Source organism: Rhodoferax sp., from assembly GCF_034519335.1.
In the GTDB taxonomy this organism is placed as follows: domain Bacteria; phylum Pseudomonadota; class Gammaproteobacteria; order Burkholderiales; family Burkholderiaceae_C; genus Allorhodoferax.
This window is the reverse complement of the sequence record NZ_JAXHOL010000026.1, coordinates 57,152-113,898: the sequence shown is the minus strand read 5'-3', so window position 1 is coordinate 113,898 and position 56,747 is coordinate 57,152. Positions and strand designations below refer to the sequence as shown.

Here is a 56,747-nt window from a genome sequence, read left to right as displayed (position 1 = left end):
TCCGGCGCAAATTCTGCGTTCAGACGTCATGCCATCCTTGAACACGATGCGCGGTCCTTGAAAGGCGCCCACGATCTTTTCAGACAACTTGGCAACATGGGTGATCTTGGCTGGAAAACTCACCAGTACTCCCTCATCCAGCAAGGGACCATGCAACGCAAATTTGTTGGCATCCAAATAGGGTGCGCCAGAAATCGATTTGACCGGCACAGGTTCTTCCACCGAGCTGTCCTTGAGATGGAAGCCCTTGGTCATCTGCCATCCGTCTTCATCAAGCAAATCGCCAATCTGGCCCAGCATTTCGAGGCCGGCGATGGTTGCCTGGTCCTGAGGCGTACCCCAGTACAGGGTGGTGAGAACTGAATTGTCATGGGCAAGCACCGAGGTCTGCACCGTGTGCCGGTCAGTTCCATGCAGTGTCAGCCGACCGAAGGCCAAACTCACGTCGGCCTTGGGTGTCCAGTATTCAAACGTTTCTGGCGATGGAATCTCCGCCCTGGGTCGACGGGGGCGCCCCGAAATGACCAATGTCGGTTGCTTGGCGTTCTCAAACAGGAGTTTGCGCAAGTCCCCGAAATTGACGGCCGTATCCAGCTCGCATTGCCCAAGCCATTGCTGGACGAAGGGCTGGCTGGTTTGTGCGCCGAAGCTGCTGACAGGCAAGATGAAGCAGAACCGACCATGCACCGGATCCACCGCATCCAGAGCGCGCAGCATATAGGCGAGGCAGACTTGTCGGCGGGGAATCTTGTGCCCATGGGCGGCGGCCCAGGTATCGGAAGACAGGAGCTCCTTGCCCTTGGGCTCCAGCCAGGGGGGATTGGAAATCAACAGGGTGGCATCGCCGCGTTTGACCAGCGGATTGGCATCAGAAAAGAAGTCACCCTTGGCCCCACGGATGATGTTCTTTCCATCCAGGGTTGGCAGCTTTGACTTTCCCTGCGCCGTCAACTTCAGCAAGTCGGCCGGCTGCAGGTTTTCCAACACGCACAGGTAGAGGCTGAAGGCGGTAACGCGGCAGGCAGACTCATTGATGTCTGCGCCAAAGATGTGATCCTCCAGCAACTGGATGCGCTGTGCGAACGTCCATTGCTTGCCAGCTTTGGCCTCGCCGTAGGCCAGCATGCGTCGGTAGGCCGTGGTCAATAGAATTCCAGACCCACAGGCACCATCCAGCACGCGCTCACTGAGGATGTCTTTCGAGCCGGCAAAGGCATGGTCCACCGTCAGGGTTGCAAGATGGCGCGGCGTGTAATAAGCCCCCACGTCACGCTTGTCTTCCGAGAGGAAGGATTCATAGATCCCCGAAATCAGTTCCACCGGAATAAATCGGAAGTCATAGCGCCAGAAACTATGCTGACCATCGGCCATGTCGACATGGTCTAGGAAGTCTTTGAGGTGTCCGAAGGCCGCGTCACTGAATCTGCGCCAAACCTGCTTGCCTCCATCGGGCTCCAGCAAGTCACCATTGAAGTCCTTCTTGACGCTTGTCATCAAGGCAATCAGGCCCTCGCGTTCGGCCACGGCAACCAGCTCAAACAAGCTGCCCACCTCGCGCTGCCTCCGATATTCATCACCCACAATTCCGCGGTGCTCCAGGTAGGCAACAAACATCACTTGCGCCATCAGCAGTTGAGCAGCGCCTTTGCTCAACCCTTCTCCAACCAAGTCACCCACGATGATTTCCAGGTTCGACAGCAACTTGCGGTCGACCCTGTTCTCCGGTGCAAACCAGTCGGCGTGCCGGGCGAACACCTCGCCCGATTGAACGTCTGCGCGGGAGAAGGCGCCAAAAGGTTGAGCCTGTTTGAACTCAATTTGCTCAAAAGACGCATCCGGCAGTGACGTCGGAGCCGCCAGCGCGTGCGTGCCATCCACCACCAGCACGATAGATACCAAATTCTGGTTCCACGCGCGCTCACGCACATTGCGCATCAGACCTTGATCATCCAAGGCGCTTCCGTCACCCTCCAAAAAACAGATGGTGGGGACGCCCTCAACATCGAATACCGCCTTGGCACGAATCTGCCCCTTGGGATCCAGCAAACTGCGGATTTCCGTGCCGTAGGCGTGCTGATTGGGGACAAGTTCCGAGCGGACGTGCAGCGCCCCCGGGGCATCTGAATAGCCCCAAGCTTTTAGCCACTTGCCGAGTGAACCTTCCACGAAACCAGCCTTTCTGAACGATAGGCGTTAGTGTAGCCTAATGATTGTATAAATCAATAGTAGTGCTACACTCGTCAGCAATGACCTACTCGTCTTGATTGGTATGGATGACGCTTGGCTTGAAGAATTGAGCTTTGCCCAGAGACAGCGCCTTCAGTTCATTGAAGCGCGGCTGATTTGGGATGGTTCGGTGCGCCGCGGTCAGGTTTGTGAAGTCTTTGACGTCACACCCAACCACCTGTCACGTGACTTCAGGCGCTATCGCCACCACCACGCCCATAGCCTGGAATATGACGTGGAGAAGAAAGCCTACACGCGCGGGCGCAATTTCAAACCATTACTCGCATCGGGCTCCGCAGAGGAGTACTTGTCACTGCTACAGGCGTACAGCATCAGCAAATCGACTGCGGTGGTTCCTGCCATGGGGCAAGTCGCTACGGCCGAATCCATCACACAACCAACGGGAAGCATTGATCCGGACGTCCTGCGTTTGATGATGCTGGCTCTGCGGGAGGGGCGCGGACTTTCTCTCGCATACCAGTCGCTCAACGAATCTGATCCGGTGCCTCGAATTCTGTGGCCCCATACGCTTGTATTCAATGGTGACCGTTGGCATGCACGCGCGTTTGATGATCGGCATCAGGCGTTCAGGGACTTCGTGCTGGCCCGTTGTATCAGGGCCGAGATACATTCATCGACAGCACCCTTGGCTGCCACCGAAGATACGAGATGGCATGAGACTGAGACAGTCGATGTAGTCCCGGCCAGACGCCTGTCGGACAGCCAAAAAACAGTCGTCGCAAAGGAGTTTGGGATGAAGGTAGACGACGGCGCGTTTGTGTGGTCTGCTGCTATCCGAAAATGCCTGGTTGGGTACTTCTTGTATCGCCACAGACTTGAGCTCGGCGGCTCTGCGAGCCAGCAGATCCCGGGACAGCACCCATACCTGGCCTTGAAAAATCCGGAACTGGCTGCCGCGTACCGATTCGGTAGCGACTAAACGAATTCCAGAATCTCGTGGTGCGCTATTGGTTTGTCGGCCAGACCCAGTCGCATGGCTGGGGTTTTGCCGTCTTTTCCAACCAGGCAATAGTTGTAGATGACGCGAAACACCCCCATGATCCTTTGGACGACCTCCGGGTTGTAGGCACTGTATCCGTGCCAGGTGCGGTGACCTGAACTGGCTGAGGCGATCGGGCGCTCCAACAGACTGACACGTCTGCGTAGCTGCATAAAGAAGCGGTCGATTGGATGAAGACTCGCCGAGAGCATGCCGCTGGCAATGCGGTTTGCATCCGCGCCACCCCAGTCGGTGAGGCAACTGACCTCCTTGAGTGGCTCGCCCATATGGGGTAACACGCTGGCCACCCACCGATTGGCTGCATTGGGCTCCTTTTCGCGAATCTCCAGATAACGCTGCCGCATGACTTCCCGTGCGACCTGGTACCGAGTCAATGTCGGGTACTGCTTCTGCAAGCGCTCCAGATGGGTTTCGCTCTGTGCGACGACCAACTTGCGTTCATCTATGGTCAGTGTTTTGCCAATGCGCACAAAATAGGCGTCCGCCTTTCGCTGGGCCACAAGGTCCAGGCATGCCGCGAGAAACGCGCCGCGGATACTTGGTTCTTGATCAAGGTAGAACTCGAACGATTCAACGTTGGGAAGCAACCAGCGCAGGAACTGAAAGTGACCCATTAAGACGTATTCGGGATGGATACGCAGGCCGGTTGACGGTAGCTTGGTTCCCTCTTCAGCGATCGGCACACCGTCTGGCACGGATTGACTCCCTTCCTCATCCCCAGGCAGGAAAAACCTTGCATAGCGCCGAAATGGGCCCGATAGCTGGTAGTCGCCGATCTCCCTCGCATGCAAATCGACCTCAAAGGGATTCATCGAGGGATCGAAGTCAAGCTCGATTCCAAACACATAGCCACTTTCGCAATCTGCACTGCCAGCAGCAGAGAGTTTGGTATTTCTCCGGTCCCCACTTGATGCCCAATTGAATACGTGGTCCTGCCTGTCAACTGCTAGGCGAAGCTTCGAAAAGCAAAGGCGATCCCTCAATACTGACTCGCGGTCTATGACAAATCGAATGGCCTGCTTGTGGAAAAATTGAATGCGTGAATACAGGACGGCTGGCTGAATATTTGCCACTTCGCAGATTCTGCGCATCGGCACTTTGTTGACTAGGAGGTTCAACACCAGAGCATTGATCTCCGGGTGTCGTTGGCGCAGCGTTGATCGCATTGCAACCGTGAAGGTACGCCGACAGGCCTTGCAGCGGTATCTGGCTGATCCACCCTGGCTCTTGCCAAATGATTGGTATAGGTCCGGACTGGCCACGGCGTGGTTGTCACATTCCGGGTTCTTGCAAGCCGGTCCATGGCCTTGCATGAAGGCAGCGCGCTGGCGCTCAAACTCTTCGATGGTGGCGCGGTTGCTTTTGAGGGAAAAGTTCTGACTGCAGCGGGAGCAATGCATGGTCGACCCGCCAATAGAGCGATATCCATCAACAGCAGCCTTGCCCGATCCGCTCACGGAAAGTGGAGGTATTCCAAAGTTTTCGCACTCCACATTACGGCAAAAGTTGAGCTGCAACCCCTCAAAGTCGACCGGGATCCGCCCTTGACCCCCAACTTGCTTGCGTTTGTAGCTTCGCGCCAAAAAGAAACCCCCGGTGGAATACCGGGGTTTTACCAGACTCTGAGTGCCGTCAACACTTTAATTGAACGGCTCGCTTCAGGTGCCGGGTTTTTTTTCGTCTGTCCGCTCCCCTGCCCCAGTTCCAGTCAGGATGTACATCACATCAAACCCCATGGCTGCTGCTGCGTTCAGGTAGGCCAATGTTGGGAAAGTATCACCACGCTCGTACTTTGACTGTGTGAGCCGAGTTACACCAAGTGCAGCGCCAGCACTCGCTTGGCTATAGCGATGCAGCTCACGAACCGCCTTCAGACGCCCACCAAGCCCCGCAAGATCAAAGGGTGCGCAGATATTTTTCATAATGCATGTATTTCTATACAATAAAAGTATATAATTACATCCATTATGCCAAACCCCAAGGCGCCACGAAAGGAAACTGCAATGAAAACGGAAGAAATTGAAGTCGGCAAGGTCTACACCAACGTCACCTCAGAAAACCGTCGCGTTCTCAGTATCACTGAAGATGAAGGTGGAAACAAAGTTGTTCGCTTCCAAGCAATGCCTTGGAAGATGGATCCAGAAAACTACCTGAAGAACTACCAGCAACTTGCCCCCCTGCCACGTGAAACTGAGTTGCGATCGGTAAAACGAATCGCGCCAGGCTTACTCTACGCCGAGACTAGCATCGCATCATTTGCGCGGTGGGCAAAGCAAGAAAGAGTGCCGAATCCCAAGCTCAATGCCCCAGGCCGTACCATGGCCTCCCAAGTCATCGAAATCGTCATGCGCAAGGGGTACACCAGTCTCTCGGCGGAACGTACTTTCTTCAGCGTTTGCGCTACCCGCGAGCTCTACATCACGTTGGGGCCCTGCTCTGCTCCATGGGTCTACACCATGCCAGATGGATCACGTATCGCATTCATGGCGCCCGTAATCATGGCTGAGGTGGACGACCTGGGCAAGCCCGTGTTGTCGTCCCACCACCAACTGGATCTCAATCAATCGTTTGCCTTCGGTGACATTGAAAAAATCACCAAAGCGGAGTACCGCCACTGGGTCGAAGTCAATCGCCCTTTCGCCTGAAGAATGTAAAGAGTATCTAGGCAGCCTGGGCGCGAAGAGTTGTTCTTGTGGCCAACAGAGGCGACACAAAAAAGAATGGGGTAATTAAGTGAAAAAAATTCTTGTTGACGCTTTCAAAAGCGACGAGCTTGCTCACCATCTGGAAGATGTGATTGCAGTCGATGGAAAATGCGCTATTGAGAATATCTCGGATGCCACTATCGTCCACGAGGCGAAGTTTGTACTGTCAAAGTTCGTGGAAGGATCGCAAGGTTTCGAGCAGCATGAAGAATGGTGTGGCAGACACGGCCCAGTGCAGAAGAAGTGGGCGCAGAGAAACGTGTCGGCCATAAAAAACTTTCTGAAAAAACATGGCCAGCTTGCAGCCGCTGCCTAACAAGGAAACCCGCATGTTGCAATTGAGACCTGCGAAAGCAGTCTTAAAGGCCCACGAATGTCGCCGTGAGGACGGCAGAAAGCTTCTGCCTCAACTCACAGCCAGTGAACTAGCGGGAATCGTCAACGAAGCCCTTGTGGCCATGGCTTTCCAGCGCACGGTCATCACGTGGCCCAAGGGGCGTGTTGCCGGGCGTATTGGCGATATGGCCACATTGGGTCAGTTCCACAGCCCTTGCTGGTCTAGCTAACCAAGGAAAAAAACATGGTGACTTTTTTGGACTTCACAGACTCTGATTTCGGTCTCCTGGTTAAGCGCTCTAAGCATTACAGGGAGCAAAGTTGCATCCCCGCTGATCGCCCTGATGAACTAGGCATCGTTGTCGGCAAAGCCTTCCATGAAGAAGCTGGCCGGGTGATTTGCTACCCAGAGGTACATTGGGAAGGAAAGGTGATGCCAAGCACGAGCCACCCAATGAATGTGACTCCATACAGAGCGCACTCCCTGAAGGAGATCTCGTTCATTATGTCTATTGAAACTCAAGATGAATCAAAAAATCTAATCGGCCTCAGTAGTGTCCCAACGTTTTTCAGAGGAGAACGAGCTGTTGAGGCTCGGAACTCAGATCTGAATCCGCTGAGGGTGGTGTAAGTAGTTGATTTATTGGGGTTTGTTCAAACATGGTCAGGCTCAGGATTTGTAGGATTTCGTAAAGGCTGTGATGCTCAAGATGCAGACGTTTCTTTGTTATGGCGATCAGCACGTAGGTGCACACCGCGATCCAAATTTGCGTCTTCACGGCGTTCTCGCTGGTACCCAGAAAAGCCTTGATGCGCAAGTGCTGCTTGATCCATTTGAAGAACAACTCGACCTTCCAACGCTGGCGATACAGGTCGGCAATGAGTTCGGGTTTCAAGGCGAAGTTGTTGGTCAGAAACGTGATGCGCTTGCCGGTTTCGTCTTTGACGACAACCCTGCGCAAAGCGGCTGGGTAATCCTTGCTGGAGTAGAAAACCGTGAGCACGCCGATCTGGTCGCAGATGACGTTGCTGGTGTTGCGGTCCACGGGGTTGGAGTAGCGCCGCTTGAACTGGGTATTGCTCTTGGCACGCGTCACGAAGAAGGCCTGGGCCTGATGAATGACATACAGCCTTTTGAAGTCCAGATACCCGCGATCCAGCAGGTAGAAGGCCCCGGCTTCGAGCACCAAGTCGTCCATCACATTGACCTCGTGGGTCTTGCCATCGGTGATGTGAATGAAGCTGGGGATGGAGCCATGCAGATCCAGCAAGGTGTGCAGCTTGATAGCGGCCTTGGTGGAGCGAAACGGTGCCCACGGATGCAACGACAGACACAAGTCGATGGTGCTGGCGTCGAACGCATAAACGGCCGCATCCAGGTCGATTCCCAGTGGCTCCTTGGCATACAGCGGTCTGGCCATGCCAATCAGGTGTTGGGCAAAGTCGGCGTAAATCTGCCATGGACGAGTGGCATTCGCATTGGCCAGTGTGTTGCGCGAAATCGTAGAGCAGCGAAAGCCCATGTGGTAAAGCCGATTGGCTTGCGCCCGCAGGTTGACTTCGATATCGCGAAGGGACTCCCGGTAGGTCAGTTGCGCAAAGGCCATGGCGAAGAACTGGTCCAGGCACGAGAAATCTTTGACCTTGTGGTCGCCCCGATGCTTGGCCACACACCTGCGAAAGGTGCTCATGGGCAGATAGGCCATGAGCTGAGAAAACACGAGCTTGCCTTGGTGCATACCGGCCCTTCGCGCTCTCGCGCAAAAGGCCACAAGTCTGACGCTCGACGTTCAAATCGAGACCAGACCGGAATGTCGAATTCTGCAAGCAAATCATTAACTTACGAAGTCCTGATGTGAGAACGTTGGGACACTACTGAATCGGCCTGAATACGAAGCGCTGGATGGCAACGGCCTACCCTATGTGCGACTTGCTGCTGCCGTGGGGGAGTTGCCCACGCCTGAAGCGCGCGCAGAAGCGCTGGACTCCGCAACCATGGCTGTTGCTAACGAATTGCAACTGTCGGCGCAGCGACGCATTGGTTTCGGAGTTCCAGTGTATGTCGCCTTCGGCCTCACCCGGCCGCAGGCCAAGAATCACAGAGCGGCCAAGTTGCTCATGACCATGGGCGATGATCTTTCGCTGGACTACTGCGCTGTGTACAACTGAGGAAAGAAATGTTGATACTAACCGGTGAAGAATTTATGGTGGGTTTTGGTGGCGGGACCGTCGGTATGGCCGTGAACCCTCCGGGGATCATGGATGGCAAGTCTCCGATCCCATACATCGATTTGACGCCCGGTGAGGCAGAACAGTTGGCAGAGTTGCTGGTTCATAACGCAAAATTGTGTCGTGCTTCGACGCCACAGTAAGCACGTAGAAAAGACATGAATCGGGATCGCCGCACTCGACTGGCCAAGATAAGCGCCAAGCTGGAGGAGTTGCAGCAAGAGTTGGAGTCCGTGAAAGATGAAAAACAAGGTGCTTTTGACAACATGCCCGAATCGCTGCAAGGGTCCGAAAAAGGCGAAGCAATGGAGCACGCAGTGAGTGAGTTGGATTGCTTTAGCGACGACCTCACTGGTTTGATTGACAAGATTGCCGAACTAATCTGCTGAACTAAGGAAAACACACCATGGGTATGAAAATGGCGAAGGCCTCTACAGCAGATTTGGATATGGCTATGGAGTTGTCAAACTTTCTGGACGACCTCGACCGTGGCTACTTGCCAGCGCAAGCACAGAGTGAAGATGCCAAGGCAAGCGATTCAATAGCATGCCTGGATGCCGATGATGGCAGCCAATGCAGTCGCGTTGTTGCAGAGCTGCGTAAGATACTGAACAAGGGATCTATCAGTCGCGTCATCTTTGGGATGGCTGTGGTCTGCGACCCGCGCAATGAATTACTGGACCCGGATGTCGATACGCTGGAAGTCCATCCGAAGTTTGCCAAGTTGCTGGCAGCAAAAGCACCCAACCAGACAACACCTGCATAAAAAGAGACTGGTCATGTACATCATCAATGTGTTGCAGCTCTGGTACACACGACGTATCGATTTTCGTACGGCTGTTTACGCAATGCGGGAGCGCCCTATTGCGGTGGCAGGCCGAGAAGGCTCGTACCACGTTGACCCGATCGACCCTAACGAATGAACGGAAAGACTATGGCCAAAAAATCGTTGGTGACTGTTTACGGCGACTACACAGACAAAGCCTTGAGATCGTTGCGCCATGGAATAGTCAAGGCCTGCGCAAGTGATCGCGCAATGACCACTGCTCAGAGAGAAGCGGCGCAAGACTTTGGTAGCCTGCTGATCTATTTCGGCGTTGATGAATTTCCCGATTGGAAAACGCATGGGCAGGCATTAGAAACTGTTTTATCCAACCGGGGCCTGCCTTTTACACGACTCAAGTTTTGAAGGAAATCAATGCAAGCCCATCCAACCCCATCTGATGTCGGCTTCAAACGAGAGCCATGCCCAAGCTGCAATGAGCGCGAGAAGATTTATTCTGAATGTCATCCAGGTACGGCATTAATTTGCTGCGGCGCATGCGGTCACAGAGGTCCCGAGGTCAGACCTCCGCGTCCAGGACAAAGTGACACGGAGTCTCTGACGAAGGCATGGACTGCCTGGAACGACAAAGCGAAATACAGCAGCAAGCCATAGGAAATCTGAATAAATGTCGCGCCACTCCCACCAAACCCAATACCAGGGCCTCCCCGCCCAGATCGTTCTGGGATACGACCGCCCCCTGAATGGTTTTTTCATGGCCATTTACCAAAACCGACCGATTGAGACGATTTCGGTCTATGCGAGTTCACGCGATCCTGCTTTGCAGGCCAGTTTTGGCATGTCGGAGTCGATTGAGTACTTTGTAGCGAAGATCGACGACCTGGGCCTGTCAGTGCCCAGCTCTTTGGTGGCAGATGTTCTGCAAGATGCTGCCACCAAGTCCGGCAACCTGGTCAAGGACCACACAACGCTGTCCACCATGAGGCCGAGAATCACACGCCCCATAAAAATCGGCGTGGTGGATGACGGTAGCGTATATGCCGCTTGCTACCCCAACGGCCGTTTGGCGGTTTACCTGTCTGGTGGACGCGACGATAGAGTGACGATCAATGTCCCGAGCATTGACCTTCCAGAGGACGAAGTACTCGTGAAAATGGCTCCTGAAAACGGAAAACTCCGCGAGCAGCTCTTGAGAATAGGCGCGCTCAAGGATACAGGCCTACGTCATCAAGTCGGCTTTGACACATTGGAGCAATGGCAGGTGTTAATGGACTTTGGTGGCCAGCAGCAAGTTTCGACGCGCCCGATCTAATCAAGGAGAGACTATGTCCTTTACTAAATTAGAACTTTACGAGGTCAATGATGCGCTTCACGAAGTCGTCAGTCGAATGTGCGAGCAAGGTCAGACGGACATTGAAATACGGGAAAACTCATTGGCCCATCTGTGGTCTGCCTCGAAAAAAGTGACAGTCATGCTTTTGGGAGACGCTGACACTCCAGGGATTAAGAATCATGAACCTACTGTATTGGCGGCAATTGCTGATCCCAAGAGACTTGAACGCTAATTCGTCCAGGAAAGATACATGAAAAAAATTGCAGCCCTACTACTCCTCATTTGCACCGCTATGCCTGCTTCAGCCGTAACGCCGGCGCAGGCCATTGAAATGGCAAATCCATCAGCCGTTGAGATGAAAATCATTGGTAGTTGTCTACTCGTTCCACGGATTTCTCACTATTTGCCCGTAGCGTGGTTAGAGACATCGCCAAAAGGGAATTATTCAGAAATCACGGCTATTTCGCCCTCTGAATCAAGCACAGGCGCATTGCGCCAGTCACTCCATGAGACGAACTACGCAGCGCGTGTTCTCGCGTTCACGAACACAGCATGGCGCACATCGACAATTGCTGAGTCATACGGTCAACAAGTGTGCGATATTTCTGACTCCTATCAGGGCGGCCCTATTGAAGCGCCCTCCTCTAATTTCCCTTGCGAGTCACTTGCCCAGTCAGCTGCGAAGCAGCAAACAAACGAGGTTCGTTACGCAGTGCCGTTACAGGGGTTTATGACCAGTGCTTACGACAGCGCTTTGGATGATGGCTGGCTCACAGGCTGTCGTGACAAAGCCAGAGTCGACCAGGCTGTAGCTGCAAATATGCGTTGTGAATCCGCAAGTCTGCCTTTAAGCTTAAATATCGGTGGATCTGAAGCCAAAGCCCTCGAAGCTCTTTCCTGCGTTGGCCGTTGGGGCTCGCTTATCCCACGCCAAGCCCGCGGTATTGGCGCAACAGACGCTGCTGCAAGTGCAATGGCAGCATATCGGGCTATGAGCACTGCTAAAAGCCACCTGGGGCGCATTCCTTTCGCCCTTGACACCGGTGGTGGCAAGTTTCAACAAACTGCGCCTGGTGTAAGCTCTGCGTTCATTCCTGGAACTCTTCCATTGCCGGGTAATGTTGCGAATTCCAATGATCGAAAATACGCGTGGATATACTGGAGGAAAGTGAGCTGCTGCCCCAAACCGTTTTGAACGGCTTCGATCATATCTACTGCTGCAACTCGTCAACCCCAAAACCGCATCCCTCTGGACTGCGGTTTTTTTTGGTTCGTACAATCCAAAACATCATGTGCTGAATGGATAGTAGTACGTACTATCCATTCAGCACAAAGTTCGAATCCGACATTTTTCGCCCTTACGCACGCTTTCAAGGGGCATAGCGTGTTGGCGCGCGATCAAATTTCCCCAGTATTCATGAGTAGCGCGCGCTAAAAATTACTCAGGGTGATTAACCTGCCTGCTTCTTTTTTAAGCAGGACCGAAGGAGATGATCACCATGAAAGATTTGGGCATTGTTCGACGCTTGTTTTACCGTGACGGGTTGTCGGTATCGGAGATTGAAAGACGCACGGGGCTTACCCGAAAGACGATCAGCAAATGGCTCAATGCGGCTGAACGCACGGAACCGAAGTACCCGCGGCGAGTAGCAGATGACACCAAGATTGCGCCGTTTGCGGCGCAACTGACCAAGGCCCTGGAGGTGGATAGTCGGCGCCCCAAGCGTGACCGGCGCACTGCACTGAGGCTATTCAAGGACATCCAGGCGCAGGGATTTGACGGAGACTACAGCCGCGTCACCGAGTTTGTTCGCAAGTGGCGAGAGGCTGGTGGTCAATCCGTGGTCAAGGCCTTTGTTCCTTTGCGGTTTGAGCTCGGGGAAGCATTCCAGTTTGACTGGAGCGAGGAGCGGCTGCTCGTGGGCGGGGTGTGGCGCAAGATTCTGGCCGCACACCTGAAGTTGTGTGCAAGCCGTGCCTTTGTGCTGCAGGCCTACCCCACCCAGAGCCACGAAATGCTGTTCGATGCGCACACCCGTTCGTTCATGGCGCTGGGCGGGATCCCCAGACGGGGCATTTACGACAACATGCGCACGGCGGTGGACAAGGTCAACAAGGGCAAGAGCCGCGTCGTCAATACACGCTTTGCAGCGATGGCCTCGCACTACCTGTTTGATCCGGACTTCTGCAATGTCGCCAGTGGCTGGGAGAAAGGCGTGGTGGAGAAGAACGTGCAGGACAGTCGGTTGCGGATTTGGCAGGACGCAGCCAAGGAGAGGTTCGGCTCCTTCACCGAGCTCAACTTGTGGCTACTGGCACGGTGCCGGGCTCTGTGGAACGAACTGCGGCATACGGAATTCACAGAGCACACCATCGCGGAGATACTCGAGCATGAGCAAAGCAGCCTCATGCCCATGGTGGCGCCATTTGACGGGTATGTGGAAACGCTGGGCAAGGTCAGCAGCACCAGCTTGGTGATCTATGACAGAAGCCGTTACTCCGTACCCTGTGAACTGGTCGGTCAGATTGTGAGTGTGCGGGTGTACCCGGAACGCATTGACTTCGTCGCGCACGACGCCTTGGTGGCCAGCCATGTGCGCTGCTTTGAGCGCAAGCAAACACGCTACGACTGGCAGCACTACATCCCGATCATCGAACGCAAGCCTGGTGCCCTGCGCAACGGCGCGCCCTTTGCAGACATGCCGCAACCGCTCATGCGGTTGCGGGCTTTGCTGCTCAAACATGAAGGGGGCGATCGGGTCATGGCCAAGGTACTGGCGGCCGTTCCCAGGTCCGGTCTGGAAGCGGTGCTGGTGGCCGTGGAACTGGTCCTGGAGTCGGGCAACCCAAGCGCCGAGCATGTTGAAAACGTGCTGAACCGGCTGAAGTCAGCGACGCCCCCCGAATCCGTAGAGACCCACTTGGAGGTAAATGAAGAGCCCATTGCTGATGCTGGTCGGTATGACACCTTGCGTGCGGAGGTGAATCATGCGTGAAGTCGCCACAGAGCTGAAGGACTTGCGCCTGTACGGTATGTCCAGCGCCTGGGATGACCTGGTCGCACAGGGCAATTCTGCGGGTCTGCAAACCGCACGATGGCTGGTAGAGCACTTGCTGGATATGGAACACACCGACCGTGCCATGCGGTCCATCCGCTACCAATTGCACAGTGCCAAGTTCCCGGTGCACCGTGATCTGGCAGGGTTTGAGTTCGATCATTCCAAGGTGGACCAAGGTCTGATCAAAGAACTCGCAACCTTGTCATTCACAGAAGCTGCACACAACGTGGTCTTCATCGGAGGCACGGGAACCGGCAAGACACACCTGGCAACAGCATTGGGCGTGGCGGGGATTACCCAGCACAGCAAGCGGGTGCGGTTTTACTCCACAGTGGATCTGGTAAACCTGCTGGAGCAAGAGAAGGCTGCGGGCAAGGCAGGCAAGCTGGCCTTTGCACTGATGCGCATGGACTTGGTGATTCTGGATGAGTTGGGCTACCTGCCATTTAGCCAGGCTGGAGGTGCCTTGCTGTTTCACCTACTGTCCAAGCTGTACGAGCACACCAGCGTCATGATCACCACCAACCTGACGTTCGCGGAATGGGCCAGCGTGTTTGGCGACGCGAAAATGACTACGGCACTGTTGGACCGGCTTACGCACCATTGCCACATTGTGGAGACTGGAAACGAGTCATACCGATTCCGCCACAGCAGCGCAACTGCCAAATCCAGGATCAAGGCAAGGGAACAAACCAAGCGGCCCAAAGCCACTGAAAAAGAGGAGCCATTCTGAGACGTTCTCAGCGTGGAAATCCGCTTCGGGCTACGCCCTGCGCGGCTTCCCACGCTGGTTTTGAATGAACAGAAAGTTCATCACAAAACTACCGTTGGGATAAACTTATCCACAGGTCAGTCGTTCAAGACTGGCTGCATTCCCTGAGTATTCGTTCATCGCGCACTGCTGAGGAATATTGGATGCGCGCCGACAGCCCAGGTGTTTGGCAGCACCCAGCAGGTCAGCGGTGGTTACAGCATCCGTACTGGCAATGCCCATCTGGTGAGCCAGGGTGGCGGGGTCGGAGGCGATCTGGTGGAAGCGGGCAACGGCGCAGAGGGAGGACAGGGCCGCGACTCCGGATGAGGGAGTCACTGGTTTGGTTCCAACTTCTGTAGTGGCCGATGCAGAAACGTCGGCTGTGTTGTTTTCTGCCCCGCTTGGGCTGGCTGTCTCGATCACAAAGCTCCCTCAAATCACGACTCCCTTCGCTAATGAGGGCCGGTTGAAATGAAAAGCACTTTACAAATGTTTACAGGCCCCGGCTATCCCCCATTCGGGTGAATTTGAGCCGAATGTCTGCAATCAGCATAAGGAATGATGCAATGGCGCAGTTCGGATCTGCATCTACATCACTCCGACTGATTTCAATATGTGAAAGAGATTGAACTACAGAAGCATTTCCGTGCCGCGGTTTTCATAAGAGTGCCGTTTCGAAATTGGCTTTTAGAAGAATCCGCGCTCCGAACGAATACTTGCGTAAGCTTTTGCTCATTTAACGCACGAAACACAGAATATTCCGCGGTTGAGCTTTGGAAGCATATGCGTGCCGCACGTATCCGGAAGCAATTGCGTGCCGAAGCGGCACGCTTATGGGTGCAGGGACAATAAAAGACGGGAGAAGCCGGCAGCCAAATGGCCTGTCCGGAGGGGATCGAACCCCCGACCCACAGCTTAGAAGGCTGTTGCTCTATCCAACTGAGCTACGGACAGAAAGAACAAAGGCCCCTCAGTCACGACACTACGGGGCCTTTGTTTTGGAATGGTGGTCGGCGTACAAGGATTCGAACCTTGGACCCCCTGCTCCCAAAGCAGGTGCGCTACCAGGCTGCGCTACACGCCGACAGCTGGTATTCTAACCCGTGAAGCGGCGCTCACCGGCGCTCACCCACCAATTTATTACCATTTTCTCTACACCGTGCCCCGTCACCCCCCCCCACTGCCATGGCTGGACCCAGGCATGCCCTTTCCTGACACCCGCGACGCCTGGGGTGTGGACACCGATGCGCCAGGGCTGCTGGCCGCTGGCGCAGACCTGACAACGGCTACCTTGCAGGCCGCGTACAGCCAAGCGGTTTTCCCCTGGTTCAGTAAGGGTCAGCCCATTCTGTGGTGGAGCCCCGACCCGCGCATGGTGCTGCGGGTGCAAGACTTCAAGCTGCATCGATCCTTGCGCAGGACATTGCTGGCATTTACGCGGACGCCGGGCTGCGAAGTGCGTATGGACACTGCATTTGAGCACGTGATCCGGGCCTGTGCCGAGTCCTCGCGTCGAGGGCAAGCTGGCACCTGGATCGTGGATGAAATGGTGGACGCCTACACCCGCTTGCATGCAGGGGGCTTGGCCCATAGCGTGGAAACTTGGTCTGGAGACGAGTTGGTAGGGGGCCTATATTGCGTCAACCTGGGGCAGGCAGTGTTTGGCGAGTCCATGTTCATGCGACAAACCGATGCGTCCAAGATTGCATTGGCAGCCCTGATTGCCTTTTGCAGGCACACAGGCATTGGCATGGTGGACTGCCAACAAAACACTCAGCACCTGGCCTCCTTGGGTGCACGAGAGATGCCTCGTGCTGATTTTGTACAACATGTCCGCCAAGCCCGGCAGGCCCACGCCCCCGAATGGACCTTCAGCCCTCTATACTGGAGCGAACTTTTGTCTGCCTGATGCACAGCCTCCATGACGGACCTGACTGATCTACCGCTACAGGCCTTGCAGTTTTATGCCACTGCGCCCTACGACTGCAGCTACCTGCCACATCGGCAAGCACGCTCGCAAGTGGCCACTCCCAGCCACCTGATTGACAACAACGCCTACTCCGGTCTGGTGGCCAAAGGCTTTCGCCGCAGCGGCATGTTCACTTACCGGCCCTATTGCGACGGCTGCCAGGCTTGCACGCCGTTGCGCGTGAATGCAGAGAGTTTTGCAGCCAACCGCAGCCAGCGCAGGGCCTGGAACCAACATGCGCAGTTGGAGGTCCGGGTACGCAAGCTTGGTTATGTGGCCGAACATTACGCACTGTACTTGCGCTACCAAACGAGCCGCCACGCGGGCGGAGGCATGGACGAGGACAGCGTGGACCAATACGTCCAGTTTTTGCTGCAGAGCCGGGTGAATTCGCGATTGGTAGAGTTCAGGGAACCATCGACCTCCGAAGAGCCCGGTGAGCTCAAAATGGTCTCCATCCTTGATGTCCTTGACGATGGTATTTCCGCGGTCTATACCTTTTTCTCGCCCGAGCCACACGCCAGTTACGGCACTTTCAATGTCCTGTGGCAATTGGACCAGGCCAAACGCTTGGGTTTGCGGTACGTGTACTTGGGGTACTGGATCGAAGAAAGCCCCAAGATGCGCTACAAGTCGCTGTTCCAGCCCTACGAGCTCTTGGAAAACGGGCGGTGGACTCCCGGCCCGGTGACTACCTCAAACGCCAATACGTCTGCCGGACACCACACGCCAATCTCCTTAGGGCCAGCAGGGGGTTAACATCGGATGACTAACCGACTATGACCAAAAAAGACCTCGACCCGCCCAACACCCCTACGGTGCAAGTGATTGAACGCATGTTCACTCTGATTGATGTGCTGGCGTCGCGTGAGGACGCCATCCCCTTGAAGGAAATCAGCGAAAAGGCCGGCCTGCATCCCTCCACGACCCACCGCATCCTGAATGATTTGGTCGCCGGGCGATACGTAGATCGACCGCAATCAGGCAGTTACCGCTTGGGCATGCGATTGTTGGAGCTGGGCAATTTGGTGAAAGCGCGCTTGAACGTAAGGGACGCAGCACTGATCCCCATGCGGGAGCTGCATAAATTGACACAGCAACCGGTCAACCTGAGCATGCGTCAGGGAGACGAAATCATTTATGTAGAACGTGCTTACAGTGAACGATCAGGCATGCAAGTGGTACGCGCCATTGGTGGCCGGGCTCCCCTGCACCTCACCTCCGTGGGCAAGCTGTTTCTTGCGGCCGATGACCCGCAGCGCACACGCGCTTACGCTACGCGTACGGGCCTGCAGGGGCACACCAAGAACAGCATTACAGACTTGGAGACCCTGGAACGCGAACTCTCCAAGGTGCGCCAGTATGGCCAAGCCAGCGACAACGAAGAGTTGGAGCTGGGTGTGCGCTGCATGGCTGCAGGCATTTATGACGATCAAAGCAAGCTGGTTGCTGGCCTGTCGATTTCGGCACCTTCCGGCCGCTTGGAAGATGACTGGCTGCCCAAATTGCAGGACACGGCCCGCTTGATATCAGAGACTCTGGGTTACCGCGGCCACAAAAAGTAATGGTTGGCGCCCCACGGCGCCAACCTTCGTACCACTTAGCCGCGGCGAGCGTGCTCCCGGCTTGCCAAGGGCGCCGGACGCACCACAGGAGTGTGGTTAGCCTCTACCCACTTGCGAACGCGCTCTGCATCACCGATGCGACTGAGTTTGCCTGCCGAATCCAAAAACACCATGATGAGTTTGCGGCCTGCTACCTTGGCTTGCATGACCAAACATTGTCCGGCCTCGGTGATGTAACCGGTTTTTTGCAACCCAATGTCCCACGAAGGATTCTTGACCAAGCGGTTGGTATTGTTGTACTGCAAAGTGCGGTTGCCAACGGCGACTTGGTAGCCAGTGGAAGTGGACAACTCACGCAAAACAGGATCGCTGTGCGCATAGTTAACCAGGGTCGCCAAGTCTTTGGCACTGGACTGGTTTTTGCTGGACAACCCTGTCGGCTCAACATATCGGGTGTCTTGCATACCCATCAGTTTGGCTTTGATGTTCATCTGGTTGACAAACAATTGCAAACCACCGGGAAACGTACGGCCCAATGCGTGTGCGGCACGGTTTTCACTCGCCATTAAAGCCAAATGCAGCAGTTCTCCGCGGCTCAACTCGGTCCCCACACGCAGACGTGATGAGCTTCCCTTCTCGGTATCGACGTCGGCTTGGGTGATGGTGATCAACTCATCCATTGGCAACTGTGCCTCACTGATCAGCACACCAGTCATCAGTTTGGTGATGGATGCAATCGGCAGCACTGCGGATTCATTTTTGCTGAACAAGACTTCATTGGTGTCCTGGTCTACCACCAGGGCGACACTCGATCGAAGATCCAACTCGTCCTGCATGCCATGCAAGCCCGCCAGTTGCCCATAGGAAGGACGGGGCGGCGCTACTGCAACCACTTTCCGCACGGCTTTAGGGCGAGCGGCCTTTTTAACCGCTGCTTTTTTAACCAAGGACTTCTTGGCGACGGATTGGGAGGAGCTCGATTTTTTGCGCTGGGCGGCTGACCCATCTTGAGGCAAAAACATGAGGGCAGCCACCAAACCACCCACACAAAGTTGCACAAGTCCGCGTTTCAACATAAGTCCTTCCAGAGGCAGGGAAACCGAATTCCCCCACATACCCAACAGTTATAGGCGCAGTTTAAACAGAAAACTTATGTTAGATCAACAACTTGCAGGGCAAACCTCAAGAATATTTTGAATCTTGGCCTCATCCTTGGGCAGCAACCCTATCCAATTTGCTTTGCAACTTGTTCAAAGCACTCAAATAGGCTTTGGCGGAGGCCACCACGATGTCGGGGTCTGAACCTACGCCATTGACAACACGGCCACTGTTTTGCAGTCGTACCGTCACCTCCCCTTGGCTCTCTGTGGATCCGCTGATGGCATTTACCGAGTAAAGCACCATCTCTGCGCCGCTCTTCACATGGGCTTCAATGGCTTTCAACGAAGCATCCACCGGGCCGTTGCCATCCGATTCGCTTTTGACCTCTTTGCCCGCGACGGTGAACACCACCGAAGCATGGGGCCGCTCACCCGTTTCACTGTGCTGCGACAGCGAAACAAAGCCGAACTGCTCTTTTTCCAGCGTCACGCTATCGTCACTGACCAAGGCAAGAATATCTTCGTCAAAGATCTCACTCTTTCGGTCAGCCAGCTCTTTGAATCGGGCAAAGGCAGCGTTGATTTCTGCTTCGCTTTCCAACTGCACGCCGAGCTCTTGCAAGCGCTGCTTGAACGCATTGCGGCCACTGAGTTTGCCCAGCACAATTTTGTTGGCGGTCCAGCCCACATCTTCAGCGCGCATGATTTCATAGGTATCACGCGCTTTGAGTACGCCATCTTGGTGAATGCCTGAGGCATGCGCAAATGCATTGGCCCCAACGACCGCCTTGTTGGGCTGCACCACAAAACCGGTGGTCTGGCTCACCATGCGGCTGGCGGCAAGGATATGCGTGGCATCAATGCCCAGCTCAAGGCCGAAATAGTCTTTGCGGGTTTTGACCGCCATGACAATCTCTTCGAGGCTGCAGTTACCTGCACGCTCACCCAGACCGTTGATAGTGCATTCCACTTGACGTGCTCCGCCAATCTTGACGCCCGCAAGCGAATTGGCGACCGCCATGCCCAAGTCGTTGTGACAATGTACAGACCAAATGGCCTTGTCCGAGTTAGGAATACGCTCACGCAGCGTCTTGATGAAATGGCCATACAACTCGGGAATGGCATATCCCACAGTGTCAGGAACGTTAATCGTGGTGGCACCCTCAGCAATCACGGCTTCCAGCACACGGCACAAAAAGTCTACGTCACTGCGATAGCCATCTTCGGGACTGAACTCCACATCCGGAACAAGGTTACGCGCGAAACGCACCGACTGCTTGGCTTGCTCAAACACCTGATCTGGGGTCATGCGCAACTTCTTTTCCATGTGCAGAGGGGAAGTTGCGATGAAGGTGTGAATACGTGCGCTGTTGGCTCCTTTGAGTGCTTCAGCAGCGCGTGAGATGTCTCTGTCATTGGCACGCGACAGGGAGCAGATGGTGGAATCTTTGATGGTGTTGGCAATCAGCTGGACTGCCTCGAAGTCACCGTTGGAGCTTGCGGCAAAACCAGCCTCGATCACATCCACCTTCAATCGTTCGAGTTGGCGAGCAATGCGCAGCTTCTCGTCGCGTGTCATGGAGGCACCGGGCGACTGCTCTCCATCGCGCAAGGTGGTGTCAAAAATAATCAATTTGTCTGTCATACCGCTTCTCCTCATTCTTCCATTCACATGTGCAAGCCGCGCTCTTCGGGCTCGTCGGTGGAGGTGCTGATCACACTGGTGCGAACACCACGCGCACGCCGAACGGCATACACCACGTACCCGCTCAGGCCGTACACCACGAAAACGCCAAACATCACGGTCGGCGGATCAATGTTGATGACCGCAATGCCCAGCGCAATCAGCACGATCACGGCGAAAGGCACGCTCTTCTTCATGCTGACATCCTTGAAACTGTAGAAAGGCACATTGGTCACCATGGTGAGGCCAGAGTACAAGGCCAGCGCAAACATTACCCATGGAACGGACAAGGCGAGAGCACCCAACTCCAGCACACCAGTGCCCTTCAGGCCATTCTCAGTGAGCAACCAGATAAACCCGGCAACCAACGCCGCCGCCGCTGGCGAGGGCAAGCCCTGAAAGTACCGTTTATCCACCACAGTCGTATTCACATTAAAACGCGCCAGGCGCAGTGCAGCGCAGGCGCAGTACACAAAGGCGGCAATCCAACCCCAGCGACCCAGACCTTGCAAAGCCCACACATACGAGATGATGGCTGGCGCTGCACCGAAGGACACCATGTCAGACAGGGAGTCCATTTGCTCGCCAAACGCACTCTGCGTGTTGGTCATGCGCGCCACACGGCCATCCAGACTGTCCAGCACCATTGCACAAAAAATGCCCACGGCTGCTTGGTCAAGACGGCCGTTAATGGCCATCACAATGGCGTAGAAGCCACCAAACAAAGCCGCAAGCGTAAACAAATTGGGCAGCACATAAATGCCCTTGCGCCGCTTGGGAATCACAACACCCTCTGGGCTGTTGTCTTTTAAATCAGAACCATCATGCATAGTTTCTCCTTGATCGACGCCAAGTATTCCAGATCCCATTGATCCAAGAAGACCTCACGCCACCAACACATACCAGTGTAAGCCAGCCCAAGCGTGCAAAAGCACAAGCCCCACAAAAGGAAAAGGCCACCGAAGTGGCCTTTTCACATCTCACGCAAGAATCAGTTGCGGGTCTGATCCACCAGCTTGTTCTTGGCGATCCAAGGCATCATGGCGCGCAGCTGGGCACCCACCACTTCGATGCTGTGCTCGGCGGTGTTGCGACGACGTGCAGTCATGCTGGGATAGTTCAAACGGCCTTCCGAGATGAACATCTTGGCGTATTCACCGTTCTGGATGCGCTTCAGGGCGTTGCGCATGGCGACGCGGGATTCGGCGTTGATCACCTCAGGGCCGGTCACGTACTCGCCGTACTCCGCGTTGTTGGAGATGGAGTAGTTCATGTTGGCAATGCCGCCTTCGTAGATCAAATCGACGATCAGCTTCAGCTCGTGCAGGCACTCGAAGTAGGCCATTTCAGGGGCGTAGCCAGCTTCGACCAGGGTTTCGTAACCCATCTTGATCAGTTCGACAGCGCCGCCGCACAGCACGGCCTGTTCGCCGAACAGGTCGGTCTCGGTTTCTTCCTTGAAATTGGTCTCGATGATGCCGGCCTTGCCGCCACCGTTGGCCATCGCGTAGCTCAGGGCCAAGTCACGGGCCTTGCCGGACTTGTCTTGGTGCACCGCCACGAGGTGGGGCACGCCGCCACCTTGGGTGTAAGTGTTGCGCACGGTGTGGCCTGGAGCCTTGGGAGCCACCATCCACACGTCCAAATCGGCGCGAGGCACGACTTGGTTGTAGTGCACGTTGAAGCCGTGGGCGAAAGCCAAGGACGCGCCCTTCTTCAGGTGAGGTTCGATTTCGCGGTAGACGGCAGCGATGTTTTCGTCAGGCAACAGAATCATCACAACGTCAGCGGAAGCTACAGCATCGTTGACTTCAGCCACGTTCAGGCCGGCCTTGCCAACCTTGTCCCAAGAAGCACCGCCCTTGCGCAGACCGACCACGACCTTCACGCCGCTGTCGTTCAAGTTTTGTGCGTGGGCATGGCCTTGGCTGCCGTAACCGATGATGGCTACAGTCTTGCCTTTGATCAGGCTCAGGTCGCAATCTTTGTCGTAAAAAACTTTCATTACTTCTCTCCTAAAAATGGTTTGGCGAAATGCCCTTCGACAGGCTCAGGGCGAACGGTGTACGTTGATCGCCAGAGCAAGGTCCGTTCGCGTTGAGCCTGTCGAAACGCGCGCTCGGACCTGACAAACTAAACCCGCAGGATTCTCTCACCCCGGCCAATACCGCTGGAGCCGGTGCGTACCGTCTCCAGAATGGCAGCACGCTCAATGGCTTCGAGGAATGCGTCATTCTTGGACTGGTCACCCGTGAGCTCAATGGTGTAGCTCTTCTCGGTCACGTCGATGATGCGGCCGCGGAAGATGTCCGCCATGCGTTTCATCTCTTCACGTTCCTTGCCCACCGCACGCACCTTGACCATCATGAGTTCGCGCTCGATGTAGGCGCCTTCGGTGAGGTCTACCACCTTCACCACCTCGATGAGGCGGTTCAGGTGCTTGGTGATCTGCTCGATCACGTCATCCGAGCCGGTGGTCTGGATGGTCATGCGAGAGAGGCTGGGGTCTTCCGTGGGCGCCACGGTCAACGATTCAATGTTGTAACCACGGGCCGAAAACAGGCCCACCACGCGGGAAAGAGCGCCAGGCTCGTTTTCCAGCAGAACTGCAATGATGTGTTTCATAAGTACCGATTCCTCTTTTCGTTGCCCTCCCCGTGCGGCGGTAACCGCACGGCTTGGCAGACAATAGATTCTTCAAAAATGATAGCAGCCAGCGCATATTTCATGAGAGCTAGACTGCCAAATGGCTTGTAAAGGACTTACAGATCCTCCGCGCCAAGCAGCATCTCGGTGATGCCCTTGCCGGCCTGCACCATGGGGAACACGTTCTCCGTGGGGTCGGTGCGGAAGTCCATGAACACCGTGCGGTCCTTGAGCTTGCGGGCTTCGCGCAATGCCGGTTCGACGTCTTCTGGACGCTCGATCAGCATGCCCACGTGCCCGTAAGCCTCGGCCAACTTCACGAAGTTGGGCAGTGCATCCATGTAGCTGTGGCTGTACCGGCCCTCGTACTCCACCTCTTGCCACTGGCGCACCATGCCCAGGTAGCGGTTGTTCAGCGAGCAGATCTTGATCGGCGTGTTGTACTGCAGGCAGGTGGACAGCTCCTGGATGTTCATCTGCACCGAGCCTTCGCCGGTGATGCAGAACACTTCGCTGTCAGGCTTGGCCAGCTTGATGCCCATGGCATAGGGAATGCCCACACCCATGGTGCCCAGGCCACCGGAGTTGATCCAGCGGCGTGGCTCGTCAAACTTGTAGTACTGCGCGGCCCACATCTGGTGCTGACCCACGTCGGACGTGATGTAGGTGTCCGCGTCCTTGGTCATGTTCCACAGCGTTTCCACCACGTACTGGGGCTTGATGACGTCGCCATTGCCCAAGCTGTACTTCATGCAGTCACGCTTGCGCCAGCCTTCAATCGTGTCCCACCAGGCGCCCAGGGCGTTGGCGTCCGGTTTGACGCTGCCTTCGCGGATCATGGCGATCATCTCGCTGAGCACGTCTTTCACATCACCCACGATCGGGATGTCGACCTTCACGCGCTTGGAAATGCTGGAGGGATCAATATCGATATGGATGATCTTGCGTTCGTTTTGCGCGAAGTGCTTGGGGTTGCCGATCACGCGGTCGTCAAAACGGGCACCCACGGCCAGCAGCACATCGCAGTGTTGCATGGCGTTGTTGGCTTCCACGGTGCCGTGCATGCCCAGCATGCCCAGGAACTTGGAAGAACTGGCGGGGTAAGCGCCCAGGCCCATCAGCGTATTGGTACAAGGGTAGCCCAGCATGTCCACCAGCGTGCGCAGCTCTTGCGAAGCGTTGCTCAGCAACACGCCGCCGCCGGTGTAGATGTAAGGGCGCTTGGCCGCCAACAAAAGCTGCAAGGCCTTGCGGATCTGGCCACCATGGCCCTTGCGCACCGGGTTGTAAGAGCGCATTTCCACGGTCTCGGGGTAGCCGTGGTAAGGCACCTTCTTGAAAGACACGTCCTTGGGGATGTCCACCACCACCGGGCCAGGGCGGCCGCTGCGCGCGATGTGGAAGGCCTTCTTCATGACCTCGGCCATGTCCTTGGCGTCCTTGACCAGGAAGTTGTGCTTCACGATGGGGCGGGTAATGCCCACGGTGTCACATTCCTGGAAGGCATCCAGACCAATGGCATGCGTGGGGACTTGCCCACTGATGATCACCATGGGGATGCTGTCCATGTAGGCTGTAGCAATACCGGTCACCGCATTGGTCAGGCCAGGGCCAGAAGTAACCAATGCCACACCTACATCACCTGTGGCACGGGCATAGCCGTCAGCTGCGTGTACGGCCGCCTGTTCGTGGCGCACCAGCACGTGTTGAATAGTGTCTTGCTTGTAAAACGCGTCGTAAATGTGCAAAACCGCACCACCGGGATAGCCCCAGATGAACTTGACGTTCTCGGCTTGCAGGGATTTGACCAACACCTCAGCGCCACGCAGTTCGGGCACAGCAGAAGTGGCGGCAGAAGATTTGGACGCAGAAGATGCTGAAGCGATTTCAGCTTTAGTGATTTCCATGATGAACCTTTGTGAATTTCTCTAACGAAAAACCTTGGGTGCCCCTTCACAAACTCTTGTGGAGTCGCGTCGGGACTTGAGATCCAAGCCATGGACGCATCGAATATTGCGCCGGACCAGGACCCGTTTGCCTTTTAATTTGCATGCGGATTATCGCATTGGTTTTGAGCCTGCCCCAAAGCCACGTCAAATCAGCACAGTGCGATGCCATAATCCGTCCGCGCTCAGCCCTGTTGGCAGCGGCAAACCCGTACGCAAAGGCCCCACCGCTTGGCTACCGAACAAGAGTTGTCCGATTTTCTGAAGAGTGTTGAAGGGCGAGCCTTCAAACGTTCGGTCTATCACGTGCGTAATGAGCAGGCAGCGCTGGACATCGTGCAAGACAGCATGATGAAACTCGCAGAACACTACGGGCACAAACCCATCAATGAGCTGCCCATGCTTTTCCAGCGCATTCTGTCGAACTGCACTCTGGATTGGTTCCGCCGCCAAAAAACCTACAACGCCTTGTTTTCCACCATGGGCGACTTCGAATCTTCGGGTGAAGATGGTGACTTTGACTTGCTGGAAACCCTGCATTCTGAGAGCGTTCCGGAACAAAACGAGAGTTCTGAGACCCAACTCGAGCGGGCACAAACCTTGCGGGCTATAGAAACCGAAATTCTGGAACTCCCTGCGCGTCAACGTGAAGCCTTTTTGATGCGTTACTGGGAGGACATGGACGTCGCAGAGACGGCCGCCGCCATGGGATGCTCCCAGGGTAGTGTTAAAACACACTGCTCTCGGGCGGTACATGCCTTGGGCGCCGCCCTGAAGGCGAAGGGAATACGACTATGACAGCTACACAACACGCCAAACACCGCATTGCCAACCAGACCGATTTGGGGCACGCCATTGCTTCGCGACTGAATGATGCGTCGCAACAACTCCCGCACGACGTGAGCGAACGCCTCAAAGCGGCCCGCATGCTGGCACTGGAGAAACGCCGCCAAGCACAGGTGAAGCTCGCGTCGGCCGTTGTCGCATCGGGCGGCTCTGCCGCTTTGCAGCTTGGCGATGGTTTGCGCGGCAAATGGCGCTTGTTGGGCGCCTGGCTGCCTTTGTTGGCTCTGGTCGCTGGTTTGGTGGCCATTGATTTTGTGCAAGACGACTTCCGCGCCCAGGAAATCGCCGATGTGGATGTCGAGTTGCTCACCGACGACCTGCCACCAGATGCGTTTACCGACCCTGGTTTCGCCCAGTACTTGCGCCTGAACCGCGCCGAATAGTAGCTAAACCTCTCTGCTTGCAAGACCCACTGCCATCCATGCGCAAGACTGCACCACAACCAAAGACCGCAAAGCCGATGGCCAAGTGGGTAGTCATTTGCCTTATGGCCGTTGCCGTGCCCCTGCCTGCGTTGGCACAAGCCACTCCCGCAGCGCCCCCCAAGCCCTTGAGTACACCACTCATGGCTTTGGGGTGGAAAGACCTCAGTGCCGTGCAGCGGCAGTCGCTCAAACCCCTTGAGGGCACGTGGGACACTCTCAATGACGGCCACAAACGTAAATGGATTGCGTTGGCTCAAAACTACCCCCAACTGGCCCCGGCTGAACAAGCCAAAATGCACGGCCGCATGGCCGAATGGGCAGCACTCAAACCGCGTGCTCGCGAAATGGCCCGCCTGAACTTCGCGGAAACCAAAAAAGTGACCCCCGCGGAGCGGGCGGCGAACTGGGAAGCCTACCAAGCCCTGAGCCCGGAAGAAAAAAAGCGTCTGGCCAAGAAGACGCCCGCCAAACCCGCCGGCGCCGCCGTATCCACCAAGCCCCTGCCACCCAGCAAGCTCACCCCGGTACCTGTGACCCGCCTTTCACCAGAAGCTGACCGCGCCAAGTTCACGGCGCAACAGGCGATCGACCCCAACACCCTGCTACCTTTGGCACCGCCCAAGTAACAGACCGCCAGCCGCAGGGGCCTGTACGCCCCTCTCTACAATCGGGGACATGTCGTCCACCGAATCTCCGCAAGTCGTCGCCCCTTCCCTGCCTCAAAACGCGCCCAGCCTGCGCAGGCGCATGGCCTGCTGGCTTTATGAAGGCATTTTGCTGTTTGGGGTGGTGTTCCTGGCCGGGTACCTGTTCAGTACATTGAGCCAAAGCCGTCACGCACTGGACAATCGAAACGCCTTGCAGGCCTTCGTCTTCATCATCTTTGGCATTTACTTTGTGTGGTTCTGGGCACACGGCCAAACCTTGGCCATGAAAACCTGGAACATCCGCTTGGTTGACCGCCAAGGGCGGGCCGTTTCACAGTTGCGCGCACTTGGCCGTTATGTGCTGAGCTGGGTCTGGTTTTTGCCACCTCTGGCAGCGGTTGCCCCGTTTCAACTCAGTGTGCCGGAAATCATGGTCCTGGTGCTGGGCTGGATTGTCGTTTGGGCTCTGTTAAGCCGCTTTCACCCTGAGCGCCAGTTCTGGCACGACGCGTGGGCCGGTACCCGCCTGATTACCTCGTTACCCCTGAGTCGCTAAGCGGCCGTATTCCATGCCCCCATCTGGCCAACACGCGGGCGCGCCCGCAAACCTGCAAAAAGAACGCACCGGTCTCAACCGGGTATGGCATGCCTTCGGATACTCACTGGCCGGGTTACGGGCCGGCTGGGGGGAGACTGCCTTTCGACAGGAATGCATTGCCGCTTTTGTGCTCGTACCGCTGAGCTTCTGGCTGGGACAAAGCTGGGTGGAGGTTGCGCTACTGGCCGGCAGCGTGCTGCTGTTGATGGTGGTTGAATTGCTGAATACCGCGATCGAGACCGCCATCGACCGTGTGGGGCCGGAATGGCATGACCTGTCCAAGCGCGCCAAGGACATGGGGAGTGCAGCGGTGCTGCTGAGCCTGCTGGTGTGTGCAGGCATCTGGCTGGCCGCGCTGTGCCAGCGTTTTCTGTAAGCGGGGCGTTCAGCGCCGGGTCGCCCCAAGCTGAACACGCCCCCTCGGGGGCAGCGACCCGCGCAGCGGTGGAGCGTGGGGGCTTTTTTTAGACTGCAGACTCGTCCTGCTCACCCGTGCGGATGCGGATCACGCGTTCCACGCTGGTGACAAAAATCTTGCCGTCACCAATCTTGCCGGTGTGCGCAGCTTTGACAATCGCGTCCACGCAACGGTCCACGTCTCCGGTCTTCACGACCACTTCCACCTTCACCTTGGGAAGAAAGTCCACCACGTACTCGGCTCCGCGATAGAGCTCGGTGTGGCCCTTCTGGCGGCCAAAGCCCTTCACCTCGGTCACGGTCAGGCCGGTCACGCCGCACTCGGCCAGGGCTTCACGCACTTCTTCGAGTTTGAACGGTTTAACGACGGCGGTGATTTGTTTCATGGTCTTGTCTCTTGCGGTAAGGGAATCGGCTGTTAAGCCCGGAACTTGCTGGTAATAGGATAACGCCAATCCTTGCCAAAGCTGCGGTGGGTGACGCGAATGCCCACGGGTGCCTGGCGGCGTTTGTACTCGTTGATCTTGATGAGGCGGGTCACCTTTACCACATCGGCTGGGGCAAAACCGGCGGCGATGATGGATTCGATGCTTTCATCGTTCTCCATATAGCGTTCCAGAATCGCGTCCAGCACCTCGTAGGGCGGCAGGCTGTCTTGGTCCTTCTGGTCGGGGCGCAGCTCGGCGCTGGGTGGGCGCGTGATGATGCGCTCCGGGATGGGCGCACTGCCCGTGCCATACGGATCGTGCGCATTGCGCCAGCGGCAGAGCTTGAACACGGTGGTCTTGGCCAGGTCCTTGATGACGGCAAAGCCACCGGCCATATCGCCATACAGCGTGCAGTAGCCTGTAGCCATTTCGCTCTTGTTGCCCGTGGTCAGCACGATGCTGCCGAACTTGTTGGACAAGGCCATCAGCAACGTGCCGCGGATGCGGGCCTGGATGTTTTCTTCCGTCGTATCCTCGGCGCGGCCCACAAAGTGTGGCGCGAGCGATGCCTTGAAGGCCTCGAACTCGGGGACGATGGAAATCTCGTCGTAACGCACGCCCAGTCGGGCCGCCATGTCGCGTGCGTCGATCCAGCTGATGTCGGCCGTGTAGGGCGAGGGCATCATCACTGCGCGTACCCTGTCCTTGCCAATCGCGTCCACCGCCACCGCCAATACCAGCGCGGAGTCAATGCCTCCGGACAGGCCCAGCAACGCACCGGGGAAGCCGTTTTTGCCGATGTAATCACGCACGCCAAGCACCAGCGCGTCCCACAGGTCCGCCTCGGGGCTGCGCTCGGGCTCCACTCTCGCTTCTATTTTGATAGCTGCTTGCGCAAGCTCCACAAGGGCTACAAACAGATTCTCCTTAAAACTGGGGGCGCGACCAGCCACAGAGCCATCGGCGTTCAGTGCGAACGAGTGGCCCTCAAACACCACCTCATCCTGCCCGCCCACCAGGTGTGCGTAGACCAGCGGCAGGCCCGTGGCCTGGCAGCGCTGGGCCATCATGGCCTCGCGCTCGTAGCCCTTGCCCACATGGAAGGGCGAGGCGTTGATGACGGCCAGCAGCTCGGCGCCGGCTTCTTTTGCCAGGCGTGCGGGCTCCTCGAACCAAGCGTCTTCGCAAATCAACAGGCCGACCTTGACCGCATCCGCGCCCTCACCTGCCGTGAACACGCACACGCCGTTGCCGGGCGTGAAATAGCGGCGCTCGTCGAACACCTGGTAGTTGGGCAGTTCGCGCTTGGCATAGGTAGCCACCACCTGGCCTTCGCGCAGCACGCTGGCAGCGTTGTGGCGCTGCTGCACTGCCACGGAGCGCGTGCGGCTGTCGCCCCCCATGGGATGGCCGACTACGACGCTCAGGCCTTTTAACCCGGCGAGCTGCTGGGCGACGGCTTTCACGGCATCATCGCAGGCATGGATGAAAGCGGGCCGTAAAAACAAGTCTTCGGCCGCATAGCCGCAGATGGAGAGTTCGGGGGTCAGCAACAGGCGCGCGCCGTCCGCGTACGCTTGCTTCGCCGCATCGACGATCTTTTTGACGTTGCCATCCAGATCGCCGACGATGAAATTGAGTTGTGCCACGCACAGTGAAAGAGTCATGAACCAGCCAGTCGTTGTTCACAGCCGCGCCGCGGGCGCAGCCATCGCGCTAACCCTTGAAAAGAAGGCGCTCCATGGGTGAAGCCAATTATGTCATTCGGGTTCACGCCTCTGTGCATGGCGTGGACGCCGCCGCCTGGGACGCCCTGCTGGCCGCGCAGGCCCAGCCCAGCCCCTTCATGCGCCACGCCTACCTGGCAGCCATGGAGGACAGCGGCAGCGCCAGCCCCAACACCGGCTGGGCGGCGCACTGCATCACCCTGCACAGGGGTGATGCGTTGCAAGCCGCCTGCATGGTGTATTTGAAAAGCCACTCCTACGGCGAATACGTGTTTGACTGGGCCTGGGCCAGCGCCTACCAGCAGCACGGCGTAACCTACTACCCCAAGGCTGTGATCGCGGTGCCGTTCACGCCGGTGCCGGGTGCGCGCTTGCTGGCCCGCAATGCGGAGGCACGCGCGGCGCTGCTGCAGGCAGTGGTGGGTTGGTGCGAAGACGTGGGCGCTTCGTCGCTGCACACGCTGTTTGCCAGTGATGACGATGTGCAGGCGAGCGAAGCCCAAGACCTCATGCTGCGCCATACGGTGCAATTCCACTGGAAAAACACCAGCGCCGGCTACGCCGACTTCGACGTCTTCCTCGCCAGCCTGGCGCAAGACAAACGCAAGAAGATCCGCCAGGAGCGGCGCAAGGTGGCCGAGGCCGGCGTGACCTTCCGCCACGCCCAGGGCACCGGGATTTCAGAGGCCGACTGGAATTTCTTCTACCGCTGCTACGAACGCACCTACCTGGAACACGGCAACCCGCCCTACCTGAACCGCGACTTCTTCGCCCGCATGGCCCGCACCATGCCGGAGAACTGGTTGCTGTTCATTGCGGAGCGCAACGGTCAACCGATTGCTAGCAGTTTGATAGCTGTTAGCGCATATTCCACGGGGGCTAGAGGCATAAATGATACTGAAATCACCCGCGTGGCCTATGGCCGCTACTGGGGTGCTGTGGAGCCGGTGGACTGCCTGCACTTTGAGGCCTGCTACTACCAGCCGCTGCAGTGGTGCATTGCCAACGGCTACCAGCGCTTTGAAGGTGGCGCCCAGGGCGAACACAAAATGGCTCGCGCCCTGTTGCCCGTCAAAACGACCAGCACGCATTGGCTGGCCCACCCGGCATTTGCCGACGCCGCAGCCCGCTTTCTGGAACGCGAGGGCGAGGGCATCGGCAACTACCTGGACGACCTGAGCCAACGCTCGCCGTTCAAGCATCGGGCCTAGCAGGTCTTAAAAAGTTTCCCAATCATCGTCCCCGCCCGCCGGGGTAACCTTGGTACTGGTCTTGGGCACGACAGTAGTAGGGGTATGGGCCGCAGCAGCGGGCTGCACCTTGGCTTTGGCCGCAGGCGCTTTGGCCTTAAGTGGGTGGCTTGCAATGGGCTTGGCAGGGGCCGCCGGTTTGGTATCTCCGCGGCGCTCTGGCCCCTTGAATGCGGTTACCTTGGGGGCGCTAGACCGCACCTGGGCTTGAGGCAGATGGGCCACTGCATGCTGGCCTACAGGCTCCGTGCCAAGTTTGAACACTGCTACCACCTGCACCAAATCATTGGCCTGGCTCTTCAGGCTGCTCGCCGCCGCCGCCATTTCTTCCACCAGCGCCGCGTTCTGCTGTGTGGCTTGGTCCATCTGCGTTACGGCTTCTCCCACTTGGGCCACACCACTGCTTTGCTCGCTGCTGGCGGCTGAGATTTCCCCCATGATGTCGGTCACCCGCCGGATGCTGCTGACCACTTCGGTCATGGTGGTGCCAGCTTTGTCCACCAGGGCGGTGCCTTGTTCAACCCGCTCTACGCTGGTGCCAATGAGGGTTTTGATTTCTTTGGCGGCTTCGGCAGATCGTCCGGCCAGGCTGCGAACTTCGCTGGCGACCACGGCAAAGCCGCGTCCCTGTTCTCCGGCTCGGGCGGCTTCTACGGCGGCGTTCAGGGCCAGGATGTTGGTCTGGAAGGCGATGCCGTCGATGACGCTGATGATGTCGGCGATCTTGCGGCTGGATTCGTTGATGCCTTTCATGGTTTCCACGACTTGGCCCACCACTTCTCCGCCTTGCACCGCTACGGTGGACGCGTTCATGGCCAACTGATTCGCTTCGCGTGCAGAGTCCGCATTTTGTTTGACGGTCGAGCCCAGTTCTTCCATGCTGGCGGCGGTTTCTTCTAGGGCGCTGGCTTGTTGTTCGGTGCGGGCGCTGAGGTCGTGGTTGCCTTGGGCGATTTCCGAACTTGCATTGGCCACACTGTCGGCACTGGACCGGACCTGGCGCAACACACCCTGGGTTTTCTCGACAAACTGGTTAAAACCGGTGGCAATGGCCGCCAACTCATCGTTGCCGGCGGTGGGTATGCGTTGGGTCAGGTCGCCCTCACCCGACCCGATGTCTTGCATGGCGTTGCGCAAGACCACCAAGCGACCCAAGAGCTTGGTCAACAAAGCGCCGATGACCAATACGGCAATCACGGCAATCGCCACACTCCAAGCGGCCGCTGACCAGACCAGCGCCGTAACACCATGCATGGCCTCGGCACGGTTCAAGGCCACCAACAAAATCCAGTTGCTGCCAGGAATCGGTTCTGCATACACAAGGCGGCTTTCACCGCTGATGGTGACATCTCGCAAAGCTGCGGCACTTACCAAGGTATCCAATCCGCCGCCGCCCAAACTGGGCGCAATATCGGTGATGGGCTTCATGGCAAGTGCCGTGTCCTCGTGCACCACAATCTTGCCGTCCTTGCCCACGATGAGGCCATAAGTGCCCGGTGTGGGCCGAATGGACGCCACATTGCGCACCACGCCGTCCATGAAAACGTCCAAGGCCGTGACGGCCGTGACTTGCGCTCCGTCTTTGACCGCAGAGGCAAAGGTAATCACGAGTTTCTTGGTGCCTGCATCTAGGTAGGGATCTGTCACCACGGGCCCCGACTCTTTGGCCGCTAGCTGGTACCAAGGGCGCGAAGTGGGGTCGTAGTCCGGCGGCAGCTCCTGCGGGCTGGAAAACGCGGTGCGTTTGTCAGCAAAGCCGATGTACGCGGTGTCCACGTCCCCAGCAATCTTGGCCTGTTGCAGGTATTTGATGGGATCGGCCTCAGGTACTGCACCCGCAAAAGATCGCACCACCTGTTTGCGCGCGCTAACCCAATCGCCCACCCCCGCCGCATGTGACCGCGACAGGGCACGGGTCTGGCTGTCCAACGATTCCAATGCATGGCTGCGCGCCGTATACACATTGGTGGCAGACAAAACCAGCAAGCCCGCGGCTACCAGCAAGCCCACGGTCGCCACAATTTTCCCGCGCAGGGAGGTCAAGAACCCAAGTGCCATTGTTTTTGCTCCAGTTGCTTCAAGCCGTCACTGCCACGCCGATTTCGGCGTTGCCCATCAATGCTTCCATGTTCATCACGATCAGCATGCGCTCGCCCACATGGGCCAGCCCCAAAATGAAACGGGCGTCCAATGCGGACTCGAACTGGGGCGCTGGCTTGACGGACTGGGCACTGAAGCTCACCACGTCCGACACACCATCCACGACAGCACCCACCACATGGCCCAGCAATTTGAGAACGATGACCACCGTGAAGTCGTTGTATTCGACCCTAGGCAGCCGCAGCTTGAGTCGTAAATCCACAATGGGCACGATCACGCCACGCAGATTGATCACGCCTTTGACGAAACTGGGAGAATTGACCATGCTGATAGGCTGCTCGTAAGAGCGAATCTCCTGCACCTGCATGATGTCAATGGCGTATTCCTCGGTCCCCAGACGCAGGGTCAGGAACTGGCGGGAGTCAGACGGAGCCGAGGCGCCATCTGCATCGCCATGGCCCCGCACTGCTGCACTGTGTGGCACGTCCATAAGAGCTCCTGATCAGGCCCGGCAAGCGGGATTCCAACGCTTTGCAATTCATCATACACGCGCATCTGCGCTGCGTGAACCCGCTATTTGCAATGGCTGATTTGTGTCCCGACTGCCAGCTTTTCCCCCTTGGCAAACCCTAGCTGGCAGCCAATGTGGGCACTGCTACCCTGTGCGCAGGAGATATTGCATGCACACCTTGAGCGGCTTGGACGCTACCTTTTTGTACCTGGAGACACCCGAGATGCCCATGCATGTGGGCTCGTTCTGCCTCTACGAACTGCCAGCGCTACCGCGTTTCAGCCTGCACAAGACCGTGAGCGCCCACATGGGCCAGCGTCTGCATCTGGCTGCGGTGCTGACACGCAAGCTGGGTTTCATGCCGCTGGATCTGGGCCACCCGGTGTGGCTGCAGGCTGACGACGTGGACCTGGGGTTTCATATTCGCAAAGTCAAGGGGCGTGCAATGACATTGGCGCAAGCCCAGGCAACGGCAGCCGAATTGCATAGTGGCCTGATTGACCGCAGCCGCCCGCTGTGGGAGTTCCATGTGTTCGACCGCGTGCTGTGCCCGGACGGCAGCGTGTGCGGTGCGATGTACTCCAAGATCCACCATGCCACGCTGGATGGCAAGGCCGGCACCATCCTGACCCAGGCCATGATGGATGTGGGCCCCACGCCCCGTGCAGTGCCACCACCCCACGAGACAACGCGCAAGCCGCAAACTCTGAAAGTGGGCCAGATGCTGGGCGCGGTGTTTTCCAACTCGCTGGCCCAGTACGCCAAGCTGGCCCGCGCCCTGCCCCAGGCTGCGCAGGCCTTGGGCAGCACCGTGGCGCGGCAAAGCCTGCAGGTTCAAGGCAGCGGCTTGCGGCCCACATCCCCCATCACGTTGGCACCGATGACCGACTTCAACGTGGCAGTGGGCACGGCGCGCAGTTTTGGCACGGCCAGCATTCCGTTTGAAGACTGCCGCGCGATGGCACAGGCCGCAGGCGGCTCGTTCAACGACATCGTGCTGTGGATTTGCGCCACCGCGCTGCGCAGCTATATGTCCGAGCACGGCAGTATCCCGCGCAAGCCGCTGCTGGCCGCCATGCCGGTCAGCCTGCGCGAAGAGGGCAATACCGACTACAGCACTCAAGCCTCGATGACAGTCGTGGAGTTGGGCACACACCTGGCCCAGCCGCTCAAGCGCTTGCAGGCCATCATGAATTCCACCACCAAGGTGAAGACTGCCATGGTCCAGCTCAAAAGCATGCTGCCCACCGACTACCCCTCGCTCTTGGCGCCCTGGATTGTGGGCGGCTTCGCCAAGGCCGCATTCAAGACCTACAGCGCCACCGGCCTCTCGCACCGCCTGCCTATGCTGGCCAACCTGGTGATCAGCAATGTGCCGGGCCCGCGCGTGCCGCTCTACCTGGCTGGTGCTCGCATGCGTACCTTCCACCCCATGTCCATCGTGGTCCACGGCATTGCACTCAACATCACGGTGCAGACCTACGCCGGCAGCGTGGACTTTGGCGTGATTGCCGACGCCAAGGCCGTACCCCAGGTGCAGGATTTGACCAATGCGCTGGTGGCCGCGTTTGAGGAAGGTCGTGCGCTGCTGGGCACCGTGCCGGTCGCCACACCAGTCGCCAGCGCGACAAAAAAACAGAGTGCCCCAACTAAAGCCATCCGGGCCCAAGCCCCGAAAACTGCTACCGTCACAACCCATCCTTCCCGCAAGCGGGCGGCCCGCACCGCCTGAGACCCGATCTGACTATGGCCAAAGCCTCCAAGAAAGCCCCCCCGGAACACCACCCAGCCCCAAATGCCTGGCTCATGGCACTAGAGTTGCGCGCCCCTTGGGAGCTGTGGTCGGTACTGCCGAGTTGGCCCGCGCTGGCCAAGGCGCCGGTGGGCGACGGGCACCCGGTCATCGTGTTCCCCGGCCTCTCGGCCAGCGACGGATCTACCCTGCCCCTGCGGGCTTATCTCAATAACCTGGGTTACGACATCTCGGGCTGGAACCAGGGCTACAACTTTGGACCCCGTGCAGGTGTGCTGGAAACTGCCAAACGCCAGGTGCAAGAAACCGCAGAGGCCAGCGGTGAGGCCGTGAGCTTGGTGGGCTGGAGCCTTGGCGGCGTATACGCACGCGAACTGGCCAAGGAACTGCCCCAGCATGTACGCAGCGTCATCACTCTGGGCACGCCGTTTTCAGGCTCTCACAAAAGCACCAATGCCTGGCGCCTGTACGAACTCACCAGCGGGCGCAGTATTGCGCAGGAGGTGGAGAACTTCGACCTGCCCACAGCGCCGCCCGTGCCCACCACCTCCATCTACTCGCGCACCGACGGCGTGGTGGCCTGGCCCGCCAGCCTGCAAGCGCCCTGCAAAAACAACCCGCACACTGAAAACGTGGAGGTGTTTGCCAGCCACATTGGCCTGGGACTGAATCCCAGCGCCTGGTGGGTCGTCGCGGACCGACTGGCCCAGACGCATGGGGCCTGGAAACCGTTTGAACGCGAAGGCCGCTTGCAGCAGTGGGTCTTTCCCGACCCCACACGGCCCTGAGCGTCGTGAGGCGCCCGATATCAGAGGGTCAGAAACACCAAGAGCGCCGCCCGTTACCGGGTAAGCGCTCTTTTTTTGATAGCTGCTTGCGCAGCCTCCATAAGGTCTAGAAGCCGATTTACCTCCTAAACCGCTCCACAAGCTGTGTTAAGCCTGCTGCTTGTTGTAGTTGGCGATGCCATCCATGATTTCTTTTTTGGCAGCCTCGGGGCCTTCCCAGCCTTGCACCTTGACCCACTTGCCTTCTTCCAGATCTTTGTAGTGCTCAAAGAAGTGGGCAATGGTCTTGAGGCGGAAGGGGTTCAGGTCTTCGGGCTTCTTCCACTGACTGTACAGCGACAAAATCTTGTCCACGGGCACGGCCAGCACCTTGCCGTCTTCGCCAGCTTCGTCGGTCATCTTCAGGATGCCGATGGCGCGGCAGGGTACGACCACACCGGGAATCAGGGGCACGGGGGTGATCACCAGCACGTCCACGGGGTCGCCATCACCCGAGATAGTCTTGGGCACATAGCCGTAGTTGGTGGGGTAGTGCATGGCCGTGCTCATGAAGCGGTCCACAAAAATGGCGCCCGAATCCTTGTCCACTTCGTACTTCACGGGATCGGCGTTCATGGGGATTTCGATGATGACGTTGAACGCATCGGGCACTTTGCTGCCAGGGGTGACTTTGTCGAGGGACATGGATGTTCTCTTGATGTTGAAAATAGGAAACGGGAACCCTAGGGGAAAACCTAGGGATTAACCCGGATTTTACTGACTACACACTTTCGTTTTCCACGTCCTGTCATCAAAGCACGCTACATTCGGCCCGTTGGCCAATCATCTCCCCTTGCTTTGTGGGGTTGGAGCACTGAGGAAGCAACGCAGCGGGAGCCTCGCTAGCGTTGCTCCCATCTTTGCGAAACAACCATAGAGGAGTATTTCTATGACGGGCAACACAGCGCTGTTTCTGGCGCTTGGCTGTGGACTCATTGCCGTGGTGTACGGTGTGTGGGCACGCAGCTGGATCCTTTCCCAAGACGCCGGCAATGCGCGCATGCAAGAGATTGCAGCCGCCATCCAGACCGGCGCAGCAGCCTACCTTTCTCGCCAGTACAAGACCATCGCCATCGTGGGCGTGGTGCTGACGATTCTGATTGGACTGTTTCTGGACCCACTGAGCGCCGTGGGCTTTGTGGTCGGTGCCGTGCTCTCCGGTGCCTGCGGTTTTATCGGCATGAACGTGTCGGTACGCGCCAATGTGCGCACTGCCCAAGCCGCCACCAAGGGCATTGGCCCGGCGCTGGACGTGGCCTTCCGTGGTGGCGCCATCACCGGCATGCTGGTGGTGGGCCTGGGCCTGCTGGGCGTGACCGGTTTTTACTGGTACCTGGTGCCGGACGGCATGGTCACTGCGGCCAAGCTCAACCCGCTGATCGGCTTTGCGTTTGGCTCTTCACTGATTTCCATCTTCGCCCGGCTGGGCGGCGGCATTTTCACCAAGGGCGCTGACGTGGGCGCCGACCTGGTGGGCAAGGTGGAGGCCGGCATCCCCGAGGATGACCCACGCAACCCCGCAGTCATTGCGGACAACGTGGGCGACAACGTGGGGGACTGCGCCGGCATGGCGGCCGACCTGTTTGAAACCTACGCCGTAACGCTCATCGCCACTATGGTTTTAGGAGCACTTCTCGCGAGTACAGCGGGCGCTACAGCCGTTTTGTATCCTCTGGCACTCGGTGCGGTGTCGATTGTGGCGTCCATCATTGGCTGTTTCTTCGTGAAGGCATCGCCAGGCATGAAAAACGTGATGCCTGCGCTGTACAAGGGCTTGGCAATAGCCGGTGTGTTGTCTCTGATTGCTTTTTACTTTGTTACACAGGCAATGTTCCCCGCCGCCATCACGCTCAGTGACGGTCACATCCTGTCAGCCAGTAGCCTGTTTGGGGCCTGTGCGGTGGGTCTGGTACTAACCGGCGCCCTGGTCTGGATCACCGAGTACTACACCGGCACGCAGTACGACCCAGTGCAACACATTGCCCAGGCATCTACCACGGGCCATGGCACCAACATCATTGCGGGCCTGGGCGTTTCCATGCGCTCCACCGCTTGGCCGGTGATTTTTGTCTGCGTGGCGATCTACAGCGCTTTTAGCCTCGGCGGCCTGTATGGCATCGCCATTGCCGCTACGTCCATGCTCAGCATGGCCGGCATTGTGGTGGCCTTGGACGCCTACGGCCCCATCACAGACAACGCGGGCGGCATTGCCGAAATGAGCGAGCTGCCCGCCAGCGTGCGCGACATCACTGACCCGCTGGACGCCGTGGGCAACACGACCAAAGCTGTGACCAAGGGTTATGCCATCGGTTCCGCCGGTTTGGCGGCCTTGGTGCTGTTTGCCGACTACACGCACAAGCTGGAGGCTTATGGAAAGGTCATCACTTTCGACCTGAGCAACCCCATGGTCATCATCGGCCTGTTCATTGGTGGGCTGATACCCTACCTGTTCGGCGCCATGGCGATGGAGGCCGTGGGCCGCGCCGCGGGCTCGGTGGTGGTCGAAGTGCGCCGCCAGTTCAAGGAAATCAAAGGCATCATGGATGGCACGGGCAAGCCCGAGTACGACACCGCGGTGGACATGCTGACGACAGCTGCCATCAAGGAAATGATGATCCCATCGCTGCTGCCCGTGGTGGTGCCCATCGTGGTCGGCCTGGTTCTCGGCCCCGCCGCCCTGGGCGGTTTGCTGATGGGCACCATCGTGACCGGCCTGTTTGTGGCGATCTCGATGTGCACCGGTGGTGGCGCTTGGGACAATGCCAAGAAGTACATCGAAGACGGCCACCACGGCGGCAAGGGCTCCGAAACCCACAAGGCCGCGGTGACCGGTGACACCGTGGGTGACCCCTACAAGGACACCGCTGGCCCGGCGGTGAATCCGTTGATCAAGATCATCAACATCGTGGCCCTGCTGATCGTGCCGCTGATGATGAAAATCCACGGCGGCTGAGGCTACGCTGACCTTGCCATGGCCCGCTTCTGCGGGCTTTTTTCTGGGTTGTTCTTGGGTATCCACCGGGACCTAGCAAGTGAGATGGTCCTGCCAGTAATCCCCGCGCAATGAAGCTCGTCAATACAAGCCGTGCACCCTGGCATGAAGTCTCGACAGGCCCAAAAGCCCGTCTGTGAACGGTGTCGGCACTTGGGTCAGCATGCCCAACTCCCGGACGGCGGTCACCAGCGCGTCAAGCTCCAGGGGCTTGCCCGCTTCAACGTCTTGCAACATGGAGGTCTTGAATGCCCCCAGCTTGAGCGTCATCGCGTGTCGGTCTTCCGGCTGCTGGTCGATGGGAAGACCCAGCCTCGCCCCGATTTCCTTGGCCTCCAGCATGACGCGTGAGACGAAATCCCGCACCAGTGCGTCCCCCAGAATCTGATCGGTCGTTGCTCCAGTAATAGCACTGATCGGATTAACCGTCATATTGCCCCAGAGCTTGAACCAGGTGTCCCGCTGGATATGGGGGGACACCTCCGCACCCAACCCCGCGCTATTGAGCAGGGCTGCGAGTTCCTGCACCCGCTGGCTGCTCCCGCCAGAGGGCTCCCCCAGAATCAACCGGTTGCCGAAGTGATGCTGCACAAAGCCTGGCGACAGCAAAGAGCAACTAGCGTGCACCACCCCGCCGATGACGTGCCGCGCAGGAATGGCCGCTGCGATGCGTCCCGTTGCGTCGACCGACTTCAGCGTGGTTCCTGCAAAGTCGTCCCCCAAGCCTTGCAGAAACCACCACGGAACGCCGTTCATCGCCGTGAGCACCATCGTGTCTGGCCCCAGAAGAGGGGCAATTCCGCGGGCTACGGCCTCCATAGCAGGTGCTTTGACAGCGACGATGACCAAGTCTTGTACCCCCAGCTCTGCAGCCTGTTCTGCCACTTGCACCGACACTTGAAACAGGCCCGATGCCTGCTGCAAGCGCAAGCCATGGGCTTGTAGCGCTTCCAGTGTCTGACCTCGCGCAATCACACTGACGTGCTGCCCCTGGCCGGCAAGGTGTGCACCGAGCCAGCCGCCAATGGCACCCGCGCCAAAAATGCAAATGCGCATGGAATCAGGACTCGGCGGTGAATCCGATGGCCTTCACGATGGGCCCCCACTTTTCAGTATCCGCTTTGAGTATGGCTGCGAGTTCTGCCGGGCTGGAAGACTTGGCTTCCAAGCCCATGGTAGCCAAGCCACTCACCACCTCCTTGTCAGCAAGCGCGACCCGAACCGCTGCGTTCGCCTTTTCGACGATGTCCGCGCTGGCCTTGCCGGGCAAGTAGAAGCCGAACCATTCGCCAAACACCATGTCTTTCATGCCTTGTTCCACCATCGTGCTGGTACCTGGAACAAACTTGTTGCGAGTCGCGCCTGAGGTTGCAAGCAAGCGGACCTTGCCGCTGCTCAGATGCTGCAGAAACTCGCCCACAGGTGCCGACACTGCGGCAATCTGCCCACCCATCAAATCCAGGATGGCGGGCTGTGACCCGCGGAAACCCACATGGCGCATATCGACCTTGCCGGCCCGCCCGATCAGCTCGCCGACGAAGTGAGGTACCGATCCTGGGGCGGGTGAACCGAAGTTGGCATTGGTAGGGTTGGCTTTGCACCATTCGAGAAATTCAGGCACGGTTTTGACGCTGGCAGGCACCATGGGGCCGACGCCGAAACCCATGTCGAACACCACGCCCAAGGACACGGGGGTGAGGTCAGTCAGTGGGTCATAGGGTAGTTTTTTGTAGGTGTGCGGGTAGATGCCCAGCATGGACATGGGCGTGACCAACAAGCTGCTGCCGTCGGGTGCGGAGGTCTTGAGTGCGGAAATGGCGATCTGGCCTCCAGCACCGGCCCGGGTGTCCACGATGGCGGACTTGGCGTAGTTTCCTGCGAGGTTCGTCGCGACGCGGCGGGCAAGAGTGTCTACAGTGCCGCCGGCGGCAAAGCCCGAGATGATTTTGAGGGTTTCAATGCTTTGGGCTCGACCGATCAGGGGTAGGCCTGCGGCCAGACCGGTGAGGGCCAATTGCAAAATTTGGCGGCGATTGGTTGTCATGAAATGTCTCCTTGTTGTGGTGAAAAAACTCGTTTAGCTCGGGACTTTGGCAGCGTTGCGGTAGTTGGCCTTGAAGTGCTCCGGAACCCGTTCGTCAAAGCCGAAGGCCACGCGACGGACCTCGGGGCTGTCGGTTGGTTGATGTCCGACGCTCAGTGCAGATGCGCGAGGCGCCGGAATGGCCACCACCGTGCCGGCCAGGCGGCCCAGACCGGTGATCTCGCACTCCACCAGGTCACCGGGGTCGACCGAGCGTGAATGGCAGGGGGTGCCCATCAGGATGACGTCACCGGGGACCAAGGTGATGTGCCGCGCGATGTCGGCAATCACATAGTGCGGCCCCCAAATTGTTTCGTCGCCGATATGGGCCTCTTGCACTACCAGCCCATTGCGGTAGGTGCGCAGGGTCTGCTCGAACAAATTGACGCCGCGCACGATGCCGGGCCCGATGGGTAGCAAGGTGTCTGCACCCTTGACGCGCAGCATGCTGCCCTGATCAGTGTCACGGTAGTTTTGCAGGCCCATATCCAGTGCCGGGCAGAAGCCTTCGATGTAGTCCCAGGCCTCATCGGGCAGCACATTGCGGCAGGTCTTGCTGATGACGACAGCGTACTCCCCCTCGTAGTTGAGGTAAAGGCTGTCCGCCGGTTTGTGGATTTCACACTGGTGGCCGTTGAGGGAGGTCGGCGGTTTGGTGAAGTAGGTCGGGGTTTCGGTGGGCTTGGGCTGGTTGCGGGTCTCAAAGCTGCGGGAGCTGTACGAGATATGCACCGCAATGATCTTGCTGGGCGACACCGGGGGCAGGTGCTGCACCGTGTCCGGATGCACCAAGCGCCCGTCGTCCAGCCGGAGTTGGCCTTGGGTACTGCCGGATTCCTCGATGGTGCCCCAGCAGGCGCTGCCACCCACCAGTACACGCCGCCGCTCCACACGCGGTCCGCGCATCACCGCAGGCAATTCTTGGATCGGGAATTCAAAGTTCATGCGACCTCCAGCTCGGACTCGGTGGCGAACCACATGTGGATGTTTCCGGTACCCCGTGCGTTTTCGTAGGCCGACAATGCCTCGCCGCGGGCGCGGCAGTCTTTGCCGCCCATGGCGCCCAGCATTTGCAGGTAATGGGCACCAAAGGCCTCCCATGGTTTTTTGCGGTAGTCGTCGTCCCAGCGCTCTAGCACCGTGTCGTGGCGGCCTTGCTCCATCAGCGCGATGGCCGCCTTGTCACTGGCGATGTTCTCCGGACGCGACACATTGCTCTCGTGAAAAATCCGTGGGTGCTTGGGCGTCCAGGTGATGTCGTTGAACTTGTGGCTCAAAGCGCCGGAGGCCAGCAGCACCACACGCAGGCCGCTGGCCTGAATAGCCTGGGCAATCGCTTCGCCGGAACGCACAAAGTGCGGCCAATCGCAGTTCTGGCAGGAGCTGACGGTCAACACTGGCGTATCCGTTTGTTCCAGTCGCAAGTGCTTGACCAGGTTGATCGTGGCGTACTGCTTGCCCAAGTGCGGGTTGTTGATGACCCGGTTGTAGCCGCCCTGCGCGCGCGATGCTTCTTCAATGGCAATGGCCAGCTCCGGGTGCCCGCGGTAGGCGTATGGCACGCCATGCAGGTACCACGGCATTTCGTCGGAGATGTAGTGGCCCTCGTAGCGCGCGGCGCCGTCCACCAGGTGATAACCCGTGGTGAACCAGTGGCTGTCAAAGATGATGGCCACATCCGGCCGGGCGGCGTTGATTTTGTTGCGCAAGCGCGCATAACCGGCGATCAGGTCAGAGTCTTCACCGTTGCCCATGAGGCGGCGAAACTCCTCGCATTGCATGAGCCCCGGGTGATGCGACACCAACGCTGCGCCTACGACTTTTCCCATAATGATTCCCTTTGTTTGTCAGTGGATTAACGGTGGCTGAAGCTCGCGCGGAACGGTTTTTTGGGAACCACCACGTCCTTCACATCGCAGAAGAATTCGAAGCTCCAGTCGCCCCCTTCACGGCCAATGCCTGAGCGCTTGATGCCGCCGAACGGAGCCGCCAGATCGCGAATGCCAAAGCTGTTCACCCAGATAAAGCCGGTGCGCACCTGCTCGGCAATGGCGGTGGCATGGGTGGTCTCGCCGTAGCACACACCGCCCAGGCCGTAGTCGGTGCCATTGGCCATGGCGATGGCTTGGGCATCGCTGTCAAAGGTTTGCAAGGTCAGCACAGGGCCAAACACTTCGTTTTGCACAATTTCGCTGTCCTGGCGCAGGTTCGTTAGCATGGTCGGCTCGAAGTACTGGGCGCCGAACGGGTGCGGCTTACCGCCCCACAAGAGTTCAGCACCATCTGCCAGCGCGCGCGCCACAAAGCCCTTGACCCGCTCGACCTGGCGCGGGTGGATGATGGGCCCGATCTCGATGGCCTCGTCCCTCGGATCGCCGATGTTGAGCTTTTCCACATAGGCGCGCATGGCGGCGACAAAGCGGTCGCGAATGTTGCTGTGCACCAGAAAGCGGGTGCCGGCCAGACATACCTGACCTGCATTGCGGTACATCAGTGCCCCCGTGGCGGCGGCGTTGTCGATGTCGGCGTCCTTCAGCACGATGAAGGGCGACTTGCCCCCCAGCTCCAGGCTGCAGGGAACCAGGTTGGCACCTGCGGCTTGCGCTATCCACTTGGCGGTAGGCACCGAGCCCGTGAAAGAAATGCGGGCGAGGCGCGGGTCGGAGACCAAGCGCGCGCCCGTGCCCGCGCCGCTGCCCTGGACAATGTTCAGCACCCCGGCGGGCAAGCCGGCCGCGTGCGCGCAGTCGGCCAGCAAGCTGCTGGTGAGCGGCGCCCACTCCGGCGGTTTGATGATCACGGTGTTGCCGGCGGCGAGTGCGGGGCCGAGCTTCCAGGTGGCCAGCATCAGCGGCGAGTTCCAGGGCGTGATGATGACCACCACCCCGGCCGGGTCGTGGCGCACGATGTGCGTGGCCTGCTCGGTCTCCAGCGGGCGGTCCTGCAGGGTAAGCGCATGCTCGGCAAACCAGGTGATGTTGAGCATGGCACGCGGAATGACGCCGTGCTTCATGCGCGACAGCAAAATGCCCGCGTCATTCGACTCGAGCTGGCAAAAGGCGTCCGCGCGCTTGCCGATCTCTGCGGCAAAGCGATCCAGATAGGGTTTGCGCTCTGCCGCGGTCAGGGCACTCCAGGCCGGGTAGGCTGCTTGCGCAGCCACGATGGCGGCATCCACATGGGCTGGTGTGCCCTCGCTGATGCGGCCCAGCAGGCTTTGGTCAATCGGGCAATGCAATTCAAACAGCTCGCCGGATGCCACCCGTTGCCCGCCGATGTAGTGGTGCGGCGATACGTCAAAGCCGGCGATGGATAGAGTTTCTTGAGACACTGTTGCTCCTGAATTCATAGCTAGTCGCGCATATTGGGTTTGCGCTAGAGGGTGGTTTGGCTCATATCCAGCAGCTTGTGCGGATTCATTAATCCCTGCGGGTCCAGCGCCCGCTTGATGCGTTGCATCAGCTGCAGTTCCAGCGGCGTCTTGTACCGGGCCGACTCGTCGCGGCGCAGCACACCCAGTCCGTGCTCTGCTGATATCGAGCCCTGGTGGGCGTGCACCGCGTCGTGCACCAGTTGGTTGAGAGGGCCTTCCAGCGCCTGGAACGCCGCCATGTCGTCGGGCCCGCTGCCCGGCAGCGGCGAGGCGTTGTAGTGGAGGTTGCCGTCTCCCAAGTGGCCGAAGGTCACCTGCCGGACTTGGGGGAAATGGGCCGCAATCAAGGCATCGGTGCTGGCAATGAAGTCGGGGATGCGCGAGATCGGCAGCGAAATATCGTGCTTGATGGTCTTGCCCTCGGCGCCCTGGGCTTCTGAGATGTTTTCCCGCAAGGCCCACAACGCCTCTGCCTGGGCCAGCGTGCTGGCCAGTGCGGCGTCAGTCACCCAGCCGTTTTCCATGGCGGTTTCCAGCAGGCTTTCCATGGCTTGGGCTGCCTGTGCCTCGTCGCTGGTGGCGGAAAGCTCCATCAGCACATACCAGGCTGACGCTTCGCCCAAGGGCCGGCGCGTGCCGGGTATGTGCCGCAGTACCAGATCCACACAGGTGTCGCTCAGCAGCTCAAACGCGGTCAACTGCGCACCCAGCCGCTCCTGCGCGAGGGACAGCAGTTCCAGCGCCTGTTGCGGTGTCGGCACGGCAACCAACGCAACCACCTGTGCCGCAGGCAAAGGAAACAGTTTCAGCACTGCCGCGGTGATGACGCCCAGCGTCCCTTCGGAGCCGATGTACAGGTCCCGCAAGTCATAGCCGGTGTTGTCTTTGCGCAGGGTGCGCAAGCCATCCCACAACTGGCCTTCTGCAGTCACCACTTCCAGGCCCAGGCACAGCTCACGCGCATTGCCGTAGCGCAGCACCTGCACGCCCCCTGCATTGCTGGCCAAGTTACCGCCAATGGTGCAAGTGCCTTCGGCGGCCAGGCTCAGTGGGAACAGGCGGTTTGCGGCTTTGGCGGCCTCCTGCACTTGCAAGAGCGTGACACCGGCTTCCACCGTCAAGGTGTTGTTCACGGGGTCCAAAGCGCGCACCCGGTTCAGGCGCAGCAGGGACAACACCACCGGCAACTTGCCCGGGGTGGCCTCGGGCACCGAGCCGCCCGATAGGCCTGTGTTGCCGCCCTGAGGCACCACGGGCGTCCCATGGGAATGGCACCAGGCGATGACTTTGGCCACGTCGTCGGCACTGTCGGGTTGCACCACGGCCAGCGCTTGGCCGGTCCATTTGCCACGGTAGTCGGTCAGAAACGGGGCTGCATCGGCCCCACTCAGCAGTTTGCCGCTGAAGGCTTGGCGGAGAGATTCCAGGGTCACGTCAGTAATCTCCTGTGCTCTGCGCCGCTGTGACAGTGCCCTTGTACTGCGCGGCCAGAGCCGTGGTGGCGCGCACCAGCAGGGTGGTGTCCACCCCCACGGCGATAAAGCCTACGCCCAACGAGAGGTAGTGCCGTGCCAGGCGCTCGTCCGCGCACAAAATGCCTGCGACCTTTCCGGCGCGACGTATGCGTTCGATGGCGTCCGCTATCGCGGCCTGAACTTCCGGGTGTGTGGGCTGCCCGAGGTAGCCCATGGAGGCGGACAGGTCCGCCGGCCCAATGAACACACCATCTACCCCTTCCACCGCGGCAATGGAATCCATCTGTTGCAAGGCGGCCTGTGACTCCACTTGCACCAAAAGACACACCTGGTCATTCGCCTCGTGCAAATAGTTCGGATAGCGGGACCAACGCGCCGAGCGCGCAATGGCACTCCCCACGCCCCGGATGCCTTGGGGCGGATAACGCATGGCACGGGCCAGCGCGCTGGCTTGCGCTGCCGACTCGACCATTGGTACCAGCAGCGTTGTGGCACCGATATCGAGCACCTGTTTGATCAAGGCTGCGTCTCCATGCGGAACACGCACTACCGGGTGTGTAGGGTAAGGCGCCACACTTTGGAGGGCGCCCAGCAAGCTGCGCAAGTCGTTGGGTGCATGTTCGCCATCCAGGAGCAGCCAGTCAAAGCCGCTGCCGGCGCAAATCTCGGCGGCATAGGGGTCGGCCAGCGCCTGCCACAGGCCGATTTGCGTGTTCCCCCGGACCAGCGCTTGTTTGAATGGATTGATCGGTGTTTGCATGGCTCCACCCGTCACATGAAACGGAAAGCAATGGCCCCCAGCGGGCCATAGTCCGCATGAAAAGTGTCACCCGCAGCGCCGGCTACGGGGCGTGTGAACGAGCCTCCCAGCACCACCTCGCCGGCGGCCAAGCCCTCGTTGTACGAGGCCAGCTTGTTGGCCAGCCAGGCCACACCATGGGCAGGGTGGTTCAGCACGGCTGCGGCGAGCCCCGACTCTTCGATCACGCCGTTCTTGTAGAGCAAGGCTCCGCACCAGCGCAAATCCACGGCATCGGGTTTGACGGGGCGCCCCCCCATCACAATGCCGGCATTTGCCGCGTTGTCTGCAATGGTGTCCAGCACCTTGCGCGGGGCCTTGGTCACCCGATCGAACTGCTCTATGCGGGCGTCAATGATTTCCAGCGCCGGGACCACATAGTCGGTGGCGGCCAGCACATCAAAAATGCTCACATTCGGGCCCCGCAGGGGCTTGCCAAGAATGAAGGCGAGCTCAACCTCGACCCTTGGCAGGATGAAGCGCTGCATCGGATGTCTCCCCCCTCCGGGAACAACATGTCGTCTGTCATCGCACCGTAGTCCGGCTCTGTAATTTGGGACGAAATCTGCATCGCACGCGAAGTCAGACCAATCTTGTGCCCCAAAATTTTGTGACCTTCGTCCAGTTTGATTTGCACCCAGGCGCGCTGGATGGCATAGCTGTCTGCCATCTCCATGGTGGGATAACGCTTGGAGAAATGCTCAAGCTGAACGCGGGTCTTCTCTGCCTCATGAAGCTCGCGCGCCAGGGCTGCGTGGATGTCGGGTGCCAGCAAGTGAATGTCTCCTCGTACCTTGTATTTGGAGCCCGAGTGTGCATAGTGCGGCGTGGCAAGACAAACGATAAATTCTGGGCAATTTGTTAGATAAGCTTCACAATAGACCCATGTCTTCCCACCGCTATACCCTGCGACAGCTCGAAGCTTTTGTGACTGCAGCCGAGCTGCTGAGCTTTACCAGCGCAGCAGACCGGCTTGCGCTAAGCCCCTCTGCGGTTAGCCAGCTGGTGGTGGAGTTGGAGTCCAGCCTGGGTTTTAAATTGTTTGTCCGCAGTACGCGCAAAGTCAGCCTGTCGGCAGAGGGCAAAGAGTTCTACGGTTCCGCGCAAACCGTGCTCAAGCACCTGCACCTTGCAGAGGTTGCGGCCACTGATTTGCGCAACCGTGCCTCCGGCCTGATCCGCATTGCAGCCCCCATGGTGATCGCCAGCACCATCCTGCCGCCGCTGATCCGCGACTACACCTTGGAGCGCCCCAAGATCGTTGTCCGCATCCGAGATGCCGCCGTTGAACAGCTTACGGATGTCGTGGCCAGTGGCGAGGCCGATCTGGCCATCGGACCTGATCGCCCCGGCAGCGATGCGGTTAACCACACGCCGCTATTCAGCAGCCCGTGGGTGCTGTGGTGTGCGCCTCATCATCCTTTGGCCACACAGGCCCAAGTTCACTGGGCGGATGTGCGTGCACACCCGCTCGTGACGGCGGGCCGCGACCACGAGATCAGCGTGGCGCAAATGGGGGTGGCCTTGCCGGAGGCTGAGCGAATCCGCCCTCGCGAGGTGGTAGACCATATATCCACCGCATTCGGCATTGCGGCAGCCGGTCTGGCGGTCACCGTCTCCCCGGCCTATGTGCAGACCTGGGCCAAAAGGCAGGGCTTGGTAATGCGGCGCATTGTGGACCCTGAGGTGGTCCGGCAGGTCTGCCTCTACCAGTCAGCACACCGAATATCGTCACCCGCCACCACAGGATTTGCCGAGTATCTGATTGCGGGCTTGAAGAGGCCCCAGCGCAAACGCGCCAGTTCTCCAGGTGCCAAAGCCTGACACTGCGTGAGCCGCCCTCGTAGGCCACCGGCCCTAAGCTATTGGCTCTGACTCTCCTAGAGGTTAATCGCTGCGATGCGCTACCATGGTGTCGTTGGCGCTTTCTGCGCCCTTCTCCTAAAGCACGCCCGTGAAAATACTTGTGATTGACGACCATGCGCTGGTGCGCGAAGGCCTGCACCAGGTGCTCAAAGGTCTGGATGAAAACGTCTCTGTGCTGCAGGCGGGGACCTGCGAGCAGGCATTTGCATTGGCAGAAAACCATGTAGACATTGACCTGGTGCTTTTAGACTACCACCTGCCCGACATGACCGGCCTGCAGGCCCTGGATGTGTTTGGCAAAAAACATCCGGAGCTGCCCATCGTCATGCTGTCGGGCTCCGCCAATGTACAAATCATGCGCCAGGTTCTGCAGTCCGGCGCCTCGGGTTTCGTCACAAAGTCCAGCCTCAGCGACGAACTGCTTCACGCCGTGCGCCTGGTTCTGAACGGTGATGTCTATTCGCCCTCCGAGTTGGGCAGTGACTTTGGCGCTCTGTCCTTTGATGGTGCCAACGCCAAGCCCCCGCTCACCCAACGTCAGGAGCTGGTGCTGCGCGAACTGCTTGATGGACGCTCCAACCGGGAAATCGGCAGCTCACTCAATGTGTCGGAAGAAACGGTCAAGACCCACGTGGCATCCATCCTGCGCTACTTTGATGTGCAGAACCGCACTCAGGCCGTCGTAGCTGCAGCGCGCTGCGGCTATCGCCCCACTTCAGCAGCCTAGGCTTCCGGCAGATCTTCCACCTCGGCCGCCATGGCCGATCGACGCAGAAAGCTGCGCAGCTTGGCCGGGCGCACCGGCTTGTGCAGCAGCGTGAGCCCTGCATCCCTGGCGGCCTGGATCAGGCCGGCATCTGTGTCACCACTCATCAGGCAAGCTGGAATATCGCGCCGCGCATGGGCTCGCACCATCGCGATCACGTCCAAACCATTGCGTGCCTCGCCAAGGCGGAAATCGCTGAGCACCACATCGGGCGCCGCATAGGCATTCACAAAATCCAGCGCCTGCGCCACCGTGGCCGCCGCATTGACCACACAGCCCCAAGAGCTCAGCAAATCCCGAATCGCTTCCAAGGCAAAGCCATCGTCTTCAATCACCAGCACGCGCATGCCCTCCACGCCCCCCAGCCCCTGGGGATCCACCGAGACCAGAGCTGCAGAGGCATCTACCGCCTGCGCGACAGGCAAGTGGATAGAGAATCGCGTGCCGCAGCCCAGCGCTGAGCGCAAAGTGATGCTGTGGCCCAGCAGCTGGGCAGTGCGCTCCACGATGTTCAGGCCCAGGCCCAAGCCTTGGGCGCGGTCACGCCCCGAATTACCCACCTGGTAAAACTCCCGGAATATGTCCTCTTGGTGGGTCGGCGAAATGCCTATGCCGCTGTCTGCCACGTCTAGCCGCACTGCGCGCCCGCCCTCCACACGCCGGCAAGTAATCAAAACTGTGCCACGCTCGGTGTAACGAATCGCATTGTTGGCCAGGTTCATCACCATGCGCTGCAACAGCACCGGGTCCGTCATTGCCCAGTAGGGGCTGGGGCGTATGCGCAGGCGCAAGCCCTTGCTCTCTGCCAGCGGTTGCAGAGCCTTGCGCAGGCTGTGAAACAACTCGCCCATATTGACCGGGCCGATCTTCACCTGAACTGCGCCCGCATCGAGCCTGGACACATCAAGCAGTCCGTCTAGCAAATCCTGCATGGACTGCACTGAGGCCTCCAGACTGGCCACCAGCTGACGCGTCGGGGCATCCAGCGGCAACTGGCCAAGCCGGGCCACAAACATACCCAAGGCATGGGTTGGCTGGCGCAGATCATGGCTGGCCGCAGCCAAAAAACGGGACTTGGCCAAGGTTGCGGTCTCGGCTTCTTCTTTCTTGAGCCGCAGCTCCCGCGTGGCTGACTCCACCCGGAACTCCATCTCCTCTCTCCCCCAGGCAAGGCGCTGGGCCATTTGGTTCAGTCGGGTTTGGAGGTCGTACAGCGGGTCGTTGGGGCGGGACTCGGAGCTGGGTGTCAAATCCCCCTCGCCGATGCGCTCGATCATGCGCGACACCCGCAACACAGGGCGTACGACCCCCTCTCCCATGCGGGTGGCCAATATGCCACCCAGTACCAGGCCAGCCAAGCCAATTCCCAAAGCGAGCATCAACAACTCACTCTCGCGTGCCACCAAACGCGCACGAGATACCTCAAGCACAACATAGCCAAAAATCTCGGGTGCTGTGCCCTGTGCACCCGGTGAGGGGGAAAACAAGTCATCTATCGACACATTCCCCGACGTCACCTCTTCCACCACCACGTCAACATTGCCAGATCGCTGGTACTGTGCATAGGCTGGATTGCTGGCTTCCTTGAAACCGCTGTAGTGCAACACACCGGAGCTCGCCAACATGCGGCCATCCACGCCAAACACCGCCACAGAGCGAACGTCGCGCTCCCGCTGCAAACCAGCCAGAACAGCCTGCAGCGCCGACACGTTGCCCGAGAAAATTCCGTACTCGCTGGCCAACGCCACTTGGCGTGCCATCAGGCGCGTGCGCAAGCCATGGGACTCATCCAAGTCGGACACACGGCTGGTCCAGAACACAGCCACCAGCGCCAGCACCACCAAAGTGACCGGCACCAGGGCGGCAGCCAACATGCGGGTGCGAATACCCGGGAACATCATGGGCGCTTCTCCAAGCGGTGCAGCCGTTCGTTCAAAACCGACTCGTCCAGCGACATGCCCAGCGAGCGGGCAACATGTTCATTCAGCGCGACACTGAACTCCAAGGGGTATTGCGATGTCGGCACCGCTCCGCCCTGGAGCACGGTGCGCGCCATCATGCCCGCCTGAACCCCGATCTGGCGCGGCGTACTGTAAACCGCCAGCAGAGCCCCCGCTTTGACGTAAGCGGGGGAAAATGCCATGACTGGCACGCGCGCACGGTAGGTAGCCAACAAAATATTCGCAATCGTGCTGCTGTTGTAGACCTGTGGATCTGCCACTGCGAACAACACGTCAGCACCGTCGAGCACAATCTTCAATCCCGTGAACAGGCTGGTCGAGGATGGCACCTGCCCAGCGACCAGGTCAATGCCCTTGGCCTGCGCTGCGGCCTGCAGGTTGGATTGCTGGAGCAGCGACTCCTGGCCCCACAGCACACCCACACGCTTGACCTCTGGCAGGGCCAATTGCATCAGGTCGAGCTGGCGGCCAAAGGGCTGATCCAGGTACACCGCAACGACAGGGGCACCGGTCTTTCCGGGGCTCTCGCGCAGGATGCGCTCAAAACCCAAACGCGGAATCAGGGCAGACACTACGGGGGGGCGGCCGTCCCGCGACAAAGCGCGTGCAAGGGCATCCGATCCCAAGGTAATCCAGACCTTGGCGCTGTGTGCAGCAGCCAGGTCCGGCGGTGCCAATTCGGGGAGATAAAGCACGGCAATGTCAGCGCGACGCACCCCCAGTCTCACCAGCTCCCTGACCGCCGCCTGGCTCGCATCGAGGTAGCTGGGACTGCGCTCACTGCTGAGAACCAGAATCTCTGCAGCGGAGGCCACGCCCGCGCACCCTAGCACCCAGATTGCCAGGAGGCGGTACAGCGCGCGCAACAAGCCCATGTCTCAGTAGTCCATCCGCAACGACACAAAGGCGCGACGGTCAAAGAAAAACTTGCGATCGCCGTCACGCTGGGCTTGATCGAGGTTTTGCACAGTAAGGGCTAACTCGGCCTTGCGCAGACCAATACGCAAAGCTTTGGCAACGCGCGCATCGGTGCGGCCCACGGCATAACGCTGGCTATTGCCGGACATGAGGCCGATGTCCTCCGACTGCTGGTGCATGAGAGACACCATGAGCCCGCCCGGCAAGGTATGCATCAAGGCGAGCGATGTGGCATAACGCGCTGCACCGTGCGAGGTTTTAAAGCGCGTGGCATTGGCGATGTCGGTCCAGGTCTGAGTGAGGAAAATCTGGGTATCCAAGGCAGGGCGCCACTGCATTTGGTACTCGGCTCCCGTAATGGTGAAATTTTCGATGTTCTGGTATTGCTCAGGACTGAGATTCGCCGGGCGCTCAATACCATCGGTGATGCGCTCCTCGAACAGACGAAGGTCACCCGACCAAACGTTCTGGTCGAGTGAGAGGTTGTAGCCCAGCTCGCGTGTGAAGATTTTTTCAGGGCCCACCACGCCGTTGCTCTGCACCGTGGTGATGGGGTTCTGCCCGTTCACATCGTAGTAGCGTACCGCGGCATACTTTTCGTAGGCACTAGGGGGGCGAAAGGCGCTGCTGACACCAGCCCGCAAGGTATGACCGGGCAGCGCGTGCCAATTGAGCATGAGGCGTGGCGAAACGGAGCCACCGGCCATACTGCTGTGCTCGCCCATAGCGCCTGCATTGATTACCCATTTGGGGTCTACCCGCCACTCCAGGTTGCCAAACAAGCGCGAGAAATGCGAGACCACTCGCCCAACCACATCGAAACTGGAGGGCGAACTCACAACCTCTTGGCGAGCCTCCAAGCCCCAAACCGCCCGTAGCGCCTCTGAGGCACGCACCGTGTGCTGCAGGGTAAAAGCGTCGTTCACTTCCTGGCCCCCTAAGTCAATGGGTATGCCAAAGTAGCCCGCCCCTGCTGCATTACTTAGGTAGGGAAAACTGTCCCTGTGCGTGTTCTCAGTGTGGGAGTAACTCAGCAAGAGGTCCTGGTCTTCGCCCAAAGGTGTGTGCCAATCGGCTTGCAAAAACTGGGAACCCAGAAACCGCATGCGCGCTGCATTGCCTGCGTCGCCATGCGTGCCACGCCCCGCCTCAATGCCCAAGGCACCCAGACGGATATCCAGCTCGGACCCTGCCTCCAAATCAAAGGCAGCGGACGCATTCATACGGGACACCCGGTTACGACCAAAGGCGCCGCGCAGCCCGGAGTCACCCCGGCTGTCCATGCTGATCCGGTAGGCGGCTCCCGGCCCACCCCAGCCCAGACTGCCGCCAGCATCGGCAACACCGTTATCGCCTGCGGCCACAGAAAAACTGCTGCCCACGGTTTCACGTACATCGCGCGACACTATATTGACCACACCCAGAAAGGCGCGGGCACCATAGGCCGCAGAGTTGGAGCCACGCAAGACTTCAATACGCGCAATATCGTTCAGCGCCAGGGTCTGCAGCCCAAGCCCCGCAGAGCCCTGCAGGTGGCCCGAGTACACAGAGCGCCCATCTACCAGCACTTGGATACGGTTGGCCCAGTCATCGCTGCGCCCATGGTAAGAGGCCAGTGGGGCATCGGTTTCAAAAGAGGTAGTGGTTTGAAAGCCCGGCACCATGCGCAGAAGGTCAGCTACATCGCGCGCACCTGACATGCGAATGAACTGCCGGTCCAAAATCGTCACAGCCCCGGGTGCTTCATCGAGCGGCTGAGCCAAGCGGGACACCGACAACACAACAGGCACTTCGCCCAGAAAGTCGCGCTCGCTCACCGCGCTGGCCGGAGAACCACTTTGGGCTCGGGCCATCGCGCAAGCGACTGACAACAATAGGGGTAAGAGTTTGGAGGTCATGACTTCTTCTCCAACGACAGGTTTTGTATTTCTTGTACTGCCTCGATTTTGCACTGCGATTCATACCGCGCTGCGGAAGCGTGGACAATAGAGCGCATGGCAGAACCCGGCAATTTGCGCATCGTACCCTTGGTGGACCAACGCGCGCGGTCTATCCCCGTCAGCAGTTTGGCACCAGCCCCGCATGTGTCTGCTACCGGAGGGGCTAATTTGGTCGATAGGCATGGTCGCCCCTTGCGGGATTTGCGGATCAGCGTGACAGACCGCTGCAACTTCCGCTGCAGCTACTGCATGCCAAAAGACGTGTTCGACAAGGACTACCAGTACCTGCCGCAAACGGCGCTGCTGAACTTTGAGGAAATCACCCGCTTGACACGCCAGTTTGTGGCTCAAGGGGTGCAAAAAATCCGGCTAACCGGTGGCGAGCCCCTGCTGCGCAAAAACCTGGAAATTCTGGTGGCACAGCTAGCGGCTCTGCGCACGCCCGAGGGCCAACCGCTGGACCTGACCCTGACAACCAATGGATCCTTGCTGGCAAAAAAGGCCCGGGCCTTGAAGGAGGCGGGCCTGCAACGTGTCACCGTCAGCTTGGACGGGCTGGACGATGCCGTATTCCGCCGCATGAACGATGTGGATTTCCCGGTCACCGATGTGCTGCGCGGCATCGAAGCCGCGCAGGCCGTAGGCTTGGGGCCGATCAAAGTGAATATGGTGGTCAAGCGCGGCACCAATGAGCATGAAATTTTGCCCATGGCACGGCACTTCAAGGGCACGGGCATCGTGCTTCGATTTATTGAATACATGGATGTGGGCGCCACCAATGGCTGGCGCATGGATGAAGTGATGCCATCGGCTGACGTGGTTCGCCTTTTGCAAACGGAGTGGCCGCTACTAGCACTGGAACACGCTAATCGCGGAGAAACCGCACAGCGCTGGGGCTATGCAACCCCAGCGGGACGGCATGACACCGCAGCGGGTGAGGTTGGGGTGATCAGCAGCGTTACCCAGGCTTTTTGCGGCGACTGCAACCGGGCGCGCCTCTCCACCGAGGGACAACTTTATCTCTGCCTCTTCGCCAGCCAGGGCTACGACTTGCGCAGCCTGCTACGCGACGGCAGCCTTGATGACCAACTGGGGACCGCAATCCGCCAAGTCTGGCACCAGCGCAGCGATCAGTATTCCGCCCTGCGCAGCGCTTTGCCCTCCGACAACCTGCCCGGTGTGCGCCGGGTGGAGATGAGTTACATCGGTGGTTGATTCCCGCATGCCAGCGCCTACACCCAGCAACACCTTGTGTGTATTGCTGGCGGGTGGGCAAGGCCAGCGTATGGGTGGGGCTGACAAAGGGCTCCAAGCCTACCGGGGCCAGGCACTGGTCGCACATGGCCTGCAGCGTCTGCAAGCGCAAAACTGGGGCCCGGTGCAGCACTTGGGTATCAGTGCCAATCGCCATTTGCAGACCTACGCGGCACTGGGCTACCCAGTGTGGGCCGATGACCACCCGGGCTATGGCGGACCTTTGGAGGGTATCTGGTCGTCCTTTCAATACGCAACATCGTCGCCCCTGTCACTGGACTACGTGCTGATCGTGCCATGCGATACGCCCCATCTACCGCTGGACCTCGCATCCCGCCTTTCAGGCGCTCTGTGCTCCCCACGGCACAAAGCAGCAGCAGCCCGTGCCAACGGGCGCACCCATCCTTTGGCCTGCCTGTTGTCTGTCCGCCTGG

55 protein-coding genes, 2 tRNA genes and 1 pseudogene (2 of these 58 running past the window's edge) are annotated in these 56,747 nt (G+C 58.7%); 29 read left to right on the top strand and 29 right to left on the bottom strand.

The genetic code is table 11. The features are described from left to right. Positions 1-2,166, bottom strand: the 5' portion of a protein-coding gene (locus tag U5O12_RS11840; RefSeq protein ID WP_322578829.1) for an N-6 DNA methylase. Its footprint begins 882 nt before the window's first position; only the first 2,166 of its 3,048 coding nucleotides appear in the window; the start codon lies at positions 2,164-2,166; the stop codon falls past the left edge of the window. A gap of 103 nt (positions 2,167-2,269) precedes the next feature. On the opposite strand from U5O12_RS11840, the gene U5O12_RS11835 reads away from it, so the two are divergent. After that, positions 2,270-3,166, top strand: coding sequence for a WYL domain-containing protein (locus U5O12_RS11835; RefSeq protein WP_322578828.1), 897 nt, complete (start codon positions 2,270-2,272; stop codon positions 3,164-3,166). Here the strand turns inward: U5O12_RS11835 and U5O12_RS11830 are convergent. After that, positions 3,163-4,647 (bottom strand): hypothetical protein, encoded by a 1,485-nt coding sequence (locus tag U5O12_RS11830; protein WP_322578827.1) that lies wholly within the window; start codon positions 4,645-4,647, stop codon positions 3,163-3,165. The genes U5O12_RS11835 and U5O12_RS11830 overlap by 4 nt on opposite strands. A 258-nt stretch (positions 4,648-4,905) precedes the next feature. After that, the gene (locus U5O12_RS11825; RefSeq protein WP_322578826.1) at positions 4,906-5,169 is read right to left on the bottom strand and encodes a helix-turn-helix domain-containing protein; all 264 of its coding nucleotides are present in this window, start codon (positions 5,167-5,169) and stop codon (positions 4,906-4,908) included. An 81-nt stretch (positions 5,170-5,250) separates the two neighbouring features. On the opposite strand from U5O12_RS11825, the gene U5O12_RS11820 reads away from it, so the two are divergent. Continuing rightward, positions 5,251-5,892, top strand: coding sequence for a hypothetical protein (locus U5O12_RS11820; protein ID WP_322578825.1), 642 nt, complete (start codon positions 5,251-5,253; stop codon positions 5,890-5,892). Positions 5,893-5,980: 88 nt separating this feature from the next. Continuing rightward, positions 5,981-6,268 (top strand): hypothetical protein, encoded by a 288-nt coding sequence (locus tag U5O12_RS11815; RefSeq protein WP_322578824.1) that lies wholly within the window; start codon positions 5,981-5,983, stop codon positions 6,266-6,268. 589 nt (positions 6,269-6,857) lie between these two features. Here U5O12_RS11815 and U5O12_RS11810 read toward each other — a convergent pair. After that, positions 6,858-8,027 (bottom strand): IS4 family transposase, encoded by a 1,170-nt coding sequence (locus tag U5O12_RS11810; protein ID WP_322576703.1) that lies wholly within the window; start codon positions 8,025-8,027, stop codon positions 6,858-6,860. A 256-nt stretch (positions 8,028-8,283) separates the two neighbouring features. On the opposite strand from U5O12_RS11810, the gene U5O12_RS11805 reads away from it, so the two are divergent. From U5O12_RS11805 to istB, 10 genes are all read left to right on the top strand, one after another. Further along, positions 8,284-8,457 (top strand): hypothetical protein, encoded by a 174-nt coding sequence (locus tag U5O12_RS11805; protein ID WP_322578823.1) that lies wholly within the window; start codon positions 8,284-8,286, stop codon positions 8,455-8,457. 8 nt (positions 8,458-8,465) lie between these two features. Next, on the top strand, positions 8,466-8,660 hold the full coding sequence (locus U5O12_RS11800) for a hypothetical protein (protein ID WP_322578822.1): 195 nt from the start codon (positions 8,466-8,468) through the stop codon (positions 8,658-8,660). A 15-nt stretch (positions 8,661-8,675) separates the two neighbouring features. Beyond that, a complete protein-coding gene (locus U5O12_RS11795) occupies positions 8,676-8,906 on the top strand; it encodes a hypothetical protein (RefSeq protein WP_322578821.1) in 231 nt (76 codons plus the stop codon). A 17-nt stretch (positions 8,907-8,923) separates the two neighbouring features. After that, positions 8,924-9,283, top strand: coding sequence for a hypothetical protein (locus U5O12_RS11790; RefSeq protein ID WP_322578820.1), 360 nt, complete (start codon positions 8,924-8,926; stop codon positions 9,281-9,283). Positions 9,284-9,451: 168 nt separating this feature from the next. Further along, the gene (locus U5O12_RS11785) at positions 9,452-9,706 is read left to right on the top strand and encodes a hypothetical protein (protein ID WP_322578819.1); all 255 of its coding nucleotides are present in this window, start codon (positions 9,452-9,454) and stop codon (positions 9,704-9,706) included. A gap of 349 nt (positions 9,707-10,055) precedes the next feature. Next, positions 10,056-10,613, top strand: coding sequence for a hypothetical protein (locus U5O12_RS11780; RefSeq protein WP_322578818.1), 558 nt, complete (start codon positions 10,056-10,058; stop codon positions 10,611-10,613). A gap of 13 nt (positions 10,614-10,626) precedes the next feature. After that, entirely contained in the window at positions 10,627-10,866 is a 240-nt protein-coding gene (locus U5O12_RS11775) for a hypothetical protein (protein WP_322578817.1), read from the top strand. Between the two features lie 18 nt (positions 10,867-10,884). Further along, positions 10,885-11,829 carry a hypothetical protein gene (locus U5O12_RS11770; RefSeq protein ID WP_322578816.1) on the top strand — a complete coding sequence of 315 codons (945 nt, stop codon included), beginning with the start codon at positions 10,885-10,887 and terminating at the stop codon, positions 11,827-11,829. 304 nt (positions 11,830-12,133) lie between these two features. After that, entirely contained in the window at positions 12,134-13,630 is a 1,497-nt protein-coding gene (istA, locus tag U5O12_RS11765; protein WP_322578421.1) for an IS21 family transposase, read from the top strand. Continuing rightward, a complete protein-coding gene (istB, locus tag U5O12_RS11760) occupies positions 13,620-14,426 on the top strand; it encodes an IS21-like element helper ATPase IstB (RefSeq protein ID WP_416221475.1) in 807 nt (268 codons plus the stop codon). Before istA ends, istB begins: the two co-directional genes overlap by 11 nt. Before the next feature lie 105 nt (positions 14,427-14,531). Here istB and U5O12_RS11755 read toward each other — a convergent pair whose 3' ends face one another. The 3 genes from U5O12_RS11755 to U5O12_RS11745 form a co-directional block, all read right to left on the bottom strand. Next, positions 14,532-14,783, bottom strand: coding sequence for a hypothetical protein (locus tag U5O12_RS11755; RefSeq protein ID WP_322578815.1), 252 nt, complete (start codon positions 14,781-14,783; stop codon positions 14,532-14,534). Positions 14,784-15,324: 541 nt separating this feature from the next. Further along, positions 15,325-15,401: transfer RNA gene (locus U5O12_RS11750), tRNA-Arg, on the bottom strand. A gap of 53 nt (positions 15,402-15,454) precedes the next feature. Then, positions 15,455-15,531: transfer RNA gene (locus U5O12_RS11745), tRNA-Pro, on the bottom strand. A gap of 117 nt (positions 15,532-15,648) precedes the next feature. Here U5O12_RS11745 and aat point away from each other — a divergent pair. Genes aat through U5O12_RS11730 form a run of 3 tightly spaced genes read left to right on the top strand, consistent with a single transcriptional unit; the run spans position 15,649 to position 17,981 of the window. After that, the gene (aat, locus tag U5O12_RS11740) at positions 15,649-16,356 is read left to right on the top strand and encodes a leucyl/phenylalanyl-tRNA--protein transferase (RefSeq protein ID WP_322578814.1); all 708 of its coding nucleotides are present in this window, start codon (positions 15,649-15,651) and stop codon (positions 16,354-16,356) included. Between the two features lie 12 nt (positions 16,357-16,368). Beyond that, positions 16,369-17,175, top strand: a complete 807-nt coding sequence (locus U5O12_RS11735; protein ID WP_322578813.1) for an arginyltransferase — start codon at positions 16,369-16,371, stop codon at positions 17,173-17,175. Between the two features lie 20 nt (positions 17,176-17,195). Next, positions 17,196-17,981, top strand: coding sequence for an IclR family transcriptional regulator (locus U5O12_RS11730; RefSeq protein WP_322578812.1), 786 nt, complete (start codon positions 17,196-17,198; stop codon positions 17,979-17,981). Between the two features lie 35 nt (positions 17,982-18,016). Here the strand turns inward: U5O12_RS11730 and U5O12_RS11725 are convergent, their stop codons facing one another. The 6 genes from U5O12_RS11725 to U5O12_RS11700 form a co-directional block, all read right to left on the bottom strand. Continuing rightward, positions 18,017-19,057, bottom strand: a complete 1,041-nt coding sequence (locus U5O12_RS11725) for a serine hydrolase (protein WP_416221482.1) — start codon at positions 19,055-19,057, stop codon at positions 18,017-18,019. A 130-nt stretch (positions 19,058-19,187) separates the two neighbouring features. Next, positions 19,188-20,726, bottom strand: a complete 1,539-nt coding sequence (locus U5O12_RS11720; protein ID WP_322578811.1) for a 2-isopropylmalate synthase — start codon at positions 20,724-20,726, stop codon at positions 19,188-19,190. A gap of 23 nt (positions 20,727-20,749) precedes the next feature. Continuing rightward, complete coding sequence (gene pssA, locus U5O12_RS11715; protein WP_322578810.1) at positions 20,750-21,595, bottom strand: CDP-diacylglycerol--serine O-phosphatidyltransferase; 846 nt, start codon at positions 21,593-21,595, stop codon at positions 20,750-20,752. A gap of 161 nt (positions 21,596-21,756) precedes the next feature. Beyond that, complete coding sequence (gene ilvC / locus U5O12_RS11710; RefSeq protein WP_322578809.1) at positions 21,757-22,770, bottom strand: ketol-acid reductoisomerase; 1,014 nt, start codon at positions 22,768-22,770, stop codon at positions 21,757-21,759. 128 nt (positions 22,771-22,898) lie between these two features. Continuing rightward, positions 22,899-23,390 carry an acetolactate synthase small subunit gene (gene ilvN / locus U5O12_RS11705; protein ID WP_294768691.1) on the bottom strand — a complete coding sequence of 164 codons (492 nt, stop codon included), beginning with the start codon at positions 23,388-23,390 and terminating at the stop codon, positions 22,899-22,901. Between the two features lie 137 nt (positions 23,391-23,527). Continuing rightward, complete coding sequence (locus U5O12_RS11700) at positions 23,528-25,318, bottom strand: acetolactate synthase 3 catalytic subunit (protein WP_322578808.1); 1,791 nt, start codon at positions 25,316-25,318, stop codon at positions 23,528-23,530. A gap of 270 nt (positions 25,319-25,588) precedes the next feature. Between U5O12_RS11700 and U5O12_RS11695 the strand changes: the two genes are divergently transcribed. From U5O12_RS11695 to U5O12_RS11675, 5 genes are all read left to right on the top strand, one after another. Beyond that, a complete protein-coding gene (locus tag U5O12_RS11695) occupies positions 25,589-26,155 on the top strand; it encodes an RNA polymerase sigma factor (protein ID WP_322578807.1) in 567 nt (188 codons plus the stop codon). Further along, a complete protein-coding gene (locus U5O12_RS11690; protein ID WP_322578806.1) occupies positions 26,152-26,586 on the top strand; it encodes a DUF3619 family protein in 435 nt (144 codons plus the stop codon). The genes U5O12_RS11695 and U5O12_RS11690 overlap by 4 nt, the downstream gene beginning before the upstream one ends. A gap of 77 nt (positions 26,587-26,663) precedes the next feature. Beyond that, positions 26,664-27,254 carry a DUF3106 domain-containing protein gene (locus U5O12_RS11685; protein ID WP_322578805.1) on the top strand — a complete coding sequence of 197 codons (591 nt, stop codon included), beginning with the start codon at positions 26,664-26,666 and terminating at the stop codon, positions 27,252-27,254. Positions 27,255-27,303: 49 nt separating this feature from the next. After that, entirely contained in the window at positions 27,304-27,831 is a 528-nt protein-coding gene (locus U5O12_RS11680; protein WP_322578804.1) for an RDD family protein, read from the top strand. A 13-nt stretch (positions 27,832-27,844) separates the two neighbouring features. Beyond that, complete coding sequence (locus U5O12_RS11675) at positions 27,845-28,249, top strand: diacylglycerol kinase (protein ID WP_322578803.1); 405 nt, start codon at positions 27,845-27,847, stop codon at positions 28,247-28,249. Between the two features lie 88 nt (positions 28,250-28,337). Here U5O12_RS11675 and U5O12_RS11670 read toward each other — a convergent pair whose 3' ends face one another. After that, the gene (locus tag U5O12_RS11670) at positions 28,338-28,676 is read right to left on the bottom strand and encodes a P-II family nitrogen regulator (protein WP_322578802.1); all 339 of its coding nucleotides are present in this window, start codon (positions 28,674-28,676) and stop codon (positions 28,338-28,340) included. Between the two features lie 32 nt (positions 28,677-28,708). Beyond that, positions 28,709-30,385 (bottom strand): NAD+ synthase, encoded by a 1,677-nt coding sequence (locus U5O12_RS11665; RefSeq protein WP_322578801.1) that lies wholly within the window; start codon positions 30,383-30,385, stop codon positions 28,709-28,711. A 74-nt stretch (positions 30,386-30,459) separates the two neighbouring features. Here U5O12_RS11665 and U5O12_RS11660 point away from each other — a divergent pair, with 74 nt between their 5' ends. Beyond that, positions 30,460-31,656 (top strand): GNAT family N-acetyltransferase, encoded by a 1,197-nt coding sequence (locus tag U5O12_RS11660; protein ID WP_322578800.1) that lies wholly within the window; start codon positions 30,460-30,462, stop codon positions 31,654-31,656. Positions 31,657-31,662: 6 nt separating this feature from the next. Here the strand turns inward: U5O12_RS11660 and U5O12_RS11655 are convergent, their stop codons facing one another. Beyond that, positions 31,663-33,753: a methyl-accepting chemotaxis protein gene (locus U5O12_RS11655; RefSeq protein WP_322578799.1), complete on the bottom strand. Its 2,091-nt coding sequence runs from the start codon at positions 33,751-33,753 to the stop codon at positions 31,663-31,665. A gap of 19 nt (positions 33,754-33,772) precedes the next feature. Beyond that, positions 33,773-34,285, bottom strand: a complete 513-nt coding sequence (locus tag U5O12_RS11650; RefSeq protein ID WP_322578798.1) for a chemotaxis protein CheW — start codon at positions 34,283-34,285, stop codon at positions 33,773-33,775. 190 nt (positions 34,286-34,475) lie between these two features. On the opposite strand from U5O12_RS11650, the gene U5O12_RS11645 reads away from it, so the two are divergent. Next, a complete protein-coding gene (locus tag U5O12_RS11645) occupies positions 34,476-36,038 on the top strand; it encodes a wax ester/triacylglycerol synthase family O-acyltransferase (protein ID WP_322578797.1) in 1,563 nt (520 codons plus the stop codon). Between the two features lie 14 nt (positions 36,039-36,052). Further along, complete coding sequence (locus U5O12_RS11640; protein ID WP_322578796.1) at positions 36,053-36,847, top strand: alpha/beta fold hydrolase; 795 nt, start codon at positions 36,053-36,055, stop codon at positions 36,845-36,847. A 147-nt stretch (positions 36,848-36,994) separates the two neighbouring features. On the opposite strand, the gene ppa is transcribed toward U5O12_RS11640, so the two are convergent. Next, positions 36,995-37,531, bottom strand: coding sequence for an inorganic diphosphatase (ppa, locus tag U5O12_RS11635; RefSeq protein WP_322578795.1), 537 nt, complete (start codon positions 37,529-37,531; stop codon positions 36,995-36,997). Between the two features lie 244 nt (positions 37,532-37,775). On the opposite strand from ppa, the gene U5O12_RS11630 reads away from it, so the two are divergent. Beyond that, the gene (locus tag U5O12_RS11630; protein ID WP_322578794.1) at positions 37,776-39,839 is read left to right on the top strand and encodes a sodium-translocating pyrophosphatase; all 2,064 of its coding nucleotides are present in this window, start codon (positions 37,776-37,778) and stop codon (positions 39,837-39,839) included. Between the two features lie 120 nt (positions 39,840-39,959). Here U5O12_RS11630 and U5O12_RS11625 read toward each other — a convergent pair whose 3' ends face one another. The 8 genes and pseudogenes from U5O12_RS11625 to hpaH form a co-directional block, all read right to left on the bottom strand. Further along, positions 39,960-40,934 (bottom strand): 2-dehydropantoate 2-reductase, encoded by a 975-nt coding sequence (locus U5O12_RS11625; RefSeq protein ID WP_322578793.1) that lies wholly within the window; start codon positions 40,932-40,934, stop codon positions 39,960-39,962. Positions 40,935-40,938: 4 nt separating this feature from the next. Continuing rightward, a complete protein-coding gene (locus U5O12_RS11620; protein ID WP_322578792.1) occupies positions 40,939-41,922 on the bottom strand; it encodes a Bug family tripartite tricarboxylate transporter substrate binding protein in 984 nt (327 codons plus the stop codon). A gap of 33 nt (positions 41,923-41,955) precedes the next feature. Then, positions 41,956-42,906: a fumarylacetoacetate hydrolase family protein gene (locus U5O12_RS11615; protein WP_322578791.1), complete on the bottom strand. Its 951-nt coding sequence runs from the start codon at positions 42,904-42,906 to the stop codon at positions 41,956-41,958. After that, positions 42,903-43,790, bottom strand: a complete 888-nt coding sequence (locus tag U5O12_RS11610; protein WP_322578790.1) for an extradiol ring-cleavage dioxygenase — start codon at positions 43,788-43,790, stop codon at positions 42,903-42,905. Before U5O12_RS11610 ends, U5O12_RS11615 begins: the two co-directional genes overlap by 4 nt. Positions 43,791-43,816: 26 nt before the next feature. Then, complete coding sequence (locus U5O12_RS11605; RefSeq protein WP_322578789.1) at positions 43,817-45,292, bottom strand: aldehyde dehydrogenase family protein; 1,476 nt, start codon at positions 45,290-45,292, stop codon at positions 43,817-43,819. 44 nt (positions 45,293-45,336) lie between these two features. Then, positions 45,337-46,776, bottom strand: coding sequence for an FAD-binding oxidoreductase (locus U5O12_RS11600; protein WP_416221484.1), 1,440 nt, complete (start codon positions 46,774-46,776; stop codon positions 45,337-45,339). Continuing rightward, on the bottom strand, positions 46,769-47,569 hold the full coding sequence (hpaI, locus tag U5O12_RS11595) for a 4-hydroxy-2-oxoheptanedioate aldolase (RefSeq protein WP_322578787.1): 801 nt from the start codon (positions 47,567-47,569) through the stop codon (positions 46,769-46,771). The genes U5O12_RS11600 and hpaI overlap by 8 nt, the downstream gene beginning before the upstream one ends. Before the next feature lie 11 nt (positions 47,570-47,580). Further along, a pseudogene (gene hpaH / locus U5O12_RS11590) lies at positions 47,581-48,383 on the bottom strand (2-oxo-hept-4-ene-1,7-dioate hydratase). A gap of 110 nt (positions 48,384-48,493) precedes the next feature. On the opposite strand from hpaH, the gene U5O12_RS11585 reads away from it, so the two are divergent. Both U5O12_RS11585 and U5O12_RS11580 read left to right on the top strand, forming a co-directional pair. Then, complete coding sequence (locus U5O12_RS11585; RefSeq protein ID WP_322578786.1) at positions 48,494-49,432, top strand: LysR family transcriptional regulator; 939 nt, start codon at positions 48,494-48,496, stop codon at positions 49,430-49,432. Positions 49,433-49,562: 130 nt separating this feature from the next. After that, a complete protein-coding gene (locus U5O12_RS11580) occupies positions 49,563-50,201 on the top strand; it encodes a response regulator transcription factor (RefSeq protein ID WP_322578785.1) in 639 nt (212 codons plus the stop codon). Here the strand turns inward: U5O12_RS11580 and U5O12_RS11575 are convergent. The 3 genes from U5O12_RS11575 to U5O12_RS11565 are packed head-to-tail and all read right to left on the bottom strand — an operon-like array spanning position 50,198 to position 55,017. Further along, positions 50,198-52,141, bottom strand: coding sequence for an ATP-binding protein (locus U5O12_RS11575; protein ID WP_322578784.1), 1,944 nt, complete (start codon positions 52,139-52,141; stop codon positions 50,198-50,200). The two genes, U5O12_RS11580 and U5O12_RS11575, sit on opposite strands and share 4 nt — an antisense overlap. Next, positions 52,138-53,076, bottom strand: coding sequence for an ABC transporter substrate-binding protein (locus tag U5O12_RS11570; RefSeq protein ID WP_322578783.1), 939 nt, complete (start codon positions 53,074-53,076; stop codon positions 52,138-52,140). Before U5O12_RS11570 ends, U5O12_RS11575 begins: the two co-directional genes overlap by 4 nt. Positions 53,077-53,079: 3 nt before the next feature. Next, positions 53,080-55,017, bottom strand: coding sequence for a TonB-dependent receptor plug domain-containing protein (locus tag U5O12_RS11565; RefSeq protein ID WP_322578782.1), 1,938 nt, complete (start codon positions 55,015-55,017; stop codon positions 53,080-53,082). Positions 55,018-55,113: 96 nt separating this feature from the next. On the opposite strand from U5O12_RS11565, the gene moaA reads away from it, so the two are divergent. Continuing rightward, positions 55,114-56,274, top strand: a complete 1,161-nt coding sequence (gene moaA / locus U5O12_RS11560) for a GTP 3',8-cyclase MoaA (RefSeq protein ID WP_322578781.1) — start codon at positions 55,114-55,116, stop codon at positions 56,272-56,274. A gap of 7 nt (positions 56,275-56,281) precedes the next feature. Next, positions 56,282-56,747, top strand: partial view of a molybdenum cofactor guanylyltransferase MobA gene (gene mobA / locus U5O12_RS11555; protein ID WP_322578780.1) — the 5' portion only. The gene runs 164 nt beyond the window's last position; 466 of the gene's 630 nt are visible here — the first part of the coding sequence; it begins with the start codon at positions 56,282-56,284; its stop codon lies beyond the right edge, outside the window.

Coding starts and splice junctions, on each gene's coding strand:
- U5O12_RS11730 (WP_322578812.1), top strand. CDS start 17,196: ATGACCAAAAAAGACCTCGACCCGCCCAACACCCCTACGGTGCAAGTG.
- U5O12_RS11780 (WP_322578818.1), top strand. CDS start 10,056: ATGGCCATTTACCAAAACCGACCGATTGAGACGATTTCGGTCTATGCG.
- U5O12_RS11655 (WP_322578799.1), bottom strand. CDS start 33,753: ATGGCACTTGGGTTCTTGACCTCCCTGCGCGGGAAAATTGTGGCGACC.
- U5O12_RS11810 (WP_322576703.1), bottom strand. CDS start 8,027: ATGCACCAAGGCAAGCTCGTGTTTTCTCAGCTCATGGCCTATCTGCCC.
- U5O12_RS11610 (WP_322578790.1), bottom strand. CDS start 43,790: ATGGGAAAAGTCGTAGGCGCAGCGTTGGTGTCGCATCACCCGGGGCTC.
- U5O12_RS11800 (WP_322578822.1), top strand. CDS start 8,466: ATGTTGATACTAACCGGTGAAGAATTTATGGTGGGTTTTGGTGGCGGG.
- pssA (WP_322578810.1), bottom strand. CDS start 21,595: ATGCATGATGGTTCTGATTTAAAAGACAACAGCCCAGAGGGTGTTGTG.
- U5O12_RS11825 (WP_322578826.1), bottom strand. CDS start 5,169: ATGAAAAATATCTGCGCACCCTTTGATCTTGCGGGGCTTGGTGGGCGT.
- U5O12_RS11795 (WP_322578821.1), top strand. CDS start 8,676: ATGAATCGGGATCGCCGCACTCGACTGGCCAAGATAAGCGCCAAGCTG.
- U5O12_RS11620 (WP_322578792.1), bottom strand. CDS start 41,922: ATGACAACCAATCGCCGCCAAATTTTGCAATTGGCCCTCACCGGTCTG.
- U5O12_RS11615 (WP_322578791.1), bottom strand. CDS start 42,906: ATGAACTTTGAATTCCCGATCCAAGAATTGCCTGCGGTGATGCGCGGA.
- U5O12_RS11625 (WP_322578793.1), bottom strand. CDS start 40,934: ATGCGCATTTGCATTTTTGGCGCGGGTGCCATTGGCGGCTGGCTCGGT.
- U5O12_RS11680 (WP_322578804.1), top strand. CDS start 27,304: ATGTCGTCCACCGAATCTCCGCAAGTCGTCGCCCCTTCCCTGCCTCAA.
- U5O12_RS11835 (WP_322578828.1), top strand. CDS start 2,270: ATGGATGACGCTTGGCTTGAAGAATTGAGCTTTGCCCAGAGACAGCGC.
- ilvC (WP_322578809.1), bottom strand. CDS start 22,770: ATGAAAGTTTTTTACGACAAAGATTGCGACCTGAGCCTGATCAAAGGC.
- U5O12_RS11660 (WP_322578800.1), top strand. CDS start 30,460: ATGGGTGAAGCCAATTATGTCATTCGGGTTCACGCCTCTGTGCATGGC.
- aat (WP_322578814.1), top strand. CDS start 15,649: ATGCCCTTTCCTGACACCCGCGACGCCTGGGGTGTGGACACCGATGCG.
- U5O12_RS11570 (WP_322578783.1), bottom strand. CDS start 53,076: ATGGGCTTGTTGCGCGCGCTGTACCGCCTCCTGGCAATCTGGGTGCTA.
- U5O12_RS11700 (WP_322578808.1), bottom strand. CDS start 25,318: ATGGAAATCACTAAAGCTGAAATCGCTTCAGCATCTTCTGCGTCCAAA.
- moaA (WP_322578781.1), top strand. CDS start 55,114: ATGGCAGAACCCGGCAATTTGCGCATCGTACCCTTGGTGGACCAACGC.
- U5O12_RS11785 (WP_322578819.1), top strand. CDS start 9,452: ATGGCCAAAAAATCGTTGGTGACTGTTTACGGCGACTACACAGACAAA.
- U5O12_RS11645 (WP_322578797.1), top strand. CDS start 34,476: ATGCACACCTTGAGCGGCTTGGACGCTACCTTTTTGTACCTGGAGACA.
- U5O12_RS11735 (WP_322578813.1), top strand. CDS start 16,369: ATGACGGACCTGACTGATCTACCGCTACAGGCCTTGCAGTTTTATGCC.
- U5O12_RS11685 (WP_322578805.1), top strand. CDS start 26,664: ATGGCCAAGTGGGTAGTCATTTGCCTTATGGCCGTTGCCGTGCCCCTG.
- U5O12_RS11775 (WP_322578817.1), top strand. CDS start 10,627: ATGTCCTTTACTAAATTAGAACTTTACGAGGTCAATGATGCGCTTCAC.
- U5O12_RS11565 (WP_322578782.1), bottom strand. CDS start 55,017: ATGACCTCCAAACTCTTACCCCTATTGTTGTCAGTCGCTTGCGCGATG.
- U5O12_RS11665 (WP_322578801.1), bottom strand. CDS start 30,385: ATGACTCTTTCACTGTGCGTGGCACAACTCAATTTCATCGTCGGCGAT.
- hpaI (WP_322578787.1), bottom strand. CDS start 47,569: ATGCAAACACCGATCAATCCATTCAAACAAGCGCTGGTCCGGGGGAAC.
- U5O12_RS11725 (WP_416221482.1), bottom strand. CDS start 19,057: ATGTTGAAACGCGGACTTGTGCAACTTTGTGTGGGTGGTTTGGTGGCT.
- U5O12_RS11585 (WP_322578786.1), top strand. CDS start 48,494: ATGTCTTCCCACCGCTATACCCTGCGACAGCTCGAAGCTTTTGTGACT.
- U5O12_RS11770 (WP_322578816.1), top strand. CDS start 10,885: ATGAAAAAAATTGCAGCCCTACTACTCCTCATTTGCACCGCTATGCCT.
- U5O12_RS11690 (WP_322578806.1), top strand. CDS start 26,152: ATGACAGCTACACAACACGCCAAACACCGCATTGCCAACCAGACCGAT.
- U5O12_RS11790 (WP_322578820.1), top strand. CDS start 8,924: ATGGGTATGAAAATGGCGAAGGCCTCTACAGCAGATTTGGATATGGCT.
- istA (WP_322578421.1), top strand. CDS start 12,134: ATGAAAGATTTGGGCATTGTTCGACGCTTGTTTTACCGTGACGGGTTG.
- U5O12_RS11720 (WP_322578811.1), bottom strand. CDS start 20,726: ATGACAGACAAATTGATTATTTTTGACACCACCTTGCGCGATGGAGAG.
- U5O12_RS11805 (WP_322578823.1), top strand. CDS start 8,284: ATGGCTGTTGCTAACGAATTGCAACTGTCGGCGCAGCGACGCATTGGT.
- ppa (WP_322578795.1), bottom strand. CDS start 37,531: ATGTCCCTCGACAAAGTCACCCCTGGCAGCAAAGTGCCCGATGCGTTC.
- U5O12_RS11670 (WP_322578802.1), bottom strand. CDS start 28,676: ATGAAACAAATCACCGCCGTCGTTAAACCGTTCAAACTCGAAGAAGTG.
- U5O12_RS11830 (WP_322578827.1), bottom strand. CDS start 4,647: ATGCATTGCTCCCGCTGCAGTCAGAACTTTTCCCTCAAAAGCAACCGC.
- U5O12_RS11640 (WP_322578796.1), top strand. CDS start 36,053: ATGGCCAAAGCCTCCAAGAAAGCCCCCCCGGAACACCACCCAGCCCCA.
- U5O12_RS11575 (WP_322578784.1), bottom strand. CDS start 52,141: ATGATGTTCCCGGGTATTCGCACCCGCATGTTGGCTGCCGCCCTGGTG.
- U5O12_RS11630 (WP_322578794.1), top strand. CDS start 37,776: ATGACGGGCAACACAGCGCTGTTTCTGGCGCTTGGCTGTGGACTCATT.
- U5O12_RS11820 (WP_322578825.1), top strand. CDS start 5,251: ATGAAAACGGAAGAAATTGAAGTCGGCAAGGTCTACACCAACGTCACC.
- U5O12_RS11650 (WP_322578798.1), bottom strand. CDS start 34,285: ATGGACGTGCCACACAGTGCAGCAGTGCGGGGCCATGGCGATGCAGAT.
- U5O12_RS11675 (WP_322578803.1), top strand. CDS start 27,845: ATGCCCCCATCTGGCCAACACGCGGGCGCGCCCGCAAACCTGCAAAAA.
- ilvN (WP_294768691.1), bottom strand. CDS start 23,390: ATGAAACACATCATTGCAGTTCTGCTGGAAAACGAGCCTGGCGCTCTT.